Source organism: Lysinibacillus sp. DFXJR4 (genome assembly GCF_057196045.1).
Genome location: NZ_JBXUNW010000009.1, coordinates 21,506 through 79,176, shown reverse-complemented (window position 1 = coordinate 79,176; position 57,671 = coordinate 21,506). Strand labels below are relative to the sequence as shown.

The 57,671-nt window shown below is 37.3% G+C and carries 56 protein-coding genes (1 of these 56 cut by a window edge); 40 read left to right on the top strand and 16 right to left on the bottom strand.

From position 1 onward, the window contains the following. Both AC2CGN_RS17100 and AC2CGN_RS17095 read left to right on the top strand, forming a co-directional pair. Positions 1–128: the final stretch of a polysaccharide deacetylase family protein gene (locus AC2CGN_RS17100; protein WP_484515119.1), read on the top strand. It extends 1,624 nt beyond the left edge of the window; only the last 128 of its 1,752 coding nucleotides appear in the window; its start codon lies beyond the left edge, outside the window; it ends in the stop codon at positions 126–128. A 22-nt stretch (positions 129–150) separates the two neighbouring features. Next, the gene (locus tag AC2CGN_RS17095) at positions 151–1,221 is read left to right on the top strand and encodes a glycosyl hydrolase family 18 protein (RefSeq protein ID WP_484515117.1); all 1,071 of its coding nucleotides are present in this window, start codon (positions 151–153) and stop codon (positions 1,219–1,221) included. 26 nt (positions 1,222–1,247) lie between these two features. Here the strand turns inward: AC2CGN_RS17095 and gltC are convergent, their stop codons facing one another. Beyond that, a complete protein-coding gene (gltC, locus tag AC2CGN_RS17090) occupies positions 1,248–2,150 on the bottom strand; it encodes a glutamate biosynthesis transcriptional regulator GltC (protein WP_283869371.1) in 903 nt (300 codons plus the stop codon). A gap of 595 nt (positions 2,151–2,745) precedes the next feature. Here gltC and sufC point away from each other — a divergent pair. The 8 genes from sufC to AC2CGN_RS17050 all read left to right on the top strand — a co-directional run bounded on the left by sufC (position 2,746) and on the right by AC2CGN_RS17050 (position 18,451). After that, complete coding sequence (sufC, locus tag AC2CGN_RS17085) at positions 2,746–3,525, top strand: Fe-S cluster assembly ATPase SufC (RefSeq protein ID WP_016994918.1); 780 nt, start codon at positions 2,746–2,748, stop codon at positions 3,523–3,525. Positions 3,526–3,543: 18 nt separating this feature from the next. After that, positions 3,544–4,851, top strand: coding sequence for a Fe-S cluster assembly protein SufD (sufD, locus tag AC2CGN_RS17080; protein WP_484515115.1), 1,308 nt, complete (start codon positions 3,544–3,546; stop codon positions 4,849–4,851). After that, the gene (locus tag AC2CGN_RS17075) at positions 4,851–6,080 is read left to right on the top strand and encodes a cysteine desulfurase (RefSeq protein ID WP_484515113.1); all 1,230 of its coding nucleotides are present in this window, start codon (positions 4,851–4,853) and stop codon (positions 6,078–6,080) included. The genes sufD and AC2CGN_RS17075 overlap by 1 nt, the downstream gene beginning before the upstream one ends. Beyond that, positions 6,070–6,498 carry a Fe-S cluster assembly sulfur transfer protein SufU gene (sufU, locus tag AC2CGN_RS17070; protein WP_054770496.1) on the top strand — a complete coding sequence of 143 codons (429 nt, stop codon included), beginning with the start codon at positions 6,070–6,072 and terminating at the stop codon, positions 6,496–6,498. Before AC2CGN_RS17075 ends, sufU begins: the two co-directional genes overlap by 11 nt. Before the next feature lie 97 nt (positions 6,499–6,595). Continuing rightward, positions 6,596–7,993 carry a Fe-S cluster assembly protein SufB gene (gene sufB / locus AC2CGN_RS17065; RefSeq protein ID WP_283869368.1) on the top strand — a complete coding sequence of 466 codons (1,398 nt, stop codon included), beginning with the start codon at positions 6,596–6,598 and terminating at the stop codon, positions 7,991–7,993. A 645-nt stretch (positions 7,994–8,638) separates the two neighbouring features. Continuing rightward, complete coding sequence (locus AC2CGN_RS17060) at positions 8,639–9,226, top strand: TetR/AcrR family transcriptional regulator (RefSeq protein WP_484515111.1); 588 nt, start codon at positions 8,639–8,641, stop codon at positions 9,224–9,226. A gap of 523 nt (positions 9,227–9,749) precedes the next feature. After that, entirely contained in the window at positions 9,750–11,711 is a 1,962-nt protein-coding gene (locus AC2CGN_RS17055) for a serine hydrolase domain-containing protein (RefSeq protein WP_484515109.1), read from the top strand. Positions 11,712–12,682: 971 nt separating this feature from the next. After that, a complete protein-coding gene (locus AC2CGN_RS17050; RefSeq protein WP_484515107.1) occupies positions 12,683–18,451 on the top strand; it encodes a DUF8202 domain-containing protein in 5,769 nt (1,922 codons plus the stop codon). Positions 18,452–18,623: 172 nt separating this feature from the next. On the opposite strand, the gene AC2CGN_RS17045 is transcribed toward AC2CGN_RS17050, so the two are convergent. After that, entirely contained in the window at positions 18,624–19,268 is a 645-nt protein-coding gene (locus AC2CGN_RS17045) for a methyltransferase family protein (RefSeq protein ID WP_283869366.1), read from the bottom strand. 17 nt (positions 19,269–19,285) lie between these two features. After that, positions 19,286–20,083 carry a MerR family transcriptional regulator gene (locus AC2CGN_RS17040; protein WP_484515105.1) on the bottom strand — a complete coding sequence of 266 codons (798 nt, stop codon included), beginning with the start codon at positions 20,081–20,083 and terminating at the stop codon, positions 19,286–19,288. 647 nt (positions 20,084–20,730) lie between these two features. On the opposite strand from AC2CGN_RS17040, the gene AC2CGN_RS17035 reads away from it, so the two are divergent. Beyond that, positions 20,731–21,255 carry a GNAT family N-acetyltransferase gene (locus AC2CGN_RS17035; RefSeq protein WP_429982871.1) on the top strand — a complete coding sequence of 175 codons (525 nt, stop codon included), beginning with the start codon at positions 20,731–20,733 and terminating at the stop codon, positions 21,253–21,255. 67 nt (positions 21,256–21,322) lie between these two features. Here the strand turns inward: AC2CGN_RS17035 and AC2CGN_RS17030 are convergent, their stop codons facing one another. Next, positions 21,323–21,775, bottom strand: coding sequence for a hypothetical protein (locus tag AC2CGN_RS17030; protein ID WP_484515102.1), 453 nt, complete (start codon positions 21,773–21,775; stop codon positions 21,323–21,325). 382 nt (positions 21,776–22,157) lie between these two features. On the opposite strand from AC2CGN_RS17030, the gene AC2CGN_RS17025 reads away from it, so the two are divergent. From AC2CGN_RS17025 to AC2CGN_RS16975, 11 genes are all read left to right on the top strand, one after another. Further along, positions 22,158–22,358: a cold-shock protein gene (locus AC2CGN_RS17025; RefSeq protein ID WP_054770577.1), complete on the top strand. Its 201-nt coding sequence runs from the start codon at positions 22,158–22,160 to the stop codon at positions 22,356–22,358. 259 nt (positions 22,359–22,617) lie between these two features. Beyond that, on the top strand, positions 22,618–23,616 hold the full coding sequence (locus AC2CGN_RS17020) for an ABC transporter substrate-binding protein (RefSeq protein ID WP_484515100.1): 999 nt from the start codon (positions 22,618–22,620) through the stop codon (positions 23,614–23,616). 209 nt (positions 23,617–23,825) lie between these two features. Then, entirely contained in the window at positions 23,826–24,683 is an 858-nt protein-coding gene (locus tag AC2CGN_RS17015; RefSeq protein ID WP_484515098.1) for a DUF72 domain-containing protein, read from the top strand. After that, entirely contained in the window at positions 24,683–25,504 is an 822-nt protein-coding gene (locus AC2CGN_RS17010) for a sulfite exporter TauE/SafE family protein (protein WP_286925745.1), read from the top strand. Before AC2CGN_RS17015 ends, AC2CGN_RS17010 begins: the two co-directional genes overlap by 1 nt. A gap of 49 nt (positions 25,505–25,553) precedes the next feature. Beyond that, positions 25,554–26,921, top strand: coding sequence for a bifunctional metallophosphatase/5'-nucleotidase (locus AC2CGN_RS17005; protein WP_484515096.1), 1,368 nt, complete (start codon positions 25,554–25,556; stop codon positions 26,919–26,921). A gap of 36 nt (positions 26,922–26,957) precedes the next feature. After that, positions 26,958–28,067 carry an HD-GYP domain-containing protein gene (locus tag AC2CGN_RS17000; RefSeq protein WP_313373243.1) on the top strand — a complete coding sequence of 370 codons (1,110 nt, stop codon included), beginning with the start codon at positions 26,958–26,960 and terminating at the stop codon, positions 28,065–28,067. 65 nt (positions 28,068–28,132) lie between these two features. Beyond that, positions 28,133–28,900: a sporulation protein YunB gene (gene yunB, locus AC2CGN_RS16995; RefSeq protein ID WP_286925742.1), complete on the top strand. Its 768-nt coding sequence runs from the start codon at positions 28,133–28,135 to the stop codon at positions 28,898–28,900. Positions 28,901–29,005: 105 nt separating this feature from the next. Then, positions 29,006–29,929, top strand: coding sequence for a lipoyl synthase (lipA, locus tag AC2CGN_RS16990; protein WP_283869357.1), 924 nt, complete (start codon positions 29,006–29,008; stop codon positions 29,927–29,929). Positions 29,930–29,962: 33 nt separating this feature from the next. Then, complete coding sequence (locus AC2CGN_RS16985) at positions 29,963–30,316, top strand: YutD family protein (protein WP_054770580.1); 354 nt, start codon at positions 29,963–29,965, stop codon at positions 30,314–30,316. A gap of 118 nt (positions 30,317–30,434) precedes the next feature. Continuing rightward, positions 30,435–30,989 carry a D-glycero-alpha-D-manno-heptose-1,7-bisphosphate 7-phosphatase gene (locus AC2CGN_RS16980; RefSeq protein ID WP_286924334.1) on the top strand — a complete coding sequence of 185 codons (555 nt, stop codon included), beginning with the start codon at positions 30,435–30,437 and terminating at the stop codon, positions 30,987–30,989. Positions 30,990–30,997: 8 nt separating this feature from the next. Then, entirely contained in the window at positions 30,998–31,195 is a 198-nt protein-coding gene (locus AC2CGN_RS16975; RefSeq protein WP_429982865.1) for a hypothetical protein, read from the top strand. Between the two features lie 153 nt (positions 31,196–31,348). On the opposite strand, the gene AC2CGN_RS16970 is transcribed toward AC2CGN_RS16975, so the two are convergent. Then, a complete protein-coding gene (locus tag AC2CGN_RS16970) occupies positions 31,349–31,615 on the bottom strand; it encodes a DUF3055 domain-containing protein (RefSeq protein ID WP_427544861.1) in 267 nt (88 codons plus the stop codon). A gap of 88 nt (positions 31,616–31,703) precedes the next feature. On the opposite strand from AC2CGN_RS16970, the gene AC2CGN_RS16965 reads away from it, so the two are divergent. Together AC2CGN_RS16965 and AC2CGN_RS16960 are read left to right on the top strand one after the other, a co-directional pair. Then, positions 31,704–32,156: a DUF86 domain-containing protein gene (locus tag AC2CGN_RS16965; RefSeq protein ID WP_484515092.1), complete on the top strand. Its 453-nt coding sequence runs from the start codon at positions 31,704–31,706 to the stop codon at positions 32,154–32,156. Next, positions 32,153–32,905 carry a TIGR01457 family HAD-type hydrolase gene (locus AC2CGN_RS16960; RefSeq protein WP_429982863.1) on the top strand — a complete coding sequence of 251 codons (753 nt, stop codon included), beginning with the start codon at positions 32,153–32,155 and terminating at the stop codon, positions 32,903–32,905. Before AC2CGN_RS16965 ends, AC2CGN_RS16960 begins: the two co-directional genes overlap by 4 nt. A gap of 84 nt (positions 32,906–32,989) precedes the next feature. Here the strand turns inward: AC2CGN_RS16960 and AC2CGN_RS16955 are convergent, their stop codons facing one another. After that, the gene (locus AC2CGN_RS16955) at positions 32,990–33,226 is read right to left on the bottom strand and encodes a YuzB family protein (RefSeq protein ID WP_286924330.1); all 237 of its coding nucleotides are present in this window, start codon (positions 33,224–33,226) and stop codon (positions 32,990–32,992) included. A gap of 321 nt (positions 33,227–33,547) precedes the next feature. Here AC2CGN_RS16955 and AC2CGN_RS16950 point away from each other — a divergent pair, with 321 nt between their 5' ends. Then, complete coding sequence (locus tag AC2CGN_RS16950; protein WP_286924329.1) at positions 33,548–34,615, top strand: NAD(P)/FAD-dependent oxidoreductase; 1,068 nt, start codon at positions 33,548–33,550, stop codon at positions 34,613–34,615. 67 nt (positions 34,616–34,682) lie between these two features. Here the strand turns inward: AC2CGN_RS16950 and AC2CGN_RS16945 are convergent, their stop codons facing one another. After that, entirely contained in the window at positions 34,683–35,018 is a 336-nt protein-coding gene (locus AC2CGN_RS16945; protein ID WP_286924328.1) for a YuzD family protein, read from the bottom strand. Between the two features lie 83 nt (positions 35,019–35,101). Here AC2CGN_RS16945 and AC2CGN_RS16940 point away from each other — a divergent pair, with 83 nt between their 5' ends. After that, on the top strand, positions 35,102–35,338 hold the full coding sequence (locus AC2CGN_RS16940; RefSeq protein ID WP_004228295.1) for a NifU family protein: 237 nt from the start codon (positions 35,102–35,104) through the stop codon (positions 35,336–35,338). A gap of 49 nt (positions 35,339–35,387) precedes the next feature. On the opposite strand, the gene AC2CGN_RS16935 is transcribed toward AC2CGN_RS16940, so the two are convergent. Beyond that, positions 35,388–36,080 (bottom strand): DUF2225 domain-containing protein, encoded by a 693-nt coding sequence (locus tag AC2CGN_RS16935; RefSeq protein WP_286924327.1) that lies wholly within the window; start codon positions 36,078–36,080, stop codon positions 35,388–35,390. Between the two features lie 186 nt (positions 36,081–36,266). Here AC2CGN_RS16935 and AC2CGN_RS16930 point away from each other — a divergent pair, with 186 nt between their 5' ends. Continuing rightward, positions 36,267–36,641, top strand: a complete 375-nt coding sequence (locus tag AC2CGN_RS16930; RefSeq protein WP_286924326.1) for a HesB/IscA family protein — start codon at positions 36,267–36,269, stop codon at positions 36,639–36,641. Between the two features lie 462 nt (positions 36,642–37,103). Next, positions 37,104–37,262, top strand: coding sequence for a hypothetical protein (locus AC2CGN_RS16925; RefSeq protein ID WP_429982853.1), 159 nt, complete (start codon positions 37,104–37,106; stop codon positions 37,260–37,262). A 111-nt stretch (positions 37,263–37,373) separates the two neighbouring features. On the opposite strand, the gene AC2CGN_RS16920 is transcribed toward AC2CGN_RS16925, so the two are convergent. Next, on the bottom strand, positions 37,374–37,865 hold the full coding sequence (locus tag AC2CGN_RS16920; RefSeq protein WP_286924324.1) for a CarD family transcriptional regulator: 492 nt from the start codon (positions 37,863–37,865) through the stop codon (positions 37,374–37,376). Positions 37,866–37,996: 131 nt separating this feature from the next. Between AC2CGN_RS16920 and AC2CGN_RS16915 the strand changes: the two genes are divergently transcribed. The 3 genes from AC2CGN_RS16915 (at position 37,997) to AC2CGN_RS16905 (ending at position 39,690) form a co-directional block, all read left to right on the top strand. After that, on the top strand, positions 37,997–38,467 hold the full coding sequence (locus AC2CGN_RS16915; RefSeq protein ID WP_484515086.1) for a MarR family winged helix-turn-helix transcriptional regulator: 471 nt from the start codon (positions 37,997–37,999) through the stop codon (positions 38,465–38,467). Positions 38,468–38,680: 213 nt separating this feature from the next. Continuing rightward, positions 38,681–39,178, top strand: coding sequence for an NUDIX hydrolase (locus AC2CGN_RS16910; RefSeq protein ID WP_429982852.1), 498 nt, complete (start codon positions 38,681–38,683; stop codon positions 39,176–39,178). A 182-nt stretch (positions 39,179–39,360) separates the two neighbouring features. After that, the gene (locus tag AC2CGN_RS16905; protein WP_283869341.1) at positions 39,361–39,690 is read left to right on the top strand and encodes a YuiB family protein; all 330 of its coding nucleotides are present in this window, start codon (positions 39,361–39,363) and stop codon (positions 39,688–39,690) included. 282 nt (positions 39,691–39,972) lie between these two features. Here the strand turns inward: AC2CGN_RS16905 and AC2CGN_RS16900 are convergent, their stop codons facing one another. Continuing rightward, positions 39,973–40,455 (bottom strand): divergent PAP2 family protein, encoded by a 483-nt coding sequence (locus AC2CGN_RS16900; protein ID WP_283869340.1) that lies wholly within the window; start codon positions 40,453–40,455, stop codon positions 39,973–39,975. Positions 40,456–40,576: 121 nt separating this feature from the next. Here AC2CGN_RS16900 and AC2CGN_RS16895 point away from each other — a divergent pair, with 121 nt between their 5' ends. The 7 genes from AC2CGN_RS16895 (at position 40,577) to cysI (ending at position 48,019) form a co-directional block, all read left to right on the top strand. Continuing rightward, positions 40,577–42,085: a leucyl aminopeptidase gene (locus AC2CGN_RS16895; RefSeq protein WP_484515083.1), complete on the top strand. Its 1,509-nt coding sequence runs from the start codon at positions 40,577–40,579 to the stop codon at positions 42,083–42,085. Between the two features lie 144 nt (positions 42,086–42,229). After that, positions 42,230–42,421, top strand: a complete 192-nt coding sequence (locus AC2CGN_RS16890; RefSeq protein ID WP_286924320.1) for a uroporphyrin-III methyltransferase — start codon at positions 42,230–42,232, stop codon at positions 42,419–42,421. Between the two features lie 306 nt (positions 42,422–42,727). Continuing rightward, complete coding sequence (gene cobA / locus AC2CGN_RS16885) at positions 42,728–43,504, top strand: uroporphyrinogen-III C-methyltransferase (protein WP_484515081.1); 777 nt, start codon at positions 42,728–42,730, stop codon at positions 43,502–43,504. Between the two features lie 12 nt (positions 43,505–43,516). Beyond that, entirely contained in the window at positions 43,517–44,263 is a 747-nt protein-coding gene (locus AC2CGN_RS16880) for a sirohydrochlorin chelatase (protein WP_484515080.1), read from the top strand. Continuing rightward, complete coding sequence (locus AC2CGN_RS16875) at positions 44,257–44,406, top strand: YezD family protein (protein WP_283869335.1); 150 nt, start codon at positions 44,257–44,259, stop codon at positions 44,404–44,406. The genes AC2CGN_RS16880 and AC2CGN_RS16875 overlap by 7 nt, the downstream gene beginning before the upstream one ends. 86 nt (positions 44,407–44,492) lie before the next feature. Further along, a complete protein-coding gene (locus tag AC2CGN_RS16870; RefSeq protein WP_484515078.1) occupies positions 44,493–46,280 on the top strand; it encodes an assimilatory sulfite reductase (NADPH) flavoprotein subunit in 1,788 nt (595 codons plus the stop codon). A gap of 17 nt (positions 46,281–46,297) precedes the next feature. Further along, positions 46,298–48,019 (top strand): assimilatory sulfite reductase (NADPH) hemoprotein subunit, encoded by a 1,722-nt coding sequence (gene cysI / locus AC2CGN_RS16865; RefSeq protein WP_286924316.1) that lies wholly within the window; start codon positions 46,298–46,300, stop codon positions 48,017–48,019. Positions 48,020–48,090: 71 nt separating this feature from the next. On the opposite strand, the gene AC2CGN_RS16860 is transcribed toward cysI, so the two are convergent. From AC2CGN_RS16860 to AC2CGN_RS16840, 5 genes are all read right to left on the bottom strand, one after another. Continuing rightward, the gene (locus tag AC2CGN_RS16860) at positions 48,091–50,889 is read right to left on the bottom strand and encodes an S-layer homology domain-containing protein (RefSeq protein WP_484515076.1); all 2,799 of its coding nucleotides are present in this window, start codon (positions 50,887–50,889) and stop codon (positions 48,091–48,093) included. Positions 50,890–51,289: 400 nt separating this feature from the next. Then, positions 51,290–52,360, bottom strand: a complete 1,071-nt coding sequence (locus tag AC2CGN_RS16855) for a sulfate/molybdate ABC transporter ATP-binding protein (protein WP_484515074.1) — start codon at positions 52,358–52,360, stop codon at positions 51,290–51,292. Positions 52,361–52,376: 16 nt separating this feature from the next. Continuing rightward, on the bottom strand, positions 52,377–53,252 hold the full coding sequence (gene cysW, locus AC2CGN_RS16850; protein ID WP_484515072.1) for a sulfate ABC transporter permease subunit CysW: 876 nt from the start codon (positions 53,250–53,252) through the stop codon (positions 52,377–52,379). A gap of 11 nt (positions 53,253–53,263) precedes the next feature. Then, on the bottom strand, positions 53,264–54,094 hold the full coding sequence (gene cysT, locus AC2CGN_RS16845) for a sulfate ABC transporter permease subunit CysT (protein WP_484515070.1): 831 nt from the start codon (positions 54,092–54,094) through the stop codon (positions 53,264–53,266). A gap of 11 nt (positions 54,095–54,105) precedes the next feature. After that, positions 54,106–55,158: a sulfate ABC transporter substrate-binding protein gene (locus AC2CGN_RS16840; RefSeq protein WP_484515068.1), complete on the bottom strand. Its 1,053-nt coding sequence runs from the start codon at positions 55,156–55,158 to the stop codon at positions 54,106–54,108. 461 nt (positions 55,159–55,619) lie between these two features. Between AC2CGN_RS16840 and AC2CGN_RS16835 the strand changes: the two genes are divergently transcribed. Continuing rightward, positions 55,620–56,321, top strand: a complete 702-nt coding sequence (locus AC2CGN_RS16835) for a phosphoadenylyl-sulfate reductase (protein ID WP_484515066.1) — start codon at positions 55,620–55,622, stop codon at positions 56,319–56,321. Between the two features lie 12 nt (positions 56,322–56,333). Beyond that, complete coding sequence (cysP, locus tag AC2CGN_RS16830) at positions 56,334–57,398, top strand: sulfate permease (protein ID WP_484515064.1); 1,065 nt, start codon at positions 56,334–56,336, stop codon at positions 57,396–57,398. Between the two features lie 12 nt (positions 57,399–57,410). On the opposite strand, the gene AC2CGN_RS16825 is transcribed toward cysP, so the two are convergent. After that, a partial coding sequence (locus tag AC2CGN_RS16825; protein ID WP_484515063.1) for a hypothetical protein occupies positions 57,411–57,671 on the bottom strand: 261 nt, incomplete at its 5' end.

The following is a 57,671-nucleotide window of genomic DNA, read 5'->3' as shown; positions in this document are numbered from 1 at the left end:
ATATAATAATTTCAGATAAGAATGATCAAACAATTTTTACTAACCAATATACGAATTTCGATAAAGTAAAGTATAAAACAGCGACAATATTTAATCATGTAGTTGATTTCTTTATTGAAACCTTCTAAAACGGGGGGAAATTAGATTCAAGTGAAAAACTTTTTGTTGTTTATCTGTATAATCCTATTAATCATTACAGCTTGTAATAATAGCAAAGAAGCACCAGTTGAGGCAAAAGAGGAGCTGAAGGATAAGAACAAGCTTCAATTATCCATTTGGTTGCCTGAATGGCAAAAAAAATCAGCTTTTGAAGATGTGAAAAATTCACAGCAGGGCTTACAGGATATTCGCGTTTTTGGTGCCTACTTTAATAGTAAAGATCAATTATTATTAACTGAAGATGCAATAGAAATGTTGAAACAAACACAGCAGCAATTTAATGAAACACATCATGTGATGCTTACATTAATTAATGATTATGTTACAGATAATGCCCCATCTGTTCAGAAGGACAGCACGCTATTACATCGTCTGCTTCAAGATGCGTCAACTAGACAGAAACACATCGATAATATTATGCACATTGTCGAGCAGTACAATTTGAAGGGTATTGAAATTGATTATGAGAAGGTTGCAAAAGAGGACATTCCAGCGTATGTACTTTTCCTAGAGGAGCTCTATCAGCAGCTATTGAAAAAGGATGTTACCTTACATGTTGTTTTAGAGCCACGATTTCCATTCGATGTAAAGCTACCAGATGGACCGAAATATACGGTGATGGCCTATAATGTTTATGGCTATCATAGTGGTCCAGGCGCAAAGGCGACTTTTTCATTTTTAGATGATTTAATGAAAAAGATTGAAAAATCTAATCAGAATTTGGCAATTGCCTTTGCTACTGGCGGCTTTAAATGGGTCAATCAAGGGAAGACGGTTGCGATAACGGAGATTGAGGCAGAGGAATTATTGACTAAAACGCAAGCGGTAAAGCAGCGAGATCAAGCAAGTGGTGCAGCCTATTTTAGTTATTTAGATGATCAAAATATGAAGCATGAAGTCTGGTATGCTGATCAGGAAACACTTGAAAAATGGGTCTCCTATGTGCGTAAGAAAAACTACAATAATGTGGTTTTATGGCGTGCAGGAGGTTTAGGTTCAAAGACGTTAGAATGGATTGGTGAACAAACAGCAGAGGGACGGGTAGCAAATACGAAGCAATAAAAAAATCGCCAGCACTGGCGATTTTTTTATTGGAATTGAGATAGACGAGAAAAAAAGTTTGTGACAAAATCTAAAAATATTTTTTCTGATGGTGCTATCTCACGGTTAATAGGTGAAATAATGCCGACTGTTCTGGGAATCGTAGGTGATTGAATAGGTACCTTTACGGTAAAGCGAGCAGCTGAGTCGTATAGAGAGCTTTCAGGTAGTAAGCTAACCCCAATACCTGCTGCAACAAGTCCCTTTAATGCATCTAAATCCTCACCCTCTGAGATAACATTCGGCAGAAAACCAGCAGCACGACAGGCATCCATCGCTACCTTATGTAATATATAGCCATCTGGAAACAGCACAAATAAGTCATTACGTAATTCAGCCAATTGGATGCTTTCCTTCTTTGCTAATGGATGGTTGGCTGGCAGTAATGCAGCGATATTCTCCGTAAATAAAATTGTTGATTGAATGGATTCATCTTTCGGGGGAAGAGGACCTAAAAAGGCTAAGTTTAACTCCCGATTTTTGACAGCATCAATTAAAAAACGGTAGGAGCCCTGACGAAGCTGAAATTGTAAATCTGGATATTGTCGTTTAAAGGCTGAAATAACCGTTGGCAGGACATAGCTTGCCAAGCTTGTTGGAAAGCCAATTTTTATTGTACCTTTCGCGGGATCTAAATATTCTTCAACCTGTTTTGCTGCAAAATCTATTGCTTTTAAAGCGGTAATTGTATGCTCTAGAAATATCTTTCCAATTGGTGTTAATTTGACGTTTCGTCCCACACGTTCAAATAGGGGTGTCCCTAATTCATCTTCTAAATTGGCAATTTGACGGCTAATTGCAGATTGAGCAACATGAAGATACTCTGCAGCCTCTGAGATGTGCTCGCGCTCAGCAACCTCAACAAAATAACGTAATTGACGTAACTCCAATAAATTTCACCTCTATTAATCGAAAAATAAGATTGATTATACTCTAATTATATACTATTTAAGATGAAAAATGATTATAAATCAATAGAGGCTTAAAAAATAGAAGGATTTCCTCTGCCATTACAAAAATTGAGGTGATAGGAGAATTTTAGGTGGGCGGTTGCAGAAGGTTATAGAACCGATTGGTTTGATGGGATATCTGACATTTTGTTGAATATCTCTCTAGTTAATTGTTTCCCTTATTTGATTCCATTCTAAAGAAAAAGGTTATAGTATAGATAGTGTTGTTTATGCAAATTTGTCACAAAACCGCTACAATTAACGCTTTCTGCGGGGTTTTCACTATGTTGCTAGATGAAATTAATTCTCAATTAGAGTTAATTCATTGAAAATGAAGAAAGTCGATTCTCATTGTCAATAACGGTTAGCAATAATCTGAAAATGCTTACAAAATCCTTGTTTTTAAGGAATTTGACTGAGAAGAGTGAAAGAAATTGAAATGGTTTGCATAGAGAACGATTTTCAGTTAAGATTAGAATGATGATAATTAAGGAATGGTTCCCCCATTCACTGAACACACTATGGAGGTATTTTCATGTCAACTTTAGTTATTAAAGATCTTCACGTTGCAATCGACGGGAAAGAGATTTTAAAAGGTGTAAACCTTACAATCAATACAAATGAAATTCACGCAATCATGGGACCTAACGGAACTGGTAAATCGACACTCGCTTCTGCTATCATGGGGCATCCGAAATATGAAGTAACTTCAGGTACTGTTGAGCTTGATGGAGAAGATGTGCTTGAAATGGAAGTAGACGAGCGTGCTCAAGCTGGTTTATTCCTAGCTATGCAATACCCTTCTGAAATTGCAGGTGTAACAAATGCTGATTTCTTACGTTCAGCTATTAATGCCCGTCGTGAAGAAGGCGATGAAATTTCATTAATGAAATTTATTCGTGAATTAGATAAAAACATGGAATTCCTTGAAATGAACGAAGATATGGCTCAACGTTATTTAAATGAAGGTTTCTCTGGCGGTGAGAAAAAACGTAATGAAATTCTTCAATTAATGATGATTAAACCAACATTCGCAATTTTAGACGAAATTGACTCTGGTCTTGATATTGATGCGCTTAAAGTAGTATCGAAAGGTATCAATGCAATGCGTGGAGAAGGCTTTGGCTGCTTAATGATTACGCACTATCAACGTCTACTTAACTACATTACACCAGACCATGTACACGTAATGATGCAAGGACGTGTTGTGAAATCAGGTGGTGCAGAGCTTGCGCAACGTTTAGAAGCAGAAGGTTATGACTGGATTAAAAAAGAATTAGGTATCGAAGAAGAAACAGAAGAACAAGAAGCATAAGAGGGAGGACGAACTAGCATGACAGTGGAACTTAACTTGCCTGTAACAGTACAGGACGTGCGCTCGTTCTCAGAAGCAAATGGAGAACCAACTTGGTTTACAGAGCTTCGTACGGCAGCACTAGACAAAGTAACTGGTTTAGATTTGCCAAAACCAGATAGAACGAATATTACAAAATGGGATTTTGTGAATTTTCCAGCTCATTCAGTTGCTAGTAATGAATTTACTACACTTGATGCACTACCAGAAGAAGCGAGAGGCTTAATTGATCTCGAAGCTCAGGAAAATCTTTATATTCAACGTAATAATACACCAGCATATATTAAAACATCACAAGAATTATCTGATAAAGGTGTTATTTTTACGGATATGTTAACAGCTGTTCGTGAGCATGGCGAACTTGTTCAAAAATATTTCATGACAGAAGCAGTTAAAGTGGATGAACATAAATTAACAGCGCTTCATGCAGCACTTGTAAATGGTGGAGTGTTTGTCTATGTACCAAAAAACGTAATCATCGAACAACCACTTCAAGTTGTATTTTTAAATGATAATGCAGAAGCTTCACTATACAACCACGTTTTAGTAGTAGCGGAAGCAAATTCAGCTGTAACATATGTTGAAACTTATATTTCAACTATTGAAGAAGCAAAAGGTCAAGCGAATATTATTGCAGAAGTAGTAGTCCAAGATAATGCACAAGTTACATACGGTGCAGTAGATGTACTTGCAAAGGGCTATACTACGTATGTAAACCGCCGTGCTCGTTTAGCACGCGATGCAAAAGTGGATTGGGCTCTTGGTTTAATGAATGATTCAGATACAATCTCTGAAAACATTACACATTTAGTTGGTGACGGTTCTCATGCTGATACAAAAACAGTAGTTGTTGGTCGTGGAGAACAAAAACTTAACTTCACTACTGAGGTTCGTCACTGGGGTAAAAACTCTAACGGGCATATCTTAAAGCATGGTGTTATGAAGGACGCAGCTCAATCAGTCTTTAACGGTATTGGTTATATTGAGCATGGTGCAACAAAAGCAGATGCACAGCAAGAATCACGTGTTTTAATGCTGTCAGAAAAGGCTCGTGGGGATGCAAATCCTATTTTATTAATTGATGAAGATGATGTAACAGCAGGACACGCAGCATCTGTTGGTCGAGTAGATCCATTACAACTTTATTATTTAATGAGTCGTGGTATCTCGAAAGCGGAAGCAGAGCGCCTTGTTATCCATGGATTCCTTGCGCCAGTTGTTAAGCAATTACCTATTGAAGGCGTTCAAAAGCAACTGACGGAGGTTATTGAAAGGAAAGTTCGCTAATGATGAATAAAGACATTAAAAGCTATTTCCCAATTTTAGATCAGGAAGTTAATGGTCATAAGCTGGTTTACCTTGATAGTGCAGCAACTTCTCAAAAACCAATTCAAGTAATTGAAGCGATGAAGAATTATTATGAATTCGATAATTCCAATGTTCACCGTGGTGTGCATACATTAGGAAATCGTGCTACTGACAAATATGAAGGCGCACGTGAGAAGGTTCGTAAGTTTATCAATGCTCAATCCACACAAGAAATTATTTTCATGCGTGGAACAACAACGGCTTTAAATACAGTAGCAGCAAGCTATGGCCGTGCCAACGTTGGTGAGGGTGATGAAATTGTTATTACCCATATGGAACATCATTCAAATATTATTCCTTGGCAACGACTAGCTAAAGAGAAAAAAGCAATTTTGAAATACATTGAGCTTGAAGCAGATGGCACACTAAGCTTAGACAAAGTACGTGCAACGATTACACCTAAAACAAAAATTGTTTCAGTTTCAATGGCATCAAACGTGCTCGGTACGATTAATCCAATTAAAGAAATTGCTCAAATTGCACATGCTAATGGTGCAGTTATGGTAGCCGATGGTGCACAAGCAGCTCCACATATGAAGATCGATGTGCAAAATTTGGATGTAGATTTCTTAGGTTTTTCGGGGCATAAAATGTGCGGACCAACTGGAATAGGTGTACTATATGGTAAAAAGGAACACCTAGAAAAGATGGAGCCAATTGAATTTGGTGGCGAAATGATCGACTTTGTTGGACTTTATGAGTCAACGTGGAAGGAATTACCGTGGAAATTTGAAGGTGGAACGCCTATTATTGCAGGTGCAATAGGGTTAGGTGCAGCTATTGATTTCTTAACTGAGATCGGGCTTGATACAATTGCAGAGCATGAGCATAAGCTTGTAGGCTACGCCATGGATCAGCTTGAAACAATTGACGGACTTAAAATTTTCGGCCCACGTGATCCAATGAAGCGATGTGGACTAGTGACATTTAACTTAGACGATGTACATCCACATGATGTGGCAACGGTGCTTGATATGAATGGTATTGCTGTTCGTGCAGGTCATCATTGTGCACAGCCACTAATGAAATGTCTTCAGCAAGTAGCGACAGCGCGAGCAAGCTTTTATCTGTACAATACAGAGGAGGATATTGACCGCTTAGTTGCAGGGTTACGTTCTGCGAAGGAGTATTTTGGCGATGTCTTTTAATAATTTAGATCAATTATATCGTTCAGTCATAATGGATCATTATAAAAATCCTCGTAATAAAGGATCGATAGAGAATGATGCTGTAACAATTGATATGAACAATCCGACTTGTGGCGACCGTATTCACTTAACATTAAAGGTGACTGATGGTATTGTGGAGGATGCGAAATTTGATGGTGAGGGCTGTTCCATTTCGATGTCTTCTGCGTCTATGATGACACAGCTCATTAAAGGGAAAAAGGTAGAGGAAGCATTAGAGCTTGCCGAAATTTTCTCGAAGATGATGATGGGTGAAGAATATAGTGACAAATATGACCTAGAGGATGTTGAGGCACTACAAGGTGTAGCTCAATTCCCGGCACGTATCAAATGTGCGACATTGGCTTGGAAAGCAATGGAAAAAGGCGTAAAGCAATAAATAGTTTCTTTCAGTTGAGCGAAGGCACTACATGTGTCTTCACTCACCTAGAAAGGTTATAACGACTAGATACAATAGCATGAACGGAGGAGAAACGATGGCTAAAAAAATGCCTGATATCGGCGATTACAAATACGGTTTCCATGATAAGGACGTATCAATTTTCCGTTCAAAACGTGGTTTAACTGAAGAAATCGTCCGTGAAATTTCTAATATGAAAGAAGAGCCAGAATGGATGCTTGAATACCGCTTAAAAGCTCTGGAAACTTTCTATACAAAACCAATGCCACAATGGGGTGGCGATCTAGGTGACTTAGATTTTGATGAAATTACGTATTATGTAAAACCATCAGAGGCTACACAACGTTCATGGGATGAAGTACCTGATGAAATCAAAGCTACTTTTGATAAATTAGGGATTCCAGAGGCGGAACAAAAATATCTTGCAGGTGTATCTGCGCAGTATGAGTCTGAGGTCGTTTACCACAACATGAAAAAAGACCTTGAAGATCTTGGTATTGTGTTTAAAGATACAGACTCTGCTTTACGCGAAAACGAAGATATTTTCAAACAATACTGGGGTAAAGTAATTCCTTATACAGACAACAAATTCGCTGCACTAAACTCAGCTGTTTGGTCAGGTGGATCATTTATCTATGTACCACCAGGTGTGAAGGTTGAAACACCTTTACAAGCTTATTTCCGTATTAACTCTGAAAATATGGGTCAATTCGAACGTACATTAATTATTGTGGACGAAGGTGCACACGTACACTACGTAGAAGGATGTACAGCTCCTGTTTATACAACAAACTCTCTACACTCAGCAGTTGTAGAAATTATTGTACGCAAAGATGCTTATTGCCGTTATACAACAATTCAAAACTGGGCGAACAACGTATACAATCTTGTAACGAAACGTACAGTTGTTGAAGAAAACGGTACAATGGAATGGATTGATGGAAACATTGGTTCTAAATTAACAATGAAATACCCAGCATGTATCCTAAAAGGTGAAGGTGCTCGTGGTATGACATTATCCATCGCATTAGCAGGTAAAGGACAACACCAACATGCAGGTGCGAAAATGATTCATATGGCACCAAACACATCTTCAACAATCGTCTCTAAATCAATTGCTAAACAAGGTGGGAAAGTAACGTATATGGGACAAGTTCGTTTCGGTCCTAAAGCAAGCGGTGCACGTGCAAACATCGAATGTGATACGTTAATTATGGATAACCAATCAACTTCAGATACAATTCCATACAATGAAATCTTAAATGATAATGTTTCATTAGAGCATGAAGCAAAAGTTTCAAAAGTATCAGAGGAACAATTATTCTATTTAATGTCTCGCGGAATCTCTGAAGAAGAAGCAACAGAAATGATTGTAATGGGCTTCATCGAGCCATTCACAAAAGAACTTCCAATGGAATACGCAGTAGAAATGAACCGTCTTATCAAGTTCGAGATGGAGGGCAGTATCGGGTAATACCCCTGAAATGCCTAATATATAAGGGTTTTAGTTAAACAATGAAAATTGGCCGTACCGAAAACGTGCCGATTCAGATGTTATCAGTGTAGGAGGCGAACTTTTTTAGTTCGTCTCCTTCTATTTTTTCACTTATCTCTAAATAAGTATTCGTAGTACTTTTAATTGTAATCGATTTGAAATTTAATTTAATACTTGCGCCGGATTCTTTAAGCAAAACAGCGTGTGTATGTCTGAAACAGTGAGCTCCTATATAATCCACGCCAGCTGTCTTGCAATACTTCTCAATACTTTCTTCGTACTGTTGATGGCATTAAATAATTTCCAAGAGAGTTTTGAAAAATCATATATGTTTTTTAAGTTTGTTAATGTTAATTTATTATTGTTATTACGTCACCCTTCTCTTTCAACATTTTTTTATTATCTCCGTATCTGACCAGCGTAAAGCCAAAGCCTCATTAATTCGTATTCCTGCCTCGCTAATAAATACAAAAGCATATAGTACAGCTGATAGTTTTATATCTTTAATGCTTGTACGTTTTTATATAATCAAGTATTTAGTTGACAGCCAATACATGAGGGAGTATTATTTTATTATGAATTAAAAAATGAATTAATTCATAATAAAATAAGGAGGTGTAATGGGTGGCAAAAGGACCGAAAGGCTTTTCTGATGAAGAAAAGATTGAGCTAAGAGCAAAGCTTTGTACTGAATGTGAGCGGAGTTGGGCATTACATGGATACAAGAAAACAAGTATTGGTGAATTAACTGCAAAAATAGGAATATCAACAGGATCATTTTATTTATTGTATTCGGCTAAAGAGGATTTGTTTTGTGACACCTTAGAGCGTGTGCATAATAGGTTGAAAAGCAATTTGCAAGAAATTATTAATAGTGAAAAGGGCAAAGCTGGTTTTATTAGTGCCATGAAATGGCATTTTAAAGAATTTGATAAATCACCATTTTTATATGATCTGGGAACTCCAGATTTCTTAGCCTTTTTAAACAAAATACCTAAAGACCGTATCGAAAAACTACATTTTGATAGCGTTAATTTTTTCTACGAGACCATTGATCTTGCAGGGCTCAGACTGAAAGTTGAAAAAGAAAAAGCATATGCTGTAATAAGTTCGATGCTATTTATAGTGACAATGAAAGATAAAATTGCTTATGACCATCTTGAAGTATTTGAATTTCTATTAAATAGTACGATAGATACAATTTTTGAATAAAGAGAGAAAAAATCAATGGAGGTAAAATGAAGGTAGTTAGGGATTTTTTGAAGTATTTCTGTTTTTAAAAAATTAGGTACCACTATTCATAATTTTTAATATTGCTGTCAGCATAATTTTGCTTGTGATTGGAGTTGTCTTACATAAAAATGTGGATAAGACAAGAAAGCAAGAATTTGTGGACAAATTTATATCGGAATTTCTATTCTGTTTTTTAGAAGCTATATCTATCTGGGGTGTTCTTATTTCCTATTTTAGGAGCATTCCTGTTAGAAGGATTTTCGGGAGCTTAAAAAGAAAAAGTCCTCTTGTATGATGTATGAGTGTCAACGCCTAAATTGATTCACCATCACACAGGAGAACTCCATTTATGAATTCTAATACGAACCAAAAAATTAATCAAGTCACTGAAGCGTACATAGTACACATGCGCGTCTGGCAGTCAAGATATACAAACAAAGAGATAAAACTTGTGTTTCTAAAAATATATTAAGATTACGTAATGGAAATAAGGAGACTTATAATGAAAAAAACAAATAGGCTGGTTGCTTTTGTAACCACCGTAATTACAATTTTCAGTTGCTTTTTCTACTTTCCCATGTCAACATTTGCAAGTGCTGAAGTAACTCCATCAGGTGTGGATATTTCAAAAATCGAAACAATAGTTGATGATATTATGGAAGGTAAAATAGGGGTTACCGTACCGGGTGCGGCAGTTTCTATAGTTAAAGACGGAAAGCTAATTTTCAGCAAAGGGTATGGGGTAGCAAACATAAAGGAGGATATTCCTGTCGATCCCGCATCTACTATATTTGAAATTGGATCGGTCAGCAAAATTTTTACATGGACAGCAGTAATGCAACTAGTTGAAGAAGGAATGATTGATCTGCATACAGATATACGAGAATATATCGGGTATGAGCGCCTTAATTTGGTTTATGATAAACCCATTACAATATTAGATTTAATGAACCATACCGCAGGATTTGAAGAAAATGCAAGCGAAATGCTTACTTTTGATAAAGAAAAAATCATTCCTCTTGAAAAATGGGTAAGTGCAAAACATCAGCCCAAGCAAATATATGAACCGGGAACGGTTATCGCATATTCTAACTTCGGTACAGACATTGCAGGATATATAGTGGAAGTGAAGTCTGGGGAACGCTTTGAAGAATATGTAAAAAAGCATATCTTTGATCCTTTGCATATGCAAAGAAGTACTGCCTATGCAAATTATTATCACCTACCTGGGTTTGCAGAAAATAAAAGCAAGGGTTATGGCAGTGTGTCAGAAGGATTCGAGTTGCTACCAGAAAACTTTTTAAATGAGGCACCTGCTGGAGCGGTTACTTCAACCGCAGAAGACATGGCAAAGTTTATGATCGCCCACATGGATTATGAGGGTGCTTTAGATGACTCATTATTTAATTCACCTCAAACGCTTAAAGAAATGCATACCGATTCCCTTTCTGTTACTGCCGGTATGCCTTCTAATGCCCATGGGTTTTGGATGCGTCAGGAAAACGGAGTTCGTTTACTAGAACACGGAGGAAATACAACCAATTTTTCCGCATTTTTAAGTCTCGTCCCAGAAGAGAATTTCGGTGTTAGTGTGCTTACCAACGTAGCGGGAGAATCGGGTGGTGTGCGAACTGAAATTGTAGATAAGCTTTCTGCCCAGTTTTCTCATCAAGCAACGGTTACTGTGCCAAATTTCCATACCCAAAATCTTAGTGGAACTTATTATTCGGGCCGAATGATTCATAGCAACTTCCTGTCAAGTTTATATTTGGTTTCTGGTGATAGTATTGTTGTAAAAGATATGGGGAACGGGGAAATTGAAGTACGACCTTCCATCGATCCAAATCGAGAAACACTTCACTTTGCAGAGGTCGCCCCCTTGGTTTTTGAACGAATGGATTCCAATCCATCTATATTGGAACGAAGCGGAGGCTCTCTTGCTTTTTTATCCTTTGAGTTAGATGAAAACGGTCAGGTTGATAAAGTTCGCACAGGAAATATTCGAGACTATTTAAAAATGCCGCTAAACAAAAACATCCAGATCAATCAGATTGCTTTTGTTTTTTGTACAATAATTTTTATTACAGGCTCCATTGCTGCGCTCATATCTGTCATTTTATTGAGAAAACGTAAAAAGCAGGGAATCTCTCTTTATACACCGGCATATATACAGACAAATCTATTACCAGTTATCGGTCTATTAAGTTTGATCAACATGATAGTGACTATATTGAGATTTATGTCGGCTATGACCTCTCCAATTGGAGATTTTAGGATACACCTAATAATCAATGCAGTTCTTTCTATTGGCATGATAATTGCAACTATCCCTATTTTAAGATCATTTAGGAATAAGGAAGTTAGCAAAAGAAGGAAAATATGGAATGCTATATTGGTAGCAACTATTTGTATGTTCATTTTATTGATGATTCAGTACCGCTTTCTGTTGTTTTGGACTATATAAATCGTCATCAAATTTGCTACTGCATAAGAATCTACCATACTCCATTCTGGTTAATGTTTAAATAGATTTTATTAAAAACAGGCAAAGTTATTTATCTTGCCTGTTTTTTTATATCCCTATCGAATTTCGCCTTTGGATTATCCTATTATAGCCATTCTTTCAAGTAGTGTTGACTCAACGACAGAAGGTACCAATGACAGTTTACAGACTTTAAAATACGACAAATCAAAGGATGATGTGAAATGAGTGCGAGCGAACTACTACATGCCAAGATTTAGCTGAGTTATTAACAGCTTCACAGACTGCTTGCCGTATATGTTATTCCAGGAGTGTTACAAGGCGGACTTTAAAAATATCTTCATCACTGAAACATATCGCTCATAAGGATGAAAAAATATACATTTACTATTCAGCAACGTAAAAGTAAATACTATTGTTCAGTTTTTGTTGAGAATGATGTAGTAATCTATCAATGTCATTGTAAACAAACAAATGAATACGCATTAACCAATGACGAAGCCCAGTTCACAATAAATTTTGAGCCTGGGCTTTTTATACTAAAATAAAAAACTGAAAACCTTGTTTATCTTCTGATTAAAAATATATCACTTAATGGTAAATTAATTTTGATAAAGAACGCTTACTTTATTTTCTAAATGCTACTTTAAAATAAAGTTTGTTCATATTACCAATATCTAAGGTATCTCAATGTGGGATACCTCTTTTTTATCTTGTAAATGAGAGAATTGTTTAGATGGAAGTCCATTGAGGAAAGTTGTTCAGATTTTGTCTAGGTCGATTTACTATAGTTAAGCATGGGGGAATCTGTTGAAAAAGAATGGCGTTAACAGGAGGGAGGAGTTTGAAGGGTTATATAATCTATAAAAATTTTAAAAGTTTTATTGTAAGAAAGAGTACCCTCGATTTTTCAATGCGAGGAGGCTTAGGAATGATTGGGAGGATGAGGAAGCATGTTTACACCAAATAATAAGCTTTTTTGGAAAAAACAGCTGATAATGTTACTAGTAATCGTTTTTGTAGTAGGTAGTTTACCAGCTACGTTTATGCCACAGATAGCGAAGGCTGCTGATGAAGAAAATGTCTTCTACGTATCATCTAGTGGTAGTGACGCTGATATGGGGACTAAGGATAGTCCATTCGCAACAATAGGCAAGGCAATAGAATCGGTGCCAGCAAATGGTACAGGAACAGTCATTCTTCTTGGTGATATTACCTTGAATGCGACACTATTAACTAACGCTTCAGGAAAAAGCGTAACGTTAATATCCGATGAAGGAAAAAAATTCAAAATTGCCCGTGGTACAGGATTTAGTGGTACTTTGATCAATATCAATGGCGGGAATGTGACCCTTAAAAATCTAATTATTGATGGTCAATATATAGAAGCTACAAACATTGGGATAAGCGTAAACTCGAATGCAGTTTCGGTTCTTGAAGATATTGAGATCAGCAACCATATTAATGCGGGCGGCGGTGGTGTAGCCGTATTGAATGCCAGTGGCGCAAAAATATTCGTTAAAGGAAATACACTGATTCATAATAATGAAGTTAAGGGGAGGGCTGAAGATAATCCGCCTTCGATACTTGGAGCAGGCTCGGGAGGCGTAGTTACTATTGAAAGCGGCGTAATTACTGAAAACTCTATTACTGAAAGGTCAGGCGTCAAAAGTAATGGTGTAATTGTTGGAATTGGCTTATCCGGTAAACCTCGCTTTGTGATGACAGGAGGAAAAATAACAGGAAATATTTTGCATGGGGATGGCTTGAACACAGCTGTTACAACAGATAATGATCCTGTCGGTACTACAACAGTAGGTAACGTAGCCGTTTATATGCGCGGTACCGCTGCTCAAGCGGAATTTCAATTTGGCAGAAAAGCCTTCGTTTACGATAATTTCAATACAGCAGGAGAGCAGCGAAATGTCTTTTTGAAGAATAAGGCTGCTCGGGATAACGCCTATTTAACTTTGATTCAGGCTATGGAAGACGGAGCTAGGGTTGGCGTTTTTGCAAGAACTATGCCAGATAAAAGTGATAATCCGATCGTTGATATCGCGATAGGTGGAAGTGGCTACACAGCGGAAGAAAAAGATGCGGAATACTTTGTCACTGACATTAATACACAAGCCGCAGTTTCCTACGAAGCGTCAACTAAAAAAATCGTTCTAGACTATCGTGATCCTGTAGATCTTGAAGTTTCAGAGCCTGGGGATGGTCAGACTATTGGTATCCAACCAACTATTAGTGGGACTGGTACCCCCGATGCAAAGGTAACAATTGAACTTGTTAACAAATCAAATCCATCTGAAATTATTAAAGAGGAAGTTACGGTTAAGGCAGACGGAACTTGGGAGTTTAAGCCTTCAACGAATTTGACACCAGGGAACTATACACTTAAAGTTACTGCAACCAAAGAAGGAGCTTCTGCAGGACCAATAACTAAAAATTTAAAACTTGTTGAACTTTCTGGAGTGAAATTACCTGGTGGTGGAAACGTTCAACCAGCATTATGGTTGAAGGCGAATGATGGCGCTAGCAAAGATGGCAGTAATCAGTTAACAAATTGGACTGATAAAGCAGGGGAAAATACATTTACATTAGATATTCCAGCTGGACACGAAGCGAAAACACCAAAATATAATGAAGATGGCGTAAATTTTAACCCAAGTATAAAGTTTGATAACCTAAACTCAACAAATCATTATAACCAATCTGCTAAATTAATTGGAGATAAAAAAATTACTTTCCAATCGGGATTTGCAGTTTATAAATGGCCTTCATCAGGGAATGCTGGTGCACTTGTTGGTTCTGTTGAAACAATTAATTATGGAGCTCAAGTATTAGGTGGAGAATCAGGTGCTTTTGCAGTAGGAACTGGTGCAAACTCAGTGTGGCGCTCTTTTGGAGCTCCTGATAGATCAAGATATCAAATTGTAAATTACGAAATTAATGATACAGGAACGAACCCATTAGCAAGAGTAGATGGGCAACAAACTAGTATCAATAGACCTAATAACTTTACTAGATTTTCATTTACGCCTGTTATAGGAGCTACCGAGGGTACTAGTGGTAGCAATTGGTTGGGTCTTCGAGCTGATGTAGCTGAGATTATTTTGTATGATAGTGAAACAAATGTAGATGCTGCAAAGATTGAGACATATCTAGCTGTGAAGTATGGTATCACTTTAGGTAATGGTGACGAAGAGTATGTAGCAACAAATGGAGAACCAGTTTGGTCACCTGATCTTAAATATAAACATAATATTGCAGGAATTGCGCATGATTCGAAGGAAGATCTTCTTCAAAAACAAAGTAGAAGTATCAATTTAGGCACTCAAGTAGTAATTGGCATTGGTACACTTGCCGATACAAATGAAGCTAATAACGGAATGCTAACAGATAAACAATATTTAATCTGGGGCGATAACGGCTCCGAATTGAAATTTACGAAGCAGATTGGCAATACGGACAAAAATCATGCTGAACGTATTTGGAAAGTACAAAATACTGGTAGCGTTGGTGAAGTAAATATTGCGATTCCAAAAGCTTCCATGCCAACTGGTACAACATTATTAGTAGGAGAAAGTGAGACAGATTTCACTAATGCTACATCTCATCCAATGACAGAGGTGACAATTGGAGGCACAGATTACTATGTAACAAAAGCGACTTTAGCTAATGGTCAGTATTTCACTTTTGCGGCGGATGTACCTTTCCCACAAAGCGTGAAAATGGAAAAAGTATCTGCGAATCAAAATCAAATTGTTGTGACATTTGATCAAGACATTAAATTATCAGCACCCGAAGCAACAGGGTTTACAGTGACAATAGGTACTGAAACAATAACACTTACAAATACAGATATTAAAGTAGATCCTGTAAATCCAAAACAACTACTGATTACTTTACCAGCAGGGACAGATACGACTGGTAAATCCGTAAAGGTGGCGTATGATGGACAAGGTAATTTAACAGGCACAAATAATGTTCCAGTAAATGTCTTTGAAAAAGAATTAACAATTGTTGATAAAACAGTCCTTAGTAATAAAATCATGGAAGTAGAGGGCTTAACAGAAAAAGACTATACACCAGATAGCTGGACAGCATTACAAAACGAATTAACAAAGGCAAAAGCTATATTTGATAACCCAAATGCCACACAAACAGAGGTAAATGAGGCATTAACAAATTTAACAAAAGCAAAAGATAATTTAGTACTTGTAAAGCCAAAACCAGAAACAGCTGTACTTGAACAAACTACAGGTGCCAATAAAGTCACAGTAACGTTTGATAAAAATATTCAAGTAACAGGTTTAGCAGGCTTTGTGATAACAGTGGATGGCACTGAAGTAACGCCTACTGGTTTTGAAGTGGTGGGGGATAAGTTAGTGTTAACCTTCCCGAATAATCCAGACGTCACAGATAAAGCTGTAAAAGTGAAATACGATGGCACAGGGAACTTACAAGGAACAAATGGTGCAGCAATCGAACAATTTGAATTGCCTGTAGAAGATCCATATAGTTCTGCATTCCAAATTACGAAGCCAGACGCAGTGACGGCTAATCCGCAGCCAACAATTGGTGGGAAGGTGGATGTAACGACAACGCCATCTACAGTAACAATTATCTTGAAAAATGACAAGGATGAGCCTCTGTTGGTAGATGTGGCGGCAACAGTCGACCCAACGACAGGTGAATGGACATTTACACCACCAACAGATTTACCAGATGGCACATACACAATTATCGCAACAGCAACAAATGGTCAACAAACAGTTACAAAGAAACATACATTTACAGTAGCAACAACACCAATAGTAAACAAAGTGCCACTTCAGCAAAAAGTAGAAGAAGGTAAAAATTTAGTTGCAGGTGAGTATACACCGGCAAGCTGGTCGAACTATCAAACAGCTTTAAATAAAGCAAAAGAAATCCTAGCCAACCCAAATGCAACACAGGAAGAAGTAGACAAAGCATTAGCAGCATTAACAGGAGCACAAAATGCACTTGTAAAAATAGGAAAAGGGTTAGGCACATTAAACCCATCTACAGGTACGTTAAGCCCAAGCTTCCAAACAGGGGTAACAGATTACACAATGACAGTTGGCTATCCAACATCCATCATTGATTTTACGGCGATTCCAGTAGAGGCTGGCGCGACAGTCACAACAACGGTTAATGGACAGCCAGGTGCTATTGGACAAATTCCACTACAAGTAGGGGAAAATATCATTGTTATTTCAGTAAAAGATGCAAATGGCAATGTAAGGCAATATACGATTAAAGTATATCGCGAAGCCTACACAGGTGGTGGTTCATGGACACCAAACCCAACTTCACCAGTTACGCCACCACCAGGCGACACAAAAACAAAAATCCGAGTGGAGCTTGAAATCGATGGCGAGAAACCATTGGAAAAAACAACGGTAGAAATTGAACGTACAAAACACGCGAATGGGGATATCACGGACTTCGTGGCTCTTACAGAGGCGAATGCCAAAGAAGCTGTGGCAAAGGCAAAGGAAATCGGCAACAATATTGCCCGTATCGTATTGCCAGATGTCAATGATGAAGTGAAGGAAGCGAAGGTCGAAATTCCAAAAGAATCCTTGAAATTATTACGCGATAACGGTTTATCGTTAGAAATTTCAACGGAAAATGGACATATTGCGATTCCAGTAAGTTCAATGGAAGGCATTGACAGTAACTTCTACTTCCGTTTAGTACCCGTGAAAAAGGAAAGTGAACGTCAAGCGATTGAAGAGCGTGCCCGTGCAGAGCGCGTAGTGCGTGAGACACTGCAAAGCAATGATGTGCATGTAGTGGCACGTCCAATGACAATCGAAACAAATATGCCAAGTCGTCCTGTACAGGTGACATTGCCGTTAAAAGGCATGAAAATCCCTACAGATGCAAAAGAGCGTGAGGCATTCCTGAAGCAATTAGCGGTATTTATTGAACATTCTGATGGGGAGAAGAAAGTGGTTATCCCTGAGGTGGTAACAATGGCGAAGGGTGAGCTAGGCTTACGCTTCACAGTGGAGAAGTTTAGTACATTTACAATTATTCAGTTCAATAAGAAGGAAGAAACAAAACCACCTCTAGAAGTAAAAGAGCATGAAGCGTACATTAAGGGCTTCCCAGATGGCACATTTGGTCCAGAGAAAAACGTAACACGTGCTCAAGTGGCAACAATGATTGCGCGTATTTTAGGCTATACAGATGGACCAGTCAACATGGCACCGTTCAAGGATATTCCAAGTGATTATTACGCAGCAGGTGCCATTGCCTTTGTCAAAGAGCGTGGCATTATGAATGGCGATGTCAATGGTAACTTCCGTGCAAGTGAAAACATTACACGTGCACAAATGGCAACGGTAGTGGCGAACTTTAAGCAACTCTCTATCGAAGAGAATGTAGCGATTACATTCAACGATACAAAAGGTCATTGGGCACAATGGATAATCGAAGCAAATCGTGCGGCAGGCATCATCAATGGCCGTCAGGATGGTAGCTTCGCGCCAGATGAGCATTTAACACGTGCTCAAGCGGTGATCATGATGAACCGTATGTTTGAGCGTGGTCCACTACATGGCGTGACAGCACCAAGCTTCCCAGATGTGAAAGCAACACACTGGGCATTCAAAGAAATTGAGGAAGCAGCAAAATCACATTCGTTCGTAATCGACGAAGATGGAAATGAGCAGCTTTCAAAATAAGATATAGCAAAGGCAGGCTAGGGGAAACCTTAGCCTGCCTTTGCTTAATAAAGAAAAAACCTATGAAAAAATATTAGTTATCAAGAAAGTGACTAGGTACTGAATTAATTTTGATTTGAGTAAAAAAGATCACCGAATTACAGGTGATCTTTGACTTTGAACTTGTAACTGTTTACCAAATGAAAGGAATTAATTTTTTAGTTTTCTGTTTATATAATGTAAATTGTTGACCGTACTTGTTTTGTAAGTAATCATCTGATTTTGGAATATAGCCAAAAACAAATACGAAAAATAAACCAAGAGGAATTAGCAAACTATAAATATTGTTAGAGATTAGCGCTAAGCCTAGTACCCAAAGGCAATCTCCAAGATAATTAATATGAATCGCATATTTAAATAAACCGCCTGTATAGAGCTTACCTTTATTTAGAGGATTGTCTTTAAAAGGTTTTCTAAGCAATTCAGAAATTGTGTTTAACATACTCCCTCCTAAAAATAATATCCAACCTACAATGAGTATTGTTAAGTTTGGATCCTGTTTACTAGTAATCATTAAAATAGGAAAACCCAAATAGTAAATCCCAAAGGCTATACTGTTCATGAGAGCTTCCTGCATTGCAATACCTCTAGGTAACCATATAAACATCATAGCTGTTAATCGCAAAGCTGTAATAATTAAAGCAATAAAAAGTCCGAGAGAAATGGCGGATTTTTCATATGTAATGAAAAGTAAATAATATGCAGTGATTAAATAGATAATCTCAGCTACTAAAATTAAGATTTTTTCTTTTATCGTTGAATTGTTTATACCATACACAATAAGGCACCCCTTCGTTATTTAATTGGAAAAAATACTTCTATGATACTATTATCCTCTTGTGTGCTATAGGGGTCTGTTTGATAAACTTCAAACGGTGCACCATTCAATTTATAGTTATTTTCATTTATCCATACATGTAGTTTTGTATGAATGGAAGGTAGTTTATCGTAAGAACCAATAAGCGTAGCCATTGCGCAAAGACCCGGATTAAACACTTTTGTTTCATTCGTGGCCTTTGTAAGTGGAATCGCAATTTCGACATCATAATTATCAGGTTCATATTCAGAACTATGGAAAATAGTAAGTGGTTTTGCGCTAGGTGATAAATTTCTAAACAAGATTTTACTAAATAATTCACTAAAGTGTTTTAAAAAATCAGCGGTATTTATTTTTTTTCGTTGAGAAAAGATATCATAGGCTACGTGATCCACAAGTTTAATCTCAATCTGATCTAAATAGCTCATGATATTTCCATCTTTGTCTAACACTTGAATATCTAGTTTTAATTCTTTTAACATAGAAGAATAAATTGTAAGTTGTTGTGTCAGATTTTCTTGTTTGATTTTCATTTTATTACTAAGGAGTTCGGTATCCTCTCTATTAGTTAAAATAATTTTGATGTCTTCTAACGAAAATAAATAGTTTTTTAATCGTGCTATTAATAAAGCTGTTTCTAGCTGGGAAATATTATAATAACGATAGTTATTATTAGCATCAATGAAATCAGGCTTTAAAAGTCCAATTTCATCATAGTATCGCAGCGTCTTGAGTGTAAGATGTGATATTTTTGAAAACTCACCAATTGTAAGCATAACAATCACCTCCTTTTAAATTACTTTAAATATAAAGTATCCTGTAAGGGGAAGGTCAAACAATGTAACTAAGTTTTCTTAAAGGGGATTTATTGAGTTAAATATTATCGAAATGGCTGCATCAAAAAAAATAATGTTTGATGTTTTTTTATGTTTAAATAAATTTTAGTTTGCTTGTAAGGTTGGTTATGGAGATAAGAAAACACTTCGTAATGGGTGAGTGTATGATAACATGTCTGAAAACAATGAGACCTTTATAATCTACATAGTTCATTTTGCAATAATTACTCGCTTCGTAGAAGGTGATTAACAGTTTCCAAATTAATAGTAAAAAATATATTATCACTAATCTTTTAAAAGATTGGTTACTTAATATTGTTCTGTTTTAATTTGAACGGACAGGTGTAAGGTGTTTAAAGTTTTCAGGAATGGGATTTGAGGAATGAACAGATAATCACTAATTGTTACTAGATTTGCATATTATCATTTAGTGAAGACATGATCAATTTCGCCTTGGCATAATTGTAGCTGCCACTATGCTTTCACTACAGAAAACATTTTGCTGAATGAAGAAAAATAAGTAATGCAATCCTCATACTTTTAATATAAAATTTGTAAGATATAACTTACTTGGAAGAGGTGTGAAAATGTTTCCTGTTTTACATACAGATCGATTAGTGCTACGAGAGCTCACAGTGAATGATGCCCAGGCAATTCTAAATTGCTTTTCTAATCCTGATGTACTACGTCATTATGGGCAGAATCCATTAACGAGTTTAGATCAAGTTAGGCTAATAATTAATAACTTTTCAAAGAGCTATGAGGAAAAATGCGGAATTAAATGGGGAATAGAATTAAAAGGGCAAGCAGGCATAATTGGTACCATTGGTTTTCAAGAGTGGTCAACTGAGCATAAAAGAGCAGAAATAAGTTATGCACTTTTCCCAGAGAGTTGGGGAAAAGGCTATGCACTGGAAGCCGTTAATAAAGTAATTTCATTCGGCTTCCAAGAGATGAAGTTAGTGCGTATAGGAGCAATCGTTTTCACTGAAAATGATGCCTCGAACAAGCTGTTAACAAAAGCTGGCTTTGAAAAAGAAGGGGTATTAAAAAAATACATACATCAAAATAATATTTCATATGACACTTATATTTATTCCCTGATAAATTAAAATCCTAAGACCGAGATAAGCTTAATTGCTGTCTTGGTCTTTTTTAGGATCTTTGCTTAATAAAAGTTTATTTAATAATCGCCTGTAATGTGTCTAATCCCTCCTTCAGATAAACATAAGTATTAATTGTCGTGATATTTATATCTGCTTTTTTCGCTGTAGCTAAATAGCGTTGTAATTCTTTGATATAAGCTACTACAAACTCTGTAAAATTGTATATATGTTGCCACTGACTGTTTTCTACAACTCTTTTAGAATGAGAAACTATAAGTTTGGACCCATTTTTTTCTAAAGTAAGAATATCTATGTTACCAAATGGGTTTAATTTTTGACTTTTTCCTGTTTGATGAAGTGTTTTCAATTTGCTAGTAAACTCACCTAAAATAGTACTGTGTCCAGTAGTGGTAAAGAAAAGTAGCTCGTCTTCATTGTTATCATTTGCAAACACTTTTAAATAGCCATCAAAATAAAGATTATCCAATATGGAAATTTCTTGCTCTAATTCAAATCTTAATTTCATACAAATCACCTCCAATTATTTCCTTTTTTCTTTCCAATTTCTAACTCTCTCTTTGGTAGAAAAGAGGTTAGAATTCATACATAGTTACTACTAGCAGATATTCTGAAAGAAGGATTATATAATGCGATAAGTACACAAGTCAGACAGAGAACGTCACAAAATCTTTGATTTCTAGACTTTTTTTGGGTAATAGTGACATTATACTGGACAAATACAAAAATTTATCATAAAGTAATAGTAATAAAATTAATTGCGGTAGAACAATGAATTCACAAATTACAAAGAGTAATCGTGTTTTGTTAGATACTTTTTGTAATTTGTGAATTTTTTTCTTTTGAAGCAATAATGATTTTATTTAATACAATTAATGGAGGTCATATAAATGACACAAGGTACAGTAAAATGGTTTAACGCAGAAAAAGGTTTTGGCTTCATCGAAGTAGAAGGCGGAAATGATGTATTCGCTCACTTCTCAGCAATCCAAGGTGACGGTTTCAAAACATTAGAAGAAGGTCAAAAAGTTGAATTCTCAGTAGAAGAAGGTCAACGTGGTCCTCAAGCTACAAACATCGTAAAACTTTAATTTTAATGAAGTACCCATAAAAAGGCATCCTTTAATTAGGATGCCTTTTTTGTATAGATAAAGTCTAATTGATAATTAATTTCACTAATTAATGAAATAACACTGGATTTTATAATGATTTAATACTACAATGATAATGATTATCAATATCATTTATATCAGGAGCTGATAATACTTTTTCAAAATAACTACATAGAAAGAGGAGGTTAAACAGAAAGATTGGTATTCACACATAATTGACAAAGGAGTTTTTGACAGAATGAAAAGGAAATTTTTACTTATTGGTTTTATTACATTATTTATGCTCGTTTTAGCTGCCTGTTCAGGAGAAAAGGAAAGTGAGCAAAATACATCCATTGATAAAGACGAAAGCGGGGAAACAGCACAAACCGAACAAGAGCGTACAGAAGAAAAAGGTACAAGAACAATAGAATATCTTGGTGAAAGCTATACAGTTCCACAAAAAGCAGAAAGAATCGTTGTTACAGGCGCAATGGAGGCAATGGAAGATATGGTTGTACTTGATGTGCATCCAGTAGGAGCTATTGCTGTTGGTGGAAAATTCCCTGAACTCTATGCTTCAGTGACAGACAAAGCTGAATCCATTGGGGAGAAAATAAAACCGAACTTTGAAAAAATAGTAGAATTAGCTCCAGATGTTATTTTAGGCTCAACAAAGTTTCCAGAGGAAGTACATGGAAAGTTGGAGAAAATTGCTCCTACAATTTTAGTTTCACATATCTCTACAGACTGGGAAGATAATTTAAATTTATTAGCTGAATTAACTGGTAAACAAGCAGACGCAGAAAAAATCCTATCTACATATAAGGCTGATATCGAAGCAGCTAAAGCAACTTTAATAGAGAAATTAAAAGGTCAAAAAGTGGCAGCTATTCGTATGCGAGGTGGACAAGCTTATGTGTATCCAAAAGAGGTGTTCTTCAATCCTGTATTATATGGAGAGCTTGGCTTAGAAGTACCTGATGAGGTAAGCAAGGCTAAGTCACAGGAAGCTATTTCTGTGGAGCAATTGGCTGATATGAACCCAGACTATGTGTTTATTCAATTCTCTGCTGATGAAAATGCTGATGCCCCAAATGCATTAGAAGATTTTAAAAAGAATCCAATTGTCCAAAATATTAGTGCCTTTAAAAATGATCAAGTATTTGTCAACGTTGTAGACCCTCTTATGGAAGGTGGCCCAGCATATAGCCGAATTAAATTCTTAGAAAGTGTTCAACAATACCTTCTAAAATAATTGGTGAAGACAAGGATCAAACCATTTACTTGGTTTAATAAAAAAAGGAAATGTATTAGTATGCTGTATCCCGATTGTTGTACACATTAAACAATCGGGTGCAGTTTTTTTATTCGTTCTTAGAATCAGTGAATACGATTTTTTTACTTTGTGTTTATATGGAAGTAGAAACTGTATGCTATGATAATGTACATAGAGGAGGGGGTCACATGATACGAGTTGGATTAACTGGTTGGGGCGATCATCCTTCACTTTACAGTGGAGTGACTGCCTCAAAAGATAAATTATTCGATTATACGGGTCATTTTTTAACGGTTGAAGTAGACACTTCTTTTTATGCTATACCATCTAAAGAGAATGTACAAAAATGGTGTCAGGATACGCCGGATCATTTCCGTTTTGTTGTCAAAGCCTATCAAGGCATGACAGGGCATTTACGGGGGGATATTCCTTTTGAATCAAAAAATGATATGTTTAATGCCTTTATCGAATGTGCCAATGAATTTAAATACCATGGTAAGCTAGGAATGATTCTTACTCAGTTTCCGCCGTGGTTTGATTGTCAGGCAAAAAATGTTCAATATTTGTTGTATATACGACAGCAGCTTAAGGATTTTGAGGTGGCTATAGAGTTTAGAAATCAAACATGGTATGCAGAGCCTGTCGTGCAGCAAACTATGAATTTCTTACGAGAGCAACAATTTATTCATACCATTTGTGATGAGCCACAAGCAGGTGTCGGATCAATTCCATTTTATCCTACTGTTACTGCTAAGAAGGCACTTATTCGAATTCATGGTCGCAATATTCATGGCTGGCGTAACACCGGAAATGCTGAAAATTGGCGAAAAGTTCGGTTCTTATACGATTATAATAAAGAAGAGTTGCAGCAGCTTGGGCATCATATCAAAGGACTTGAGACTGAGGTGGAGGAGCTTTATGTATTATTTAATAATAATTCAGGACTGCATGCTGCTAAAAATGCGAAGGAGCTACAAGGTATCTTAGACATTAAGGATGTCGGACTAGCACCTAAACAATTAAATATGTTTGAAGGGGAACTATAATGGAATTTTTTCTTTTAGTCATTATTGCACTGTTTTCCGGCTTAGTAGGTGCACTAGTTGGACTAGGCGGGGGCATAATATTAGTGCCAGCAACATTATTCGTAGGATTGAATCTAGGAATGATTCCAGATATAACACCCCAAAAAGTGGTTGGATTATCTGTTGTAATGATGATTTTTACTGGGCTTGCCTCAACCTTAAGCTTTATGAAATCCAAAACTGTTGATTATAAAAGCGGTTTACTATTTTTTATAGGTAGTGTCCCAGGAACAATGCTTGGTGCGTGGGTAAATAAGGGATTAGATTTACCTTCATTTAATTTATATTTTGGTATTTTACTTATTATTTTAGCGACAATATTACTTGTACGTGATAAATTGAAACCAGTAAAATGGTTTGTAAAAAATGGGACGCAGCGAGAATTTACAGATACTGAAGGTAATACCTTTATTTATGGATATCCCATTTGGTTTGCCATTATTTTAACGTTTTGTATAGGTTTTGCCTCTGGATTATTTGGTATCGGTGGTGGCTCAATGATTGTTCCTGCAATGATAATTTTATTTTTATTCCCACCACATGTTGCTGTGGCAACATCGATGTTCCTAGTGTTTCTTTCTTCGCTTGTTGGTTCGGCAAGTCACATATATTTAGGACATGTACCTTGGCTCTATACAATCCCTGTAATCCCAGGCGCCTATATCGGTGCAAAGCTTGGAGCAGCATTAAATAAAAGAATAAAATCAGAGACACTTGTTGTAGCGTTGCGCGTTATATTATTATTGATGGGAATTAGATCCATAATTGAAGGTTTATTGTGAATATCTCTTGTTGAGATAATAATGTGAATGAAAAGAAGAGGTGGCTAAAATGCTGGAAAAAATTCATATTTTTCACACGAATGATTTGCACAGTCATTTTAAGTATTGGCCACGAATGCAAAATTATGTGAAAGAGCAGCGTATGGAGCTCGCAACATTGGGTGAATCAAGTTTTCTTTTTGATGTAGGTGATCATTTAGATCGTTCCAATATTTATACAGAGGCTACAATTGGTAAGGGGAATGTGAAACTGCTAAATGAAGCGGGTTACGATGTTGTGACCATTGGTAATAATGAAGGTATAACATTGTCACACGAAGAGCTATATCATTTGTATGATGAGGCAGCGTTTGAGGTTGTTGTTGCCAATGTCTATGCCTCACAGGGAAGTAATCCTTTTTGGATGAAGCCCTATGTTATATTAACCACAACACATGGTACTAAGCTGGCAGTAATTGCAGCCACAGCAATGTTTGAAATTTATTATAAAGAATTAAAATGGCAAATGGACGATGCTCGGGGAACATTAATTCGGCTAGCTCTTCAGCTTCGTAATGAAGTAGATATTATCGTCTGTTTGTCACATTTAGGTGTGACAGAGGATGAGCTTTTAGCGGAGGAGTGCCCAGAAATAGATGTAATCTTTGGTTCACATACCCATCATATTCTTCCGAATGGAAAGCTTGTTAATGGCGTTTTATTAACAGGTGGAGGAAAATTTGGACAATATACAGGGCATCTTGTGGTAGAATATGATAAAAAACTGAGGAAAATTGTTGAAAAAAAGGATAGTTTAATTCATAATAAGGATTTGCCAAAGGTTAAAAATGAGCTAGATATTGTACAGTCATATGAGGAAAAAGGCAAGCAATTACTAGATATCCCAATATTTACAACGGAAAAATCGTACAATAAGGAATGGTTCCATTATTCGCAATTATCCGATTTATTTGCACGGGCCATCTTAGATAAAAGCGGAGCAGACTGTGCATTATTTAATGCAGGAATATTTTTAGATGGCCTACCAAAGGGAACTGTAACGGCACTGGACTTGCATAGGATTTTCCCACATCCAATTAATTTATGTACGATTGAATTAACGGTTACAGAAATGAAAGAAATATTCCAGCAATCCAAAAATGAAGAGTGGCCCTATATTGAGTTGAAAGGACTAGGATTTAGGGGCGTAATCTTTGGAAAGATGCTGACTTATGGCTTTTCCATGAATGAGGATCGTCAGTTACTTATCAATGGAAAGCTTGCAGATAACGATCGAATTTATAAATTAGTAACACTTGATTTATTTACATTTGGTTATTTTTATCCAAGTTTTAAATATGCGAAGAAAAAATATATTCTACCAGAATTTTTACGAAACATTATGATAGATTATGGGCAAAGAATTTTTAAGCCGTAGAAATCAATGCTTTTAGAATGGATTGGGGAAGAGGTCATGCGATTAATTTCAATCGATGTATTAAAAGAAGGAATGGTATTAGGAAGAACTATTTGGAATGAGGCTGGACATCCTTTATTAAAGAAGGATGTTGTGATAAATGACCGCATTATTCAAAGACTTCAGGAATTAAATATGCATTATTTATATATAGATGATGAAATTTCTGAAGGGATTGAAGTAAAGGAAACCGTTCCAACTGCAATGCGAAATAAGGCAGTTTCAACCATTAAGAGTTCTTTTCAATCAATGGATGGATTAAATCCAGTGAATGCCTCTTATATACTTGACCAGCAGTCAAAAGCGATTGTCTCAATTGTAGATGAGTTACTGTCAGCAGTTACAGGAAATGATGAAATTTTAACAATACTTACAGATGCATATTTATTTGATGAATATTTATACCAACATTCCTTTCAGGTTACGCTCTATTCGATAGCTATTGCGAAGGAGCTTGGATATTCAGCAGAGGATTTACGTTTGATAGGCATTGGTGCATTGTTACATGATGTAGGCAAGCTAATGGTACCAAAGGAAATTCTCACAAAGCCTGGACGCTTATCCAATGAGGAATTTGATACGATGAAAAAGCATACACGTTATGGCTTTGATTTGTTACGTAATTTACATTCTATATCATTGCTAGTAGCTCACTGTGCATTCCAGCACCATGAACGCATTGATGGCAGTGGCTATCCTCGAGGCTTAGTTGATTTCGAAATTCATCCGTTTGCTAAAATTATTGGTGTCGCTGATGTCTTTGATGCGGTGACCACAAATCGAGTTTACCGTGAGAAAATGCTACCATCACAGGGCCTAGCAATTGTAGAGGCGGGTGCAGGTACTATTTATGATGCACGTATTGTGAGAGCTTTGAAAAAGGCGGTTGTCCATTATCCAAATGGAGTTATTTTAAAATTATCGGATAATCGTAGAGGCATCGTATCAAGACAAAATACTTTGAATGCTGCATACCCATTTATTCGTGTTTTTGAGGAGCAAAATCAATTACTATCAGCTACATATGAAATTAATTTAGTGGATTACCCTGGCTTAACCATTGAATGCGTAGAAACAGACTATGTTGTACCGTCCAAGGTCGAATAAAAATCTCCTCCTGTTCATATTTTATGGAACAGGAGGAGATTTTTTTGTTTTTCCCTCGAAAAAGAATGAAACTAAGATCATATAGTAATTATAGTCATTATGGTAGCTATAGAAAAAAGGGAAAACGGTTAAATCGTTTGACCTTGTTAATCGTAAGCATCATTATAGGTGTTTCTTTATTCATTTATTTTTTGAACGAGCGACTTATGCCCACCTACTTACAATATGCTGAAGTACAAACCAATAAAATTGCATCCTATGTTGTGAGTAAAGCATCTTTAAATGTTTTAGATATTAATGACGTTCTTGTAGAAGTATCTCCCAACAGCAGCTCTGATTTGAAAATTAATACAGAAATCATTAATCGAGTACGTGCAGACACAGTAAAGCAAGTAAAAATGTATTTGGAGCAAGCAGAACTAGGAGATTTATCGAGTTTGCCTGATCTCGATAATATTGAATATGATTTAAATAAAATAAAAGAAGGAAATGGGATTGTCTTTTATATACCAATAAGCCAAGCAGCTAATATTCCACTACTGGGGAATTTAGGTCCTAAAATTCCAGCACGCTTTCATGTAATTGGTAATGTGCATAGTGATGTTACTTCTTCCATAACGGAATATGGTATTAACAGTGCGTTTGTGGAAGTAGGAATTCGTATAGAGGTAAATGTACAAATCATTGTCCCATTCGCTAGTAAATCCTCAACCATTACGCAGGATATCCCAGTTGCAATGGGATTGACAAGGGGGCCTGTACCCAATGTTTATACAAATGGTACTGAGGGGACTCAGCCATCACTTGAAATACCTATACCATTTGATAAATAGAAAAGTTGCTGTGATAGTTGTTGCCGTTCCTTTAATATGTTACATTGACAACAGTAAAGATAGTTAATATAAAAAAAGCACATTTTTGATAGGGGCGATATTCGTATGACATCTTGTAAACCTACAAGCACAAATAAGGAAGAACATTTAAGAAAACCGGACTGGCTAAAAATTAAACTAAACACAAATGATGAATATAAAGGGCTAAAAAAACTGATGCGTGAAAAAAACCTGCATACAGTATGTGAGGAAGCACGCTGTCCTAATATTCATGAGTGCTGGGGTGAACGTCGTACAGCAACAATGATGATTTTAGGTTCCGTTTGTACGCGTGCTTGCCGTTTTTGTGCCGTTAAAACAGGCTTACCAAATGAGCTAGATTTAGCTGAACCAGAGCGTGTAGCAGATTCGGTAGCCATTATGAATTTGAAGCACGTTGTTATTACAATGGTTGCGCGTGATGACTTAAAGGATGGTGGCGCACAAGTACTCGCTGAGACGGTGCGTGCGATTCGACGTAAGAGTCCGTTTACATCTGTAGAAGTCCTACCATCTGATTTAGGTGGCTTGCAAGAGAACCTGCAAATTTTAATGGACGCAAAGCCAGATATTTTAAACCATAATATTGAGACGGTGCGCCGCTTAACGCCTAGAGTACGTGCACGTGCAAAATATGAGCGTTCCTTAGAATTCCTTCGCTTGGCCAAAGAAATGCAGCCAGATATCCCTACAAAGTCTTCTTTAATGATCGGCTTAGGTGAGACACATGAAGAAATTTTGGAAGTAATGGACGATCTACGAGCAAATAATGTAGATATTATGACTATCGGTCAATACTTACAGCCAACGAAAAAGCATTTGCCTGTTAAAAAGTACTATTCTCCAATAGAATTTGGGAAGCTACGTAAAATTGCGATGGAAAAAGGCTTTAAGCATTGCGAGGCTGGCCCACTTGTGCGTAGTAGCTATCATGCTGATGAGCAAGTGAATGCAGCAACAAAAGAACGACAATTACAAGCAGAATTATAAAGCAAAAGCTGTCATAGAATAGGTGGTGTCACTTTGATTATTATTGATGGATATGAATATGAGATTATTGAAGATTACCGAGACGCCTTTCAAGAGGAAGTATTTAATGAGCGATACTCAGATATTTTAGCCAGATATGATTATATTGTGGGCGATTGGGGCTATAATCAATTACGCTTAAAAGGCTTTTTTGATGATAAAAATCAAAAATCCACTTTCGATACGAAAATTAGTACGCTTCAAGATTATTTATATGAGTTTTGTAATTTTGGCTGTGCCTATTTCGTATTACGTAAATCTGGTAAGGCAATTTACCAACAAGAAGAGGTTGTTGGTGAAGATAACGAAGTGACAAAGCCAATTGAAAATGAGCCAATATTAGAATAAACAACAACAAAACCCTGATGCCATTTGCATCAGGGTTTTTAAATTTGTAAAAGATGATTTTTTGTAATTTGGGGCACACTAATAAATGTATATTTAAAATTAAAGGTGTGTTGCTAAGATGAAAAAAGCTGTATTTTTAGATCGTGACGGTGTAATTAATGAGGTGTTAACGAATCGTGTTAAGTTTGTGAATAAGCCCAAGGATTTTTATTTCCTGCCCCGTGTGCCAGAGGCTATAAAAAAATTAAATAAGTACTTTGACTATATATTTGTGGTAACCAATCAAGGTGGGGTTGGCTTGGGGTTTATGAAAGAGTCAAAGCTTCAAAAAATACATGAGCATATGATGAAGGAACTAAAAAAGGACGGTGCCATTATACACGAAGTAGTCTATTGTCCACATAAACCAAAGTCGGGCTGTGACTGCCGTAAGCCCAATAGTAAACTCATCGTAGATCTTGGAGAAAAGTATAATATTGATTTATCCAAATCCTACATGGTGGGAGATACGGACACGGATATTATAGCCGGAAAACGGGCAGGAACCAAAGGTGTTTTTTTAGGTGAAAGAGATCCATTAGCAGACGCAATTTTTCCAGATTTAATAAGTGCAGCTAATTGGATAATTGAAGATGCACAAGGAGTCACGTATAAATCATATGAAAAAGGATAGTTTACTAAATGGAGGTGATGAACTTGACTAAAGAACAGCACAATAAAAAAACAGTTGACCGTGAGGAGTACGGGTATGGTTTTGATATTAGTGTCGACGACTTAGGTGTTATTGGACAAAATAAACAAGCTAAAAAGCAAAACGATAATGAGAATAAAAATAAGCCACGAAATAAAGATAATCCTTCTATTTTGACTAATGATTAGCATATGGTTGGATAAATTATTATTTTTAAGATTGTTACCAAAAAATTCCGCTATCTTCTGTTTTACATGCAAGGTGCCTGTAGAAAGCGGAATTTTTTTGTAATCAATTCTTAAGGGGTCTCTTATAAAAAAACACCCTAATTTTAAAGGGTGTTAATTCAATAATTCACGTAAATATTCTCGTAATTCAACAGTATCTTCCTCTGAACGATTGTAAACATGCTCAAGATAGCCAGGCTCTTCTATATCGTCTGGACCAATAATGGCGAAGCGTCCAAATTGAATATCCATGACAAGCACTTTACCAAAAAAACGACCCGATTGCAAAATAGCTAAATCATAACGAAGCTTTTTTCCTGCAAAACTAACAAAGCGTGTTTTTGTATCCTCTACATCATCATATAAAAAAAAACGTTCCATCTTTTAATCTCCTTCCAGTCCTATAGATATGGTACTATAGAAGAGAAAAAACTATCAACTTTTAAAGATTTGAATGGGGGCTTTCCTTGTGTATTTTGTAGATCGTAATAAAATCACAAAAAATTTACAGTACTTAGATGGATTATTAGCTATTTTGGAGACAGAAGATAACTGGCTGCAAAATGATATTAAAAAATTAGCAATCGAGCGAATTGGTCACAATATTATGGAGTCAATGATGGATGTTGGAAATTTGATGATAGACGGCTTCATTATGCGTGATCCAGGAAGCTATGAGGATATTATTGATATATTAATCGATGAAAAAGTTGTATCAACAGAAATGGAAGCACCATTAAAAGCAGTTGTAGGCTTACGTAAAATGCTTGTTCGTGAGTTTATAGAGGTCGATATTCAGGAAGTAATCGATGTATTAACAGCAAGTCTACCTGCATTAAAGCAGTTCCCACCCGCCGTAAACGATTATTTAACAAATGAACTTGGCCCGGTATCTGCATTTTTACCAGAGGATCATCAATGAAAAACTATAAGGCATATTGCTTTGATTTAGATGGTACAGTTTATCGTGGAAAAGAGGGCATCTCTTCTGCAATCTCATTTATTCAACGTTTGCAGCAAATTGGTATTGAGCCTTTCTATGTTACAAACAATTCTTCTAAGACTAGAGAGCAACTGCAGGAGGCTTTAATCGCCATTGGTGTAAATGCACCCCTTGAACATATTTACTCAAGTGCACTGGTGACAGCCAAATATATTGCGAGAAACTTCCCAGGTCAAAAAGTTGCCATGATGGGCTCTGATGGTATTCGTAAAGCGTTATTAAATGAAGGTATTGAGCCTGTTGAGGAAGAGCCAGAGGTGTTCGTTATGGGTATTGATCGCACCTTGGATTATATGGCACTTGCCAAGGCAACAATTGCTATTCAAAAAGGTGCAACGTTTATCGCAACAAATCAAGATATTAAATTCCCGACTGAATATGGATTTCTTCCTGGAAATGGGGCGTTTGCTCGATTAGTTGGGGAGGTTGCTGATGTTGAACCCATTTATATTGGCAAGCCATCACCTGCTATGCTTGAGATGATTGCTTCTCAGCACGGTTTTACAAAAGAAGAGATGGTCATGATTGGCGATAATTATGATACAGATATCATGTGTGGTATTCGTTTTGGCTGTGATACTATTCATGTTAATACAGGTGTAACACCAACAAGTAGTGTGTTAGAGAAAGAACAGCAGCCAACTTATGTTATAGAGGCTTTGATTTAATAAAATTAAAAAGGATGTTTTGTCGAAATTTTGGCATAACATCCTTTTCATATGTTCAAATTTAATATAGTTGTTCTTTATTGTCTACCATAGAGGATTTTCTTCTATAAATTGATAGATGGCTTCTGTTAACGCTTCAGGAGAGTCAGCCTCCACTAATTCGCCATTGACGATTGCATAAAAGGATTCTGAGCATTTCGTACAGTAGCTGAGGCAGCCATATTCCAAAACGTCGATGTTTGGATCACGCTCTAATATTTCATATGCTTTTTGAGAGCCATTTGCTAAATTATTTATACAAAATTCAACCATTGGATTCATACATGTCACCTCACCAAAGTAATGCTACTCGCTTTTAAAACTTTCGTCAATAATTTAAGTTTACCTTGAGCTGAAGGAGGAATTTAATTTCTAGTTAAATTCTTAAAAAAAAGGAATTGAAGGGAACTATGAGGGGGATTAGAGCTGTAATGACGAAATGCAAATACTACGAAAATCATTCGAAAAATGCAGGTAATCATTTATTTTGTGAAATCTTTCACAAAATTGCATTCTTATATTGTGAAACATCTCACAATCGGTTATACTCATTTGTGGATACTTTGTGAACAATTATTATAAGAGGTATAAAAGGAGACTATTATGGGAAAATTAGTACTTTTAGGTGGCGGCTACGGCAATATGCGTGTCATGCTTCGTTTGTTACCAAACAATCTTCCATTAGACACGGAAATCGTGCTAGTAGACAGAGCCCCTTTCCATAGTTTAAAAACAGAATTTTATGCATTAGCAGCAGGGACTTCAACAGATAAAGAAATTCGTGTAAGCTTCCCGGAGCATGAACGTTTAACGGCTGTATATGGAGAAGTCGTTAACATTGATCGTGCTGAAAAAGTAGTCATTCTAGAAGATGGGCAACGTATTGAATATGATGATTTAGTCGTAGGGCTTGGCTGTGAAGATAAATATCACGGTGTACCAGGTGCAGAGGAGTACACATTTAGCATTCAAACTATGGCGAAATCACGTGCAACCTTCCAAGCACTTTGTGGTTTACCAGCGGGCTCTACAGTCGGAATTGTAGGGGCTGGCTTAAGTGGGATTGAGCTTGCAAGTGAGCTTCGTGAAAGTCGCGCAGATTTAAAGATAAAATTATTTGACCGTGGTCCGCGTATTATGAAGGACTTCCCAGAAAAATTGAGTAACTATGTAAAGGCTTGGTTTGTGAAGCATGATGTTGATGTCATTGCCAATTCGAATATCACAAAGGTTGAGCCTGGTAAAATCTTTAATCATGAAGATGAAATTCCACTGGATGCGGTTGTCTGGACTGCTGGTGTCCAGCCAGTGAAAATTGTGCGTGAGATGGATGTTGAAAAAGATAAGCAAGGTCGTCCACTAGTAACGCAATATTTTAATGTCCTTGATGATGAGCATGTATATGTTGTTGGGGATTGTGCTTCGTCGGATTTTCCCCCTAGTGCTCAGTTAGCTGAGGAACAAGCAGAACATATTGTAAAAGTGCTTCGTATGCGTTGGAAAGGTGAAAATTTACCAGAGAAGATGCCAGATATTAAATTAAAAGGCTTTATGGGATCACTTGGTAAAAAACAGGGCTTTGCTTATTTAGCAGACACAACTGTAACAGGACGTATAGCTCGATTGATGAAATCAGGACTATTATGGCTGTATAAATACCAAAACGATTAACCTAGCCATTTAGAGCCAAAATAGGATTGCTTCAATTGTAATCAGTTGAAGCAATCCATTTTATTTTTTATACGGTTTCATCTGGAGTAAAGCCCATTTTTTCAAGCGCTGAAAATACAGGCTTTAATTGCACATAACCTTCTCCCACTACTTCATTATTTATTAAAACTAATGGATAGAAAAATTCATCATCTTGTATGCGAGTTGCATAATCTTGATCTCGTTCATTCTCAATTGGACCTTCGATATCTACATAACGAATATCATAAGCTTGGTTTGGATATTTTCGATCAATCGCTGCCTGTAGCCACTCATATGTATCCTTTGAAGAAGGTGCGTTTACACAGCTAGCGCAGATAACTGCCGTTCCATAAATTTCGATCATTGGTTTCATTTGTCCCATTGTATTTCCTCTCCCCGTGATACTATATTGGATTTTTTCTGTTGCTAACATTATAATCATTATAAGGAAAGGAGTCGAGATAAATGGCTGAAGCAACAATTAACGACCAAGTACAAGAGGTATTAGATAAATTACGCCCATTCTTACTACGTGACGGTGGAGACTGTGAATTAGTAGATGTAGAGGACGGCGTTGTAAAATTACGTTTACTAGGTGCCTGTGGCAGTTGCCCAAGTTCAACGATTACGCTTAAAGCGGGTATCGAACGTGCACTATTAGAAGAAGTACCTGGTATCGTTGAGGTAGAGCAAGTATTCTAAACAATTTTAAAAGTTCTAGCTGACCATTCAAGCTAGAACTTTTTTCTTTTTAATGTTGGCGTGACTGTTCTTTTTCTTCTCGGATGATAGCCCATTGTTCTTTTGCCATATCAATAATTTTTGCTTCCCCACCAATGCTTTGTTTTTCAATGACCCTTGAAAAGAAGCGTGTAGCATTTTCAATATCACCAATACGTCTTGATAGTTCTGCAATCATATACATGATACGTACATCAGACATCTGGGTTGAGCTGTAATCCTCTGTTGAATAGGATTCCATATATTGATCCCGAGCCAATTTCATAAAGCGCTGCTCCTGACCACTATTGTTAAGGGAACGATAAAGCCATGCGAGACGTAATGCGAGACCAGCTATGGCAACATATTTTTCTTTTTTGATAGTGCCACAAAGGAAGGCTAACTTATAGGCTTGAATTGCCTGAAATACAGTACGCTCTCCTTTAAAATCATGATGTACCCATTTTTCAGTAATTTGCGTGCGAATTTCATCTTGAATACCAGGTGCAAAATATTTGGTAAAGTCTTCTGTAAAGGAAAAGCCACAGTGCTCACAAACAAAAACATTATAGTAAAGAGCATTAATCCCATCAGCATAAATAGGTTGAAAGTCCGTTTCTGTATGGTCGACCTTAATGAATTTAGAGCGGACTTTTAATGTAGGAAAATCTTTTTTACAATTAAGACATTGAATTTTTTTTTCGTAATAAGGTGAAATCTCCATATTTTTTACCTCTTTCATCGACATCGTTATAACTATTATACCAATGTAATTTCTATAAACATGAATAAAAAATACTATTTATGTGAAAAATATTAGAATTATTGCTAAAAATACGCTCGAAGCTGAATGTTTGTCATACAATAGTCAAAATTGATATGATGTTATATAAGAAGGAAGGTGATTGGGATGACAAGTTCAAAGCAAGTAATTGAAATTACACAGGCAGCTGGTTTTCATATTCAAGAAATGATGGAGCATAACGAAGAGCAAGGTTCTTTTTTACGTGTAGCTGTGAATGGCGGAGGCTGTAGTGGTCTGTCTTATGGGATGCATTTTGATAAAGAGAAAAAAGATGATGATATTGAAGATGAACAACATGGTTTAAGAATTCTTGTTTCCCGCGAAGATGCGCCGATTTTAATGGGAACAAAAATTGACTATAAACAATCGCTAATGGGCGGTGGCTTCACAATCGATAATCCAAATGCGATCGCATCATGCGGCTGCGGCACATCTTTCAGAGCAGCGAAACGTGAAGGTACACCTGAGGTTTGTGAATAATTAGTTGAACTGACAGTAGAACGTATCTTACGTATTTAAACTGACTAGTTGTTAGTTGGTTTTTATAGGATATTTGAATATATACGCTAAATGCGCTTTCTTACGTATTGAATATCGATATGGAAAGAAGCGCTTTTTTTATTAAACGATTTAGAGCAAGAATGGGGAAGCGAGAAAATGAATTAATTATGTCCGTACATAATCAGTCTATTCAAGAGCTTCGAATTATTTGCGATCAACGTACTTATGCAGGATTCAATGATTATGTTTTTAAAACTTGTTTCTATTGGGTTTATACCTGATTTAATGGACGTTAAGTCTACGTTTTGCGCAAGTGACGGTGATATACAATAACAGTATCGACACCTTTAATGAAGCATGTTATTTGGATGTGTTATAATCAAATTTGTGAAGAAATATACATAACGGTGCAGGATTGTTAAATAAGATGGGGGGCAGATAATGGATAACGAATATTTCGTAGGTTGGGGTACATTGGCGTTGATAAATGCTGCACTTGCACAAGGGAAGAATAGAACGGGGTTAAATTGGTTTTTACTTTCTCTTGTATTAGGTCCATTGGCAACACTAATTTTGTTATTTGTTGAAAAGAGACAGTAACATTACATATTGACTTGGTGTATACATAGACTAGATTTGATTAAATATAAAAGAAGCCACAATGACCTCAATTTTGAGATTGTTGTGGCTTCTTTATGTACCCAAAAATGTTTATTGAAGTTTTGTTAATACATCTTCATAAATTTCTTCTGAGGGTTTATTAAGGGCAATCGAAAACTCCGAGAAAATGGATTCCTGTAAGGTTTGAAGTAATTTTTCTTCTTGATTTGGGAATTTTTTTTCTAGTGCTAGAAATTCAAGCTTTTTTCTAAGTAAAGTATTTAAGAGATTTGCTTGCTTTTGTCGATCACCAGATTTAATGATTTCTATATGATATCGCATACGATGTGTGTTTTGTTCTATCCATTCAACACCAGGAGAAGTAAATGAATGAAGAATTTTGAGGGCATCATCTTTTTTTATAATGTCTCTAAGCTGTTTTTTTGCATTGTCAATAGGGGTACGAATGGTTAACTTTGAATCATTTAATGGATGTAAAACGTAGTAAGTTTTTGTAATGTCGCTGAAAGTTTGCTCACAGATATCTTCAATTGAACAAAGACCATGTGATGAATAAATGACTACATCGCCAACACTATACATGTAAATTCCCTCCAACAAAAATAAATTGTCAACCAAGTTGACTAAATTAAGTATAATCCAATTAATATTTTTTGTCAACTTAGTTGACGATTGGTATTTTTTTTTGTATATTATTAACGAAAAAATAGGGAATGAAGGTGAAAAAGTTGAAGGACGAATTGCAAAATCGGGATGTCATTGATTTATTAAGCGAGCGTCATGAAATACTTCGACGGCTTGCTGAAGAGAAGTGGAATAAACATAATCATATTTATATTTCTAATTCCGAATGGAGTATTTTGGGAAAAATATATAATCAGCAACTTACGATTTCAGATGTGGCTAAGGATGTTGATTTTTCTAGACAGGCAACCCACAAATTTATAAAAAATTTGGAAGCCAAAGGTCTTGTAAAAGTTTGTAAAGTTGAACATAGTAAGAAACATAAAGCTATTCGTATGACTGAATTTGGTGAAGAATGCTATAAAAAAAATGAACTATACAAAGCTGAAATTGAGCAGCAACTTATCAACACGATAGGCGAAGAGCATGTGACCAAATTAAAACATATCTTAAGGCTTAATTGGCAAGTGGAACATTTAGAAATGCAGGATTCACTCTAAGGAATGGAATACGTTCAGAATTCTTAGAGTAGTATCACTAGCCTCCTTTGATTATGAAGGGCACAGAAAAAGTCGATTTGCTGCCAAAAATATGATGCAAATCGACTTTTTGTGTTTTAGACAAATTGTTTTGCTAAGCACTAAAAATTCTGAATTAATGCTTCACCGTATAGAAAATGAGCCGTTATAATATTGATATAAGAGGTGAATGTGATGAAAAAGGATAGAGGGAAAGTTTGGTTAGGTGTTGCTGGAGTTGCTGTCAATGAACTTGGTCAATGGTTAGTTGTAAAAAAAGCATATAGTGGCTTAAAGGGAAGATGGTCATTGCCAGCTGGATTTGTCAATGCGGGTGAAACGGTGGATGAGGCTGTTGTCAGAGAATTAAAAGAAGAAACAGGCATTGATTGTTATGTATCTGGCTTAATTGGTTTTCGTACAGGTGTTATTCGGGGTGAAATTAGTGATAATATGGCCATTTTCTATTGTCGAATGATAGATGAGCAACAGCTGATTTGTATACAAGAAAATGAATTGTTAGAAGCAAGATGGATGTATCCACAAGAGCTGGCACAAGATGAAATGACATCCGTTATGTTAAGAGAGATGGCCTCCAATCAATTTGAAAAACACCAATTGCAGGGGATTGAGGGCATTAATCCAGGCGATGTTTTTGGCTACTCCTCCTATCGATTATTCTTTAAAAAATGATAATGGAGGGAGACGGATATTTGGAGCTGTAAAGAATCCTTACTCTTCTATTAAATGTTAGGCATAGCAGAATCGAAATGATTTTCCTAAATATGACGAACAAGCGAAAACAAGGCTATGTTCATTGAAAGCGTTGTCGTAATCATGTAAACTAGTGAGAGGAAAACGGAGGTTATACATACATGGATGGTCCAGTTTCATTAGTTCAGCTAATCATTTCAATTTTGTTATTTTTCGTCATGTTCTTTGGTATCGGGTTTTTATTAAATATGCTTCTGCGCATGACATGGTTAATGGCAATTGTGTATCCAATCGTTGTTATTTTCATTGTCGATGATGTAAGCTTTTTAGATTATATTTTCAAGCCTGGCTCTGCGTTTCCAGCTTTGATCGATAAATTACAAGCATTGCAATTTGTAGATATTGCTATTCTATCTGGTGGCTTTGCAGGTTCTATTGTAGCTGGGATTGTCATGATTTATTTACGAAAAAGTGGATATCGAATGTTTTAACAAGCTTCAGTATTTATCTCTATGCATTGATGTAGAGATAAATACTGATTTTTTATCTTCATTCAGCAGAAGACTACCACCTCTACAGGTGGTGAGTTGAAAGTGGTTTAGATTCCTTTTCAGTGGGTGTCCAAACACCTACTGAATGAAGATAAAGCCTCCGGCGGATGTCACGGATTTTCAGAGGAATGAATTGTGCGGGCACAATTCAAAATCCGGACGCAATTACGCCAAGGCGAAATTGATTTTCTAACACAGCCCCATCTTGAAGAAGTGTCCTTTTTATAATAGGAATTGGTAGGTGATGATGGCGATAAAAATTCCTGTTAGTGCCCCGAAAAAAACCTCGCTTCGCTTGTGACCTAGCAATGTTTTCAGCTCTTCCATTTTTTCTTGCCCATCCATTTGTGGCCATTTCTTTAAATCATGAAGCAATGTTTGAAAATCCTTCCGTAGCTGATTTAGGATGGCTGCATGTTGACCTGCCTGATAACGAACACCACTTGCATCATACATAACGATAAATGAAAACATAGCAGCGACAGCAAAAATTGGGGAATTTAAGCCAGTTTCATAGGCAATTGAGGTTGTAAGTCCTGTAACGGAAGCAGAATGTGAGCTAGGCATTCCTCCAGTGGAAGTAAACAGTCCCCATTTAATTTGTCTGGTCATTAAAAAATGAATTGGAATTTTGACAAACTGTGCAAAGAGAACTGCAAAGAGGGCAACGAGTAAAGGGGTATTTTGAAGTAAACTCATAATCATCACAACCTTCACTTATAATTGCCTTTATTATAACATTCATTATTTTCTAAAAGAAGCTATAGCCAATGATTACGCGTTTTCTGAAACTTAGGTATAATGAAGAATGAATGGAGGAATGAACATGCATATTGTAAAAGAAGCAAAAACATTTGAAACGATTTCTACTGAAGTGTTGGTGGTAGGGGTCACAAAACATCGTGAACAAATGCAGGATTGGGGAAGCTTTTCATCATTTTACGGAGATTCCATTAATGCGTGGCTAAGCGCAGGGGACGTATCGACAGAGCTAAAAAAATTAACGAAATTGCCACTTTTGAAAGATCACACTACTCTTAAACGTATTTTATTTGTGGGATTAGATGAACGTAAAAATCTAACAGAGAGCGATATACGTGCAGCGTTTGGTTTAGTAGGTAAGGAGCTAAGAGCCTTAAAGGTTAAGGAATATTCGATTTGGCTTGAATCCTTTACGACAGAAGATATTACTGTTGCTGATGTTGCATTTTTAGCTGGTGAGGGAACAGGTCTTGGTTATTATGCAATTCCTCATTACAAAACAACATCAAATGAAGTCGATAAGCGCATTGAGGCTATTCATCTAGTAACGAAAGCTAGTGACATTGATGAGGTTGTGGCAAGCTTTGAGGTAGGGATTATTTATGCAGATGCAGTAAACGAAGCACGAAGCTTAATTAATTTGCCACCGAATCTTCTGACACCAACAGACTTGGCTAATTATGCGGAATCTCTTGCCATAAAATACGATTTTGAAGTTGAGATTTTAAATAAGGCACAATTAGAGGAGCTTGGTATGGGTGGTATTTTATGTGTTAATCAAGGCTCCCATGAAGAACCTCGTTTAATCACATTAAAATATAAGGCTACTGAAAACTTTGAGGATCCAATTGGTCTTGTAGGGAAAGGCGTTACATATGATACAGGTGGCTACTCCTTAAAGCCAAAGGATTCAATGGTAGGCATGAAGGGTGATATGGGCGGTGCTGCAGCAGTGCTTGGCTCCATGAAAATTATCGGTGAATTACGTCCAAATAAAAATGTTGTAGCTGTTATTGGTTCTACTGATAATATGGTGTCGGCTACAGCCTTTAAACCTGATGATGTCATTACAACATATAGTGGTAAAACAGTCGAAATATTAAATACGGATGCTGAGGGACGCTTAGTATTAGCGGATGCTACTACCTATGCTAAACAGCAAGGTGCAACTTCGCTTATTGATGTAGCGACATTAACAGGTGGAGTGATTACAGCACTTGGTATGGATAAAACTGGGGCATTATCGAATGATGATGAATTCTTTGCTGCTTTTATGGAAGCTTCACAAGAAACAGATGAATTTGTATGGCGCATGCCTTTAACGGAAAATGATAAAAAACGAATTCGTAAATCAGATGTTGCTGATTTGAATAATTCTCCAGGTCGAGATGGACATATGATTTTCGGTGGAGGCTTTGTTGGTGAGTTTGTTGGCGATACACCATGGATTCATTTAGACATCGCTGGCACATCTGATGCAGTTGCTGTCCATGATTTAGGTCCAAAAGGTGGTACAGGTGTCATGGTAAGAACTATTGCAAACTTTGTGCAACGATTAGGGGAAGAGAAATAAAAACGTTTCGGTGAATGTAACTTATTTAGGTAGTGAAATTGATAGTAGATAAGCTATTCCTCGCTAATGTTAATTAGCTTAGGCGATGTACATGTGATAGAAGTGCCCTCCCAACATACGATAAAGTAAAAAGGGAGGTAGCTTATGCCATTTTTCGGAGGTTATCCAGGAGGAGGCTTTTGGCCATTCGGTGCACCGTTTTTTGGAGGCTTTTTAGGAAGTTTTCTTGGATCACAATTTAGACCATATCCACCATTTTATCCTCGTCCATTTCCACCAGGACCGTATTTCCGTCCAGGTCGACCATTTCCACCACGATATCGTAGACCTTTTTAAGCTGAATAAGTGAAATATGTGAACCAGTTGTCGAGATTAAATCGGCAACTGGTTTTTTCTTAATTTGTAAATGTTTTCATGACTGTTAATTGTTATTGTTCTTGAAAAAATCATTAAAATGGCATGAAATAAACTGTTGACAGAATATACTAAATTATTTATTATTCTTATTATATTACTAAGAATTGAAAATTGGTAGCTGACTAGCAAACTAGAGGCTCTTATTGTTCATTGGCATCACTATGCCCATGGATAATATGAGTCTTTTTTCTATCTCTAACAAGAGACGAGAAGGAGTGAAATGAAATGGGTAAAGTTTTTATCGTAGGTGCTGGTCCTGGGGATGTGGATTTAATCACTGTCAAAGGATTACGGTGTATCGAATGTGCGGATGTCATCCTGTATGACAGACTCATTAATAAAGAGTTGCTTGCTTATGTTAAAAAGGACGCTCAACTTATCTTTTGCGGTAAACTGCCTCAGCAACATGCCATGATACAGGAGCATATAAATCAATCAATTGTCAGCTATGCACAGCAGGGAAAAATTGTGACGAGATTAAAGGGAGGTGACCCTTTCGTTTTTGGCAGAGGGGCAGAGGAAGCAGAGGTGCTTGCTCAGCATAATATTCCATTTGAAATTGTCCCCGGCATTTCTTCTGGGATAGCAGCACCAGCCTATGCGGGAATACCAGTTACACATCGTGATTTAAGCTCAAGTTTTGCGATGGTTACAGGTCATATGAGAGAGGGCAAGGACGATGCCATACAATGGGAAAGCCTTGCAAAAGGAATTGATACAATTGCAATTTATATGGGGGTTGGTAATCTTCCTTATATTCGTCAGCAGCTGCTTAAGTATGGTCGCGATGAAGATACGCCTGTAGCACTTATACATTGGGGAACACTTTCTCGGCAAAAGACAGTTATGGGTACCTTAGCAACTATAGAAAAGGTTGCACAACGAGAAAATATCCAAAATCCAAGCATTATTGTAGTGGGAAAGGTTGTTACATTGAGGGAATCCATTCAATGGTTTGAGCAAAGCGTTCCACAGCCGCAGTTAGTAAAAAATTCTGTGTAAGGATGTGGATGTATGCAAGCTATTTTATATATTGCTCATGGCAGTCGAGTAAAGGAAGGTGTAGAGCAAGCCATTGCCTTTCTAACGAGCGTACAACTGGAGATTGATATACCAATTCAAGAAATCTGTTTCCTAGAATTGGCGGTACCCACCATTGCTGAAGGAATCGGTAACTGTATTAAACGAGGGGCTACAGCAATTGCGATTATGCCTATTTTATTGCTAGCTGCACAGCATGCAAAACAGGATATTCCAAGTGAAATCGAAAAAGCGAAAAAACAGCATCCACATGTAGAATTTACATACGGTGAACCACTTGGTGTCCATGAATTATTAATTGATACACTACACACTAGGATTTTAGAAACAAAATTACCTACTAATCATGCAAATGTTTTACTAATTGGTCGTGGGAGTAGCGATCCAGTAGTCAAGAGCGATTTAGCTAAAATCGCAGCAAGGCTACGTGACAAATATGGTTATACAGCCGTAGACACATGCTTTTTGTATGGAGTAGGTCCAACTTTTGAGGAATGGCTACAGCAAAAGAAAAATAAGACTAATCAAGTATTTATCGTGCCGTACTTATTGTTTACAGGAATTCTTCGACAAAGTATAACAAAGCGCCTGCAAGAATATGAGGGTCGAACTATCACATTATGTGAAAGCTTAGGCTACGACGATAATGTAAGGAAAGTTTTAGTGGAACGTATTGCCGAATTACTAGCATGTCATAAGGAAGGTGTTCTGTCATGGTAGATAAAAGGACTGAAAATGTAAATTTAGCGTTAGATAATGTCCGTCAGATTTTAAATACTGTGAGTCATGGATCAATTACTTTAATTATCCAAAATTCCTATGTGGTCCAAATTGAAAAAAAGGAAAAAATAAGACTTCGATGAAAAAATAGCGCCAGCCAAATAAGGTTTGGCGCCAACTCAACGAAGAAAAAGAACAAAAATGATACGAATACGTGAGGTGGCAAGCTTTGAAACTGCAAGTAATAAACAGTCCATTTAATGAGGAGCAGGTAAAGCTATTAAATGAGCTGCTCCCAAAACTAACTGGTGAGCAGAGGATTTGGCTAAACGGTTATTTAAGTGCACCGCTAGCAACAATCAATACTAAAGCTGAGGAAGTAACGTCAACGGTAACACCAATCACTAAAACAGTGATGATTTTATATGGTTCACAAACAGGCAACAGCCAGGGTCTAGCCGAAAAATATGCGTCCGTATTGAAAAGCAATGATGTAGATGTGACAGTTTCATCATTAGGAAAATTTAAACCAAATAATTTAAAAAAGCTTACAAATCTCTTATTGATTGTTAGCACACATGGTGAAGGAGATCCACCTGATCAGGCCATACAGTTCTATGAATTTTTGCATAGTAAGCGCGCTCCAAAACTAGAAAATTTACACTACTCGGTTTTAGCTTTAGGGGACAGCTCCTATGAATTCTTCTGTAAAACAGGAAAAGATTTCGATGAGCAATTTGCCAAATTGGGGGCTACTCAAATTGTTCCTCGCACAGAATGTGATGTGGATTATGATGATGCAGCAGCACAATGGTTCTCAGCTGTTCAGAAGGAGCTCCTGCAGCAGGCTGATGTAGCGGCTACAGTAGAGGCATCAAATCAGATCGTACTGGGAGATTCTACATATTCTCGAAAAAATCCTTTTTATGCTGAGGTGCTAGAAAGCATTAATTTAAATGGCAGGGGCTCCAACAAAGAGACGCGTCATATTGAATTAGCCATTGAGGGGGCAAATTTCTACTTTGAGCCTGGAGATAGTATCGGTATTTTACCAGAAAACGATGAAAAATTAGTTGATGCTTTATTAACGGCACTACAGTTTGATCCACAAACTGAGGTAAATGTCTTTGATGAAAAATTATCAATAAGGGAAGCATTGCAAAAGAAGCTTGAAATAACGGCACTATCCAAGCCATTATTACAAAAAATTAGTACTTATACAGTGCATAAGGAATTTACAAAGTTAGTAGAAGACGCTAACGCATGGAAAGACTATGCAAGGGGAAGAGATTTACTGGATGTTGCGGAGGATTTTGCGCCATTTTCATGGAATGCACAGCAATTCGTAGAGTTGTTGCGTAAAATTCCCGCACGACTTTACTCCATTGCTAGTAGTCAAAAGGCGAATAATGAAGAGGTGCACTTAACAATAGGGAAAGTAAGCTATGAGACAAATGGACGTCAACGTCTTGGCGTTTGCTCTGGTAGCATTACAGAGCGTATTCAAATTGGTGATACATTACCAATTTATGTGCATAAAAATCCTAATTTTAGATTACCAGAGAAGCAGGACACGCCAATTATCATGATTGGTGCGGGTACAGGTGTGGCTCCATATCGGGCATTTTTAGAGGAACGTGAGGAGCTAGGGATTGAAGGAAAGGCTTGGTTAATTTTGGGTGATCAGCATTTTGTGACAGATTTTCTGTATCAAACAGACTGGCAACGTTGGCTTGCTTCTGGCACACTAACGCAAATGGATGTAGCCTTTTCACGAGACACTGATAAAAAAATCTATGTGCAACATAAAATTGAGGAAAATGCAGCAGCTTTTTATGAATGGTTGGAGCAAGGGGCAGTTATTTACGTATGTGGTGATGAAAAAACGATGGCGGCAGATGTAGATGCCACAATACATCGTCTGATAGAGCAACAAGGACAAAAAACGCCAGAGGAAGCGAAAGCCTTTGTCAATGAACTAAAACAACAAAATCGCTATCAACGTGATGTTTATTAATAAAGGAGAGAAGATACATGACAGGAAAAATTATTTTACCTCCACAACCAGGAAACCCTAGTGATGTAGAGCGTATAAAAAGTGAAAGTAATTATCTGCGTGGAACACTTGAACGTACGATGAATAACCCATTAAGTTCAGGAATTCCAGAGGATGATAACCGACTGATGAAATTCCATGGCAGTTATTTACAAGATGATCGTGATCTTCGTAATGAACGACAACGTCAAAAGCTAGAGCCTGCTTATCAATTTATGGTGCGTGTCCGTACACCAGGTGGAGCAGCTACACCAGCCCAGTGGCTAGTAATGGATGAAATGGCAAGAAAGTATGGCAATGGTTCCTTAAAATTAACAACACGTCAGGCATTTCAGGTACACGGTATTTTAAAATGGAATGTCAAAAAATATATGCAGGAAATTAACGATGTATTATTGGATTCTCTTGCAGCCTGTGGGGATGTAAACCGTAATGTTATGTGTAACGTCAATCCAAATCAATCAGCATTACATGAGGAAATCTACAATTGGTCTGCAAAGTTAAGCGAGCATTTACTTCCTAGAACACGAGCATATCATGAGCTTTGGCTAGATGGTGAAAAGGTAGTGGATAGTCAAGAGGAAGAAATTGAACCAATTTATGGTGCATTGTATTTACCACGTAAATTTAAGATTGGTATAGCTGTTCCTCCAAGCAATGATGTGGATGTATTTTCACAAGATATCGGTTTAATTGCGATAGTTGAGGAAGGTAAGTTAGTGGGCTTTAACGTTGCAGTAGGTGGTGGAATGGGCATGACACATGGTGATCATGAAACATACCCACAGCTTGCTCGAGTTATTGGCTTTATCACACCTGATAAATTACTGGAAACGGCGGAAAAAATTATTACGATTCAACGCGATTATGGCAATCGTTCCGTACGTAAAAATGCTCGCTTTAAATATACAATTGATGCAAGAGGGCTTGATTGGTTTAACGAAGAGCTAACACGTCGTCTAGGCTGGGATATTCAAGAGGCACGTCCATTTACATTTGAACGTACAGGTGATGAATTTGGCTGGATAAAAGGGGCAGAGGGGAAATGGCATTATACGTTATTTATTCAAAATGGGCGTATTAAGGATTTTGAAGATTACCAGCTGCTAACAGGGCTACGGGAAATTGCGAAGGTACACACGGGTGATTTCCGCCTAACACCAAACCAAAATTTAATGATTGGCAATGTAACTCCGCAAAAGAAGAAAAAGATTGCAGCTCTTATTGAAGAATATAGGCTAACTGATGGTGCACATTATTCTGCCTTACGACGAAATTCTATTGCTTGTGTATCGTTACCAACATGCGGATTAGCCATGGCTGAAGCAGAGCGCTATTTGCCTTCCTTGATTACAAAAATTGAAACCATCATTGATGAGGCTGGCTTAAACGAAACGGAAATCGTTATTCGGATGTCTGGCTGTCCTAATGGTTGTTCGCGAGCTGCTATGGCTGAAATTGGCTTTATTGGCAAAGGACCAGGAAAGTACAATATGTATCTCGGAGCAAGCTTTACAGGAAATCGCCTTAATAAAATCTATCGTGAAAATATTGGTGAAGAGGAGATTTTAGCAGAGCTCCGTCCAATACTTCTGCACTTTGCCAAGGAACGGTTAGAGGGCGAGCATTTTGGTGATTTTGTGATTCGAGCTGGCTATGTAACAGCAGTCTATGATGGAAGACAATTTCATCATCAATAAGAGGGAATGAGAAGGATTAAAACAACTATACGCTACAAAGTCTAGTCAAAGGCTTTGTAGCGTATTTCAATTTATAGGTTCAGTGCCCGATACATAAATGCCACGAATTGTGCTCGTGTCACTGGCTCATCGGGTTTAAAGTTACCATTATAGCCTAATGCTATACCAGAATCGGCGAGTGCGGATATATAGTCATAGCTCCATTGCGTGGCAGGAACATCTTGGAATGTAGTTGTTCCTTCAGGTGTTAAACCAAATGCAAGGACGAGAATCTTTGCCATTTGAGCACGGGTCATCGATGCGTTTGGATTAAATGCACCGTTTGATCCATCTACTATTCCGGCTTGTTGAAGTTTCGTTATAGAATCATAGTATGGATGGCTTTGTGGGACATCACTAAATGGCACAGCTTCACGTTTAGTTGTTAGCTCAAATGCACGTGTAAGCATGATTGCAATATGTTGTCGTTTTATTGATTCGTTCGGTCTGAATGTGCCATCTGGATAACCAGTGATAATACCACGCCCTGCGATGTCCTCGATCATATCCCTTGCCCAATTGTTAGAAATATCAGTGAAGCGATAAGTGGGTTTCATTCCTACAGGTTGCTCGGGTTCTTCAGGTGTTGGGACAGATTGTTCTGTAATTGGTGATTCAACTGGTATTGGTATTGGTATTGGATTTGGCTCAGGGTTTGGAATATACCCACCACCTGAACTATTATTCATAATCCATTTTGCGTACAAAATTATCCGTTCCGTTACGACATCTTTAGTAAAATCCCATGTATTTGTAAAGGCTGTATCTTTGTACCATCCTCCGAATGTATAACCTTCTTTTGTAGTTACTGGCTCTTTTAAAGTTGTGTTATACAAAACACTTTGATCGGTTACAATACTTCCGCCGTTTGACTCGAAGGATACCGTATAGCTATTAGCTGATGGTGGAGTAGATGTTGTTAACGAAAGAGCTTTGACATTTTGCATAAGGTTACTCTTTTGATCTTCCGTTACTAAATAAATAGTGTATTTCGTTGATTTTTGCAGTCCTGACAGGCTTATTTTTTCTTCGCTATTTCCTGCCATAGCAACACTTCCTCGCAGGTTGGCAGAGAGTAAATTTCCTAATGCATCTGTTCCTGCCTTAACCTGTGCAGCAGTTGGAGCTATTCCGTTAGAGACAACCGTGTAGAAGACGTGACCTGATTCATTTGTTTTAAGAAGTAAATCAGCAGTAGTCTCTCCGATTAACCCTAACCTAGGATAATTTTGTATAAAGTAAGGTGGGGTCTGATCCACATCCACCTGAATACTTTGTGCTTGCTCCACGTTGCCCGCATTGTCTTCGCTCCAAGCCTTTAATACAAAACTTCCATCTGTTTTAAAGTCGACGATATTCCCAGTTTCTATATTCCCATTATCTATCTGGTAAAAAGTCTGCTTTACTCCAGACAGGGTGTCAGTTGCAGTTAGTGTCAGCCTCGTAGTACCGTTTGATAAAAGGACAGGCGGTACAATTGTCGTCACTGGTGCAGTGCGATCAATCCTAATCCCACTAACCGTTGCATTTGTGCTGTTTCCAGCATTATCGCTTACGCTTGTCGTCACAAATAAATTGTCACCTTCTCCTGTAATAACGTTGTTGCTTGGTGAAGTAGATGGATCAATCCCTGAAAGCGCATCAGAGACTGTCCAGCTTATAATTACATCCCCATTGTACCAACCAGTAGAAATAGGGGGCTTAGTTGCCTCTCCATTTATGGTTGGAGGTGTACGATCAATTTTAATTCTTACCGTTTCGGTCGCACTATTTCCAGCCTTGTCTTTCACAGTTCCCGTGACTTGCAGACTGTCACCTTCAGCAGTTAGAATCCTATCACTAGGTATCGTCATAGGATCAATTCCAGAAGCACTATCATTTACAGTCCAACGTACATTTACATCACTGTTATTCCATCCTGCTGCGTTTGGTTGAGGTGTAATTGTGCCTGTAATTGTAGGTGCTATCGTATCCTTCACGACATTGACTGTATATGTTTTCTTTTCGGTACAATCTCCTTTTATAACAGTGAAATCAATATTATTTAGCCCCTCATTCACGGATATCGGATAAGGAGTTCCACTTATTCCTGAACGCCCGTTAATCTCCAAATATGAATCTGCGGGGGTCTCTAATATTGGTGTCAGCGTAATAGTAGAAGCACTTGGGAGAGTGATGACCAAGTATTTTAAATTGTCTGGATCACTTTCAAAACGGAGTACATTGTCCGTCAATGTTAAGCCGCTCAAATTTGCTGTAGCTCTGTTAGGATCTCCTTTACTCATATACAGTCTTAATCTCATGTTTTCCCCATTGCTGACCTGGCGTACAGCATCCTTTTCTACATAAAAGATACCGTCCATATATTCTTTTGCTGAAACAGACAGCATGGTTACGAGATTGTTTCCACTAACCTGATAGACCTTGACCGCATATTTCTGTCCAGCGACAAGCGAAACAGATGCTGGAAAATTCATCGTTCTCCACCCAGTACCTTGTATCATGCTGCTTGTCTGAGCAATTACCGTTCCGAGTGACAAATCATCTCCAGATAGAGATAATAATTCGACCCATACTTCACTCCCAGCAAGGTCATGCTGCAAATAAATATCCAGGGCGGTTAAATTAGTCGTATGTTTGGCTGTAAAGGTCTGAGTTAGGCTATCGAAATAACCTAGATTAAGGCTGCTATAATTTGAATTTGATTGATCTCCGATGGTTACACATGGTTGTGTAGATGCAGATACATTTGTAATAGGTCCAGATATTAGCATGAATAAAAGTATGAACGATGCTAATAACCGTGCCATAATTTTCTTGATTTGCTCCATTTTTTCCTCCTTCTTTTGTTGATTGCCCTCTCTACGGAATATGCTTCATTGTTTTAACCATTTGAAAGAATGAGTCTAAAAGAGTGCTAATCTTTTGAATGCAAAATAGCCTACAGAATTGTTTCACTGAACCATAAATCATAGTTGTCTATATCTTTAATATGGGTAAGGTTTAAAAGGATTTATTTGGAAAACAAACAATCCCGAAAATAGATTGCGACAATAAAAAATAAATTTCCACACCAGTTATCGGAAGTTGTGAAATTGGTTCTCTTCTACTATAGAGGAGAGAGGTTAAAATTAGGTTAAAAAAATAGTAAATTATGAAAAGTAAGTAGAAAGGCATGTTTTTATAAAAATAAGCCTACTCTTATTAAAAAGAGCGGCTTGAAAGTAAATTTTATATGGAGAAATCATCAGGGATAAAGACTTTTAGTTGCTTTGGTTTTACATATACTTGATCACCGATTTTAAGTTCTAGGGAAAAAAATTGCTCTTTTGACAATTCGGCTTCTAAAAATTCGCCAATATCCTCATGGCGTAACTCAATTTGTACGATTGGGCCAAGCAAATGAATGTGATTTATTTTGACAGGAACTGTACCTGTAACAGCCGTTTTTTCAATTTGAATATCATGTGGGCGAACGTAGCCAATAGCATCATCCTGGGTGTGTGCATGTGAGTCCGGTACATCAATAGCAAATTCACCATGTGTTAATTTACCATTATGTAAGCGTCCTTTAAAAATATTTACATTGCCTAAAAAATCATAAACAAATGGGCTTTTAGGGTTTGTATAAACCTCATCTGGACTACCAATTTGCTCAATTTGACCATTGTTCATCACAACAATACGATCTGCTACATCTAGCGCCTCCTCTTGATCATGTGTGACAAATATACTTGTAATGTGGAAATCATCATGAAGTTTTCGTAACCATCTACGTAACTCTTTTCTTACTTTAGCATCTAGTGCACCAAAGGGTTCATCTAATAAAAGTACTTTTGGCTCCACAGCAAGTGCTCTAGCCAGTGCCACACGCTGACGTTGTCCACCTGAAAGCTGTGTGGGTAAACGCTCAGCGAAATTTTCCAGTTTAACAAGGCGTAATAGCTCCATCACTTTTTCTTTAATTTCTGATTTTGAGGGCCTTGTTTTACGAGGACGTACTTTAAGACCATAGGCAACATTATCAAATACGGTCATATGTCGAAAAAGGGCATAATGCTGGAACACAAAGCCTACATTTCGTTCCTTAGGATGTCGGTCTGTAATTGCTTGATCGTCAAATAAAATTTCGCCAACATCGGAGGTCTCCAGACCAGCAATTACACGTAGTAAAGAAGTTTTCCCTGAACCAGATGGACCAAGAAGGGCAACGAGTTCACCGGATTGAATATGGAGGGAAATATCCTGTAAAGCTTGAAAGGAACCAAACTTTTTTGAAACGTTTTTTATTTGAATGCTCATAATGGCAATGCCTCCTTTAAACAGATTTTGATTTCCAAGCAATAATATCTTTCACGATAAGTGTAATGATGGCAATGACGCTCATTAGTGAAGCAACGGCGAAGGCTGCCGCAAATTGGTACTCATTATATAAAATTTCAATATGAAGTGGCATAGTATTTGTCATCCCTCGTATATGACCTGAAACAACAGAAACTGCACCAAACTCACCGATTGCTCGAGCATTACATAAAATAAGCCCGTATAATAAGCCCCATTTGATATTTGGTAATGTCACATGCCAAAATGTTTTAAAGCCACCTGCGCCAAGTGAAATAGAGGCCTCCTCCTCAGAGGTTCCCTGTGTCTGCATAAGAGGAATGAGTTCCCTTGCGACAAAGGGCAACGTAACAAAAATAGTAGCAAGCACAATCCCAGGAAGCGCAAAAACAATCTTAATATCATTTTCAAAGAGCCAATCACCAAATAGACCCTGTGAACCAAATAACAAAATAAATATCAAGCCTGCGATAACAGGGGATACAGCAAAAGGAAGATCGACAATTGTTAGTAATAAATTTTTCCCTTTAAAATTAAATTTCGTTAATGCCCAGGCAGCCATAATACCAAAAATTGCGTTTAATGGGACAGCAATCACTACAACGGTTAAAGTTAATTTGATAGCTGCTAATGCATCTGGGTGTGTGATAGCTGCCATATACACGTCTACGCCTTTTTGAAAGGCACTAATGAAAATAGATACTAGTGGCAAAACAATAAAAAACCCTAAAAAAGCTAGTGCAATAAATGTCAACGTATATCTTACGAAGTGGGGTTCTTGTAAGGCTGAAGACTTCGCTATGGCTTTATTTTTTTCAGGAGCAGCTTGCTGAATAACTGTAGATTGTTCCATATATATACCTCCTACTGTACAAAGCGACGATTTGCTAGCCATTGTATGATATTTATGCTAAATAAGAGAATGAATGATGTAATGAGCATAACTAATGCTATGGCTGTAGCACCAGCGTAATCATATTGTTCTAGCTTTGTCATAATAATTAACGGTGTAATTTCGGTTTTCATTGGCATATTTCCAGCGATAAAAACAACCGAACCATACTCTCCAAGCGCTCGTGCAAAAGCTAGTGAAAAGCCTGTCAAAATAGCAGGAGCAAGCTCGGGTAAAATGACTTTTCCAAAGGTTTGTAAGCGTGTTGCACCAAGACTTGCAGAGGCCTCCTCGACTTCCGCACTAATATTCTGTAAAACAGGTTGTACTGTACGCACGACAAATGGTAGCCCAATAAATGTTAGGGCGATGATAATACCAAGCGGTGTAAAAGCAATTTTGAAACTGAAAAATTGACCAATCCAGCCATTGGGTGCATAAAGTGATGTTAAGGCTATTCCTGCAACAGCAGTTGGTAAAGCGAACGGTAAATCAACAAGTCCATCAATAATGCGTTTAAAGGGAAATTGGTAGCGGACAAGCACCCAAGTAATAATGGTGCCAAAAACAACATTCAGTAAACCAGCAGCGAGCGCAGTGCTGAAGCTTACTTTATAAGAAGCGACAGCCCGAGGAGCAGTCACAATATCAACAAACTCTGCCCAGCTTAAGGATAGTGTATGAATAAGAATCATAGAAAGCGGCAATAAAACTAGCAAGCTAACATAGAGCATGGTGTAACCAAGTGAAAGATGGAAGCCTGGAATGATGCGACGCTTTTTATTAACCGTTAAACTAGTCATAACATGCCTCCTTATTGAGGTACATAAATTTCGTCAAATGTACCTTCATCTTTAAAATGTTTTGCTTGTGCTTTAGCCCAGCCTCCGAAATCATCGATGGAAACGAGCTCAAGTTGTGGAAACTGATCTTGATATTTTGCTAGAATTTCTTCATTTCTTGGTCGATAGTAGTTTTTTGCAGCAATTTCTTGCCCAGCATCACTATATAAATGCTTTAGATATGCTTCGGCTACTTCACGTGTCCCTTTTTTATCAACAATCTTGTCAACAATTGCAACAGGAGGCTCAGCTAAAATACTTAAAGAAGGTGTGACAATCTCAAATTCATCATCTCCTAATTCATTGAGTGATAAATAGGCTTCATTTTCCCAAGCAATTAGGACATCTCCAATTTCACGCTCAACAAAGGTTGTTGTTGCGCCACGAGCACCTGAATCAAGTACCTCCACATTGCTATATAAAGCATTCATAAATTCTTTTATTTTTGTTTCATCGTTGTTATATAATTTCCCAGCATACGCCCAAGCAGCTAAATAGTTCCAACGGGCACCACCAGATGTTTTTGGATTTGGCGTAATAACGGAAACATCTTTCTTTATTAAGTCATCCCAGTCTTTAATGCCCTTTGGATTGCCCTTACGTACTAAAAAGACAATGGTAGATGTATAAGGTGTAGAATTGTTTTCAAATTCCGTTTGCCAGTCTTTGTTTAATAAATCCCGAGCCTGTGCAATCTCATCAATATCGTAGGCTAAGGCTAAGGTAACAACATCAGCATCCAGCCCATCAATAACAGCTCTTCCCTGTTTTCCAGAGCCACCATGAGATTGCTTGATAGTCACCTCTTGACCTGTTTCATCCTTCCATTTCTTTATAAAATCCTGATTGAATTCATCGTATAGCTCTCGAGTAGGGTCATAGGATACATTAAATAATTCCACAGATTTTTGTGTATCTGAAGCACCTGTATCACTATCAGATGATTTAGTCCCACAGCCTGTTAAGGTCAATGTCAGCACGGATATAAGTGCTAATGATTGGAAAAATCGTTTTCTTTTTTTCACTAAAATCGCTCCTTTTTGATCTAAAAACACAAAAAGCCATCTCTTAGAACGAAAATATTTCGTCCTAAGTAGATGGCCTTCAGTCCTCTGATCAGCATTTTTATTGGTTTGATTCAAATCTTAGTTATACATTAAACATATATTTCCTATTAGTCAACAAGGGATTGAAAATTTTTGAAAAAATCAAAAGTGGTAGTTCAAGGAAGGAAAACAGATACGTACACCATATGTTGAACAAAGTTGAAAAAGATAATTTAAATTTTAAAAAAGCCTAGTTGACTACTAGGTGTAATTTAGTATATATTTGGTAATAAGAAGAATGATTGTGAACAAGGTAGCAAATACCAGTAAACAATCATCAGATAAGAGCTGGCTAGTCAAACTAGAGGCGTTTTAGCAATGAGGCATGTTATAACTATGTCTTTTGTTAGAACGTCTTTTTTCGTTATAAGGGGGATAACATGTTAACATTTGCAACTTGGCATGAGCCAATACTGGATTTTAAGATCGATGAAACCTATAAGGCTGCGCTGGAGGTTTTACAGTGGAGTTTTGCGGAGTATGGAGAGGAGATTGTTTATGCTTGTAGCTTTGGAATTGAGGGAATCGTCTTAGTCGATTTAATTTCAAAGGTGAAGCCTGATGCTACAATTATTTTTTTAGATACAGATGTTCATTTTAAAGAAACCTATGAAACTATTGAGCGGGTGAAAGAAAAATATCCGCAGTTAAACATTATTATGCAAAAGCCAGCGCTTACGTTAGCACAACAAGCAGCACAGTATGGTGATGAACTATGGAAGTCTAATCCAAATAAATGCTGTGACATTCGAAAGATTACACCGTTACATCAATCATTAGCTGGTGCAAAAGCTTGGATTTCAGGCTTGCGTCGTGAACAATCATCAACCCGTCAAAATACAAACTTTATCAATCGTGATGATAAATTTAAGTCAATTAAAATTTGTCCACTCATTCATTGGACATGGAAGGACGTTTGGCGATATGTCTCAAAGCATCATTTGCCTTACAATCCTTTGCATGACACAGGTTATCCGAGCATAGGCTGCGAGCATTGCACAAAGCCAGCCTTTACGATGGATGATTTACGTTCAGGTAGATGGCAAGGATCTGGTAAAACGGAGTGTGGGTTACATGAATAAAGGAGCTTTGCGATGCTTGAATATGTTGCAATAGCAATTAGTCTATTTTTTGCATTAAATATAGGTGCTAGTGGAGCAGCGGCTTCTATGGGCGTCGCTTACGGTGCAGGGGCCATACCTAAAGCTTGGCAGGCCTTGCTAATTTGTGCAATAGGTGTTTTTAGTGGAGCGGTTCTTGGTGGTGGAGAGGTAGTAAAAACAATTAGCGCTGGCATTATGCCACAAGAGTACATCACTGTAAAGATTGTTCTTATTATTTTGATTTCTGCAACAAGCTCGCTCTTTCTGGCTAATCTGTTAGGCATCCCATTATCAACAAGTGAAGTAACGGTGGGAGCTGTCGTAGGTGTAGGGATAGCTTATAAGGTGCTATATGTAAAATCATTGTTTGTCATCATGTCATTTTGGGTGATTGTTCCGATTATTGCATTTATCATTGCATTAGTCTTTGGAAAATGGCTGTATAAATTAAGGATCAAGGGCTTGCTAAAGGATCGACCGATATTAACGATTCTCCTTGTGTTAGCTGGATTTTTTGAAGCATTTTCCGCGGGGATGAATAATGTAGCGAATGCAGTAGGACCACTTGTTGGCGCAGGAATGATGAGTGTGACGAGTGGAATCTGGCTTGGTGGGGCATTTGTAGCGCTTGGTGCCATTCTGCTTGGAAAACGAGTACTCGAAACAAATGGGAAGAAGATTGTACGTTTCGAGAAAACAGAAGGTATTTTAATTTCCAGCACAGGTGCACTACTTGTTGGTATTAGCTCTATTTTCGGGCTTCCCGTACCATTAACACAAGTAACTTCATCCTCTATTATTGGTATAGGAATGGCGAAAAATGGAAAAAGGATTTTGCATAAGCAAATTGTTAGGAAAATCGTCCGAATTTGGATTGTATCCCCAATATTTTCATTAGCCATTTCTTATTTTTTAGTGCAGCTATTCTTGGAAAAAGATTTCTACGCCATCGTATTAATTGGTAGCATTATAGTTGGAACGCTAGGTGTCATCAGCTTAATGCGAACTATGCGAGAAGAGGAAAGCTCCATATACGACTCTGGCGAAGGTATCTAGATCAATGGGTGGCTAAAAGATGGGAGAATTGATTGGAATGGTGGGGAAGCGGATTAAAACAGAGGGTGATTTGATTAAAAAGGAAGGGACCTGAAAAAAACGGGGCAGGGCCTGATCAAATAACGGTGGAGGCCGATCAAAATGTGGTGGTACCTGATCAAATATTAGAGGAAGCTGATCAAAATATGGCGGTACCTGATCAGATAATGGTGAAAGCCGATCAAAACAAGGCGGTACCTGATCAATATTAACGGGAAGCTGATCAAAATATGG

What these genes read in the sequence shown, in the direction of transcription:
- sufC (WP_016994918.1), top strand. Translation starts at nt 2,746, where the DNA reads ATGTCAACTTTAGTTATTAAAGATCTTCACGTTGCAATCGACGGGAAA.
- sufD (WP_484515115.1), top strand. Translation starts at nt 3,544, where the DNA reads ATGACAGTGGAACTTAACTTGCCTGTAACAGTACAGGACGTGCGCTCG.
- AC2CGN_RS17075 (WP_484515113.1), top strand. Translation starts at nt 4,851, where the DNA reads ATGATGAATAAAGACATTAAAAGCTATTTCCCAATTTTAGATCAGGAA.
- sufU (WP_054770496.1), top strand. Translation starts at nt 6,070, where the DNA reads ATGTCTTTTAATAATTTAGATCAATTATATCGTTCAGTCATAATGGAT.
- sufB (WP_283869368.1), top strand. Translation starts at nt 6,596, where the DNA reads ATGGCTAAAAAAATGCCTGATATCGGCGATTACAAATACGGTTTCCAT.
- AC2CGN_RS17055 (WP_484515109.1), top strand. Translation starts at nt 9,750, where the DNA reads ATGAAAAAAACAAATAGGCTGGTTGCTTTTGTAACCACCGTAATTACA.
- AC2CGN_RS17050 (WP_484515107.1), top strand. Translation starts at nt 12,683, where the DNA reads ATGTTTACACCAAATAATAAGCTTTTTTGGAAAAAACAGCTGATAATG.
- AC2CGN_RS17040 (WP_484515105.1), bottom strand. Translation starts at nt 20,083, where the DNA reads ATGCTTACAATTGGTGAGTTTTCAAAAATATCACATCTTACACTCAAG.
- AC2CGN_RS17035 (WP_429982871.1), top strand. Translation starts at nt 20,731, where the DNA reads ATGTTTCCTGTTTTACATACAGATCGATTAGTGCTACGAGAGCTCACA.
- AC2CGN_RS17030 (WP_484515102.1), bottom strand. Translation starts at nt 21,775, where the DNA reads ATGAAATTAAGATTTGAATTAGAGCAAGAAATTTCCATATTGGATAAT.
- AC2CGN_RS17025 (WP_054770577.1), top strand. Translation starts at nt 22,158, where the DNA reads ATGACACAAGGTACAGTAAAATGGTTTAACGCAGAAAAAGGTTTTGGC.
- AC2CGN_RS17020 (WP_484515100.1), top strand. Translation starts at nt 22,618, where the DNA reads ATGAAAAGGAAATTTTTACTTATTGGTTTTATTACATTATTTATGCTC.
- AC2CGN_RS17015 (WP_484515098.1), top strand. Translation starts at nt 23,826, where the DNA reads ATGATACGAGTTGGATTAACTGGTTGGGGCGATCATCCTTCACTTTAC.
- AC2CGN_RS17010 (WP_286925745.1), top strand. Translation starts at nt 24,683, where the DNA reads ATGGAATTTTTTCTTTTAGTCATTATTGCACTGTTTTCCGGCTTAGTA.
- AC2CGN_RS17005 (WP_484515096.1), top strand. Translation starts at nt 25,554, where the DNA reads ATGCTGGAAAAAATTCATATTTTTCACACGAATGATTTGCACAGTCAT.
- AC2CGN_RS17000 (WP_313373243.1), top strand. Translation starts at nt 26,958, where the DNA reads ATGCGATTAATTTCAATCGATGTATTAAAAGAAGGAATGGTATTAGGA.
- yunB (WP_286925742.1), top strand. Translation starts at nt 28,133, where the DNA reads ATGAAACTAAGATCATATAGTAATTATAGTCATTATGGTAGCTATAGA.
- lipA (WP_283869357.1), top strand. Translation starts at nt 29,006, where the DNA reads ATGACATCTTGTAAACCTACAAGCACAAATAAGGAAGAACATTTAAGA.
- AC2CGN_RS16980 (WP_286924334.1), top strand. Translation starts at nt 30,435, where the DNA reads ATGAAAAAAGCTGTATTTTTAGATCGTGACGGTGTAATTAATGAGGTG.
- AC2CGN_RS16975 (WP_429982865.1), top strand. Translation starts at nt 30,998, where the DNA reads ATGGAGGTGATGAACTTGACTAAAGAACAGCACAATAAAAAAACAGTT.
- AC2CGN_RS16970 (WP_427544861.1), bottom strand. Translation starts at nt 31,615, where the DNA reads ATGGAACGTTTTTTTTTATATGATGATGTAGAGGATACAAAAACACGC.
- AC2CGN_RS16960 (WP_429982863.1), top strand. Translation starts at nt 32,153, where the DNA reads ATGAAAAACTATAAGGCATATTGCTTTGATTTAGATGGTACAGTTTAT.
- AC2CGN_RS16955 (WP_286924330.1), bottom strand. Translation starts at nt 33,226, where the DNA reads ATGAATCCAATGGTTGAATTTTGTATAAATAATTTAGCAAATGGCTCT.
- AC2CGN_RS16950 (WP_286924329.1), top strand. Translation starts at nt 33,548, where the DNA reads ATGGGAAAATTAGTACTTTTAGGTGGCGGCTACGGCAATATGCGTGTC.
- AC2CGN_RS16945 (WP_286924328.1), bottom strand. Translation starts at nt 35,018, where the DNA reads ATGGGACAAATGAAACCAATGATCGAAATTTATGGAACGGCAGTTATC.
- AC2CGN_RS16940 (WP_004228295.1), top strand. Translation starts at nt 35,102, where the DNA reads ATGGCTGAAGCAACAATTAACGACCAAGTACAAGAGGTATTAGATAAA.
- AC2CGN_RS16935 (WP_286924327.1), bottom strand. Translation starts at nt 36,080, where the DNA reads ATGGAGATTTCACCTTATTACGAAAAAAAAATTCAATGTCTTAATTGT.
- AC2CGN_RS16930 (WP_286924326.1), top strand. Translation starts at nt 36,267, where the DNA reads ATGACAAGTTCAAAGCAAGTAATTGAAATTACACAGGCAGCTGGTTTT.
- AC2CGN_RS16925 (WP_429982853.1), top strand. Translation starts at nt 37,104, where the DNA reads ATGGATAACGAATATTTCGTAGGTTGGGGTACATTGGCGTTGATAAAT.
- AC2CGN_RS16920 (WP_286924324.1), bottom strand. Translation starts at nt 37,865, where the DNA reads ATGTATAGTGTTGGCGATGTAGTCATTTATTCATCACATGGTCTTTGT.
- AC2CGN_RS16915 (WP_484515086.1), top strand. Translation starts at nt 37,997, where the DNA reads ATGAAGGTGAAAAAGTTGAAGGACGAATTGCAAAATCGGGATGTCATT.
- AC2CGN_RS16910 (WP_429982852.1), top strand. Translation starts at nt 38,681, where the DNA reads ATGAAAAAGGATAGAGGGAAAGTTTGGTTAGGTGTTGCTGGAGTTGCT.
- AC2CGN_RS16905 (WP_283869341.1), top strand. Translation starts at nt 39,361, where the DNA reads ATGGATGGTCCAGTTTCATTAGTTCAGCTAATCATTTCAATTTTGTTA.
- AC2CGN_RS16900 (WP_283869340.1), bottom strand. Translation starts at nt 40,455, where the DNA reads ATGATTATGAGTTTACTTCAAAATACCCCTTTACTCGTTGCCCTCTTT.
- AC2CGN_RS16895 (WP_484515083.1), top strand. Translation starts at nt 40,577, where the DNA reads ATGCATATTGTAAAAGAAGCAAAAACATTTGAAACGATTTCTACTGAA.
- AC2CGN_RS16890 (WP_286924320.1), top strand. Translation starts at nt 42,230, where the DNA reads ATGCCATTTTTCGGAGGTTATCCAGGAGGAGGCTTTTGGCCATTCGGT.
- cobA (WP_484515081.1), top strand. Translation starts at nt 42,728, where the DNA reads ATGGGTAAAGTTTTTATCGTAGGTGCTGGTCCTGGGGATGTGGATTTA.
- AC2CGN_RS16880 (WP_484515080.1), top strand. Translation starts at nt 43,517, where the DNA reads ATGCAAGCTATTTTATATATTGCTCATGGCAGTCGAGTAAAGGAAGGT.
- AC2CGN_RS16875 (WP_283869335.1), top strand. Translation starts at nt 44,257, where the DNA reads ATGGTAGATAAAAGGACTGAAAATGTAAATTTAGCGTTAGATAATGTC.
- cysI (WP_286924316.1), top strand. Translation starts at nt 46,298, where the DNA reads ATGACAGGAAAAATTATTTTACCTCCACAACCAGGAAACCCTAGTGAT.
- AC2CGN_RS16860 (WP_484515076.1), bottom strand. Translation starts at nt 50,889, where the DNA reads ATGGAGCAAATCAAGAAAATTATGGCACGGTTATTAGCATCGTTCATA.
- AC2CGN_RS16855 (WP_484515074.1), bottom strand. Translation starts at nt 52,360, where the DNA reads ATGAGCATTCAAATAAAAAACGTTTCAAAAAAGTTTGGTTCCTTTCAA.
- cysW (WP_484515072.1), bottom strand. Translation starts at nt 53,252, where the DNA reads ATGGAACAATCTACAGTTATTCAGCAAGCTGCTCCTGAAAAAAATAAA.
- cysT (WP_484515070.1), bottom strand. Translation starts at nt 54,094, where the DNA reads ATGACTAGTTTAACGGTTAATAAAAAGCGTCGCATCATTCCAGGCTTC.
- AC2CGN_RS16835 (WP_484515066.1), top strand. Translation starts at nt 55,620, where the DNA reads ATGTTAACATTTGCAACTTGGCATGAGCCAATACTGGATTTTAAGATC.
- cysP (WP_484515064.1), top strand. Translation starts at nt 56,334, where the DNA reads ATGCTTGAATATGTTGCAATAGCAATTAGTCTATTTTTTGCATTAAAT.